The organism is Desulfoplanes sp. PS50 (assembly GCF_053851535.1).
This window is the reverse complement of record NZ_JBSPZA010000024.1, coordinates 1-57671: the sequence shown is the minus strand read 5'-3', so window position 1 is coordinate 57671 and position 57671 is coordinate 1. Positions and strand designations below refer to the sequence as shown.

Below are 57671 nucleotides of genomic sequence, written 5' to 3'. Positions count from 1 at the left end.
GGGCTATGATCCGAATAGCTGGCAGATATCCAAGACAATTTTGAAAACCTTCTGGCCCAGAAATTCTGTCCGGTGGGGTTCATGCCTTTTATTGTACAGGGTTGCGGTAGTATTTTTGTCAGAAGTACCAGCATGACGTATCAAGCCGGGAAGGTTTGCGGCCTGATATAGAAAACGTGCCAGATAAAACCGATCGATCAAATTGAAACGGCAAGCAAGCGATCCATGCCAGCCGTGTCATGAATACAGGTGCCAATCGCCCGGGGAATAACGGTTTGCCCGTATGAAAAGGCGAAGATGCAAATTACATCCTGATAATCCCATATCTTATGGAGATGCAAGTACCTTTTATGATCAATCTGTATGACAAAAAGGATGCATTTTTATTTCAGCATGAGGCGACAGCGTTCCTGACATCGGGAGAACATATGGTATGTTCGTAATAATCCCGTTGCCATAATTCCCTGAAAATGGTGGCCAACCATGTTGTCCATCGTCGATTGTTCATTCATGTCTGGTAATGGATTTTACGCCTGAACAATATATCCGACCGTACCCGGTACCAATCCGTGTAGGGGCGAACCTTGTGTTCGCCCAATGTTCAAAAACCATGTAAATTCCTCGTGTTTTGAAAAATCATGGCGAACACCATGTAAATTCCTCGTATTCCGAAAAATCATGGCGATCACCATGTAAATTCCTCGTGATTTGAAAAAAGGGCGAACACAAGGTTCGCCCCTACGTGGGAATGGGATGTGCGTGATTTGGGGTGATCGGGAATGTGTCCTGGTCGATATGGGTACATGGAATTGGCAAATCATCCCAAACGGATGTTATTGTTTGACCCGTGTTGTTCCATACCATTTTGTCGGGTGCGATTTTCCCGGTCACATGCCCATTTCATTGGATTGTTGGCGATGTATTCCCGGATGTGGTTCAATTCATTTTCATTGCGGATGATATGTTCGTAATAATTTTTCTGCCACAATTTCCCCGGGAATGGCGGCCAGCCATGTTGTTTGACGCCGATTGTGTATTCATGTGTTGTAATGGATTTGAATGCCTGAACAATGCGTCCGACCGTACCCGGTAATGATCCTTTTGGACGAAGGTCCGATTCGTCCCCACGGTGTGTCTGGTTTGTCTGGCGATCGGACATTGGATGGATACGTTGTAACGTGAAAATGGCATGTATGTGATTTGGCATGACCACAAATGCATCCAAATCAACATGGTCGAAACGAACAGGTAATTGGCCCCAAACGAATGCCACCATGTGACCCGCATCATTCAATGCCATTTCCTCGTTTGCAATTTCACCGAACAGGCATTTTCGGTTCTGCGCGCAGATCGTTACGAAATACGCTCCGGCCTGTGAATAGTCGAATGTTTGCAGGCGAATAGATCGGCGATGATGGATATCGGGATTGTATTTCATGCCAATGTCTTATCAACGAATTGTTTGGTTCCGGGGACGCCTGTTTCGTTGGAAATGCGTCTGGGAAAAAGGGTATCGCGGGGCAACAGAGAAATGGCAAGGATGCAAATTGCATTTTGATAATCCCATATCTTACAGCGATGCAAGCATGTTTTGGGATCAATCTGTATGACAAAATGCATGTATTTTATTTCGGCATCAGGGGGCAATGGTCCTGACCCAGGGCGGTAATGGATTTAACCCCCTGAACAATGTGCCCGACCAAACCCGTATCACCCCGCCGACGTAGGGGCGAACCTTGTGTTCGCCCTTTTTTTCGGAACACGGGGGGTATCCGGTATCTGGCAATTGAACATCAGGGCGAACACAAGGTTCGCCCCTACAGGGTGTTTGGTCGTTTGTGATTGAATGTTGGGCAAATATACGATCCGGTCCCGCGATGCGTCTGGATCGTTTGTGATCGAACATTGGGCGAACACAAGGTTCGCCATCACGATGCGTTTGGATTGTCTGTGGTTGAACATTGGGCGAATTTACGATCCGTCCCCACGATCCGCCCCCACGTTTTTATTCATTGCAGGGCGCAGGTTCTGCACGATTTTCCCGTGACAATGCCGGGCGGTTTGGCAGTTCCTTTTCAGGCAGAAAGAAGGTAGAATAATTGTACCCGGCTGAACCGCTGTGCGCGGCAACGGTTCACCGAGGGTTTGGATGGTTCGACAACCATGTTTCAGGAGGAGGAAGGGATGGTGCTGGTCAAGGCCTTGAATCTGGATAAGAGCTATCAAACCGGGGAGATTGTGGTCCGGGCGGTGCGCGGGGTCAGTTTCGAGATCGAGCCGGGGTCGTTTGCGGCCTTTGTGGGGCCTTCGGGGAGCGGCAAGAGCACCGTGCTCAACATGATCGGGTGTCTGGACCCGCCTTCCGGGGGGAGCCTCGAGGTGGCCGGGCAGGATGTGAGCGGGCTTTCGCGCCGGGAATCCGCCGTGTTCCGGGGAGAACATATCGGCTTCATCTTTCAGGACTTCAATCTCCTGCCCGTGCTGACCGTGTTCGAGAACGTGGAATACCCGCTGGTCATGGTTCAGAAGCGTCCCAAAAAGGAACGCGCGGTCCGGGTTATGGAACTGCTTGAGGCCGTGGGTATGGCCGATCAGGCCGGGAAATACCCTTCCCAGATTTCAGGGGGGCAGAAACAGCGCGTGGCCGTGGCCAGGGCATTGGTCACCAATGCCAAGCTGATTCTGGCGGATGAGCCCACCGCCAATCTGGACAGCGCCTCTGCAGGGACTGTCCTGGACGTGATGAAGCGGATGCGGGACGAGTACGGGACGACCTTTATTTTTTCCACCCATGATCCCAAGGTCATGGAGCGGGCAGAAACCGTTTTCGCCCTGGAAGATGGATATTTGAAAGATTCGGGAGGGCATCATGGGTGATATCTTCAAGCTGGCCCTGCGCAATCTCTGGCGGTACAAACGAAGGACCCTGCTCACCTCGGCCCTGATCTGTCTGGGGGTCGTGGCGGTGCTCATGTTCGTGTCTCTTTCCGGCTCTTTCAAGTCCATGATGATCGGGCAGATCACCGATTCCATGCTCGGACAGATCCAGATTCATGGCCAGGGATATCTTTCTTCCATTGAAAGTCTGCCCCTGGATCGGAACATGCGCCCCAAACAGGTTCAGGAGGTTCTTGAAACCCTCGAAGCCATCCCCGAGGTCACGGCCCATTCCCAACGCATCCGTCTGGGCGCCATGTTCAGCAATTTTTCAGAAACGACCAATATCCGGCTCACCGGGGTGGACCCCGAGCAGGAGCTTGCAACCGTGCCCATGCTCGTTGATCGTGTCCTTCAGGGCACGGCCGAGGGGCTGCTTGAAAAGGGCGAGATCGTGGTCCCGGAACTGATCGCCAGGGGACTCAAGGTCTCGGTCGGGGATACCATTGTCCTGGTGGCCACCAACAAGGACGGTTCCGTCAACGGACAGCCCTTTGTGATCCGAAGCGTGCTCGAGGGGATCTCCGGTCCGGGCGGCAGGGACGGGCTGATTCACATTGACGATGCACGCTCATTGTTACGTCTTACTGGTGACGAGGTGAGCGAGATCGCCATCCGCCTTTCAGGAATGGAGCAGATGGCTGATGTCATGGCAGCCCTTGAGTCCCGGCTGGGATCTCTTGCAAATGACAAGGGCCGGCCGATATTCGAGATCCATTCCTGGGAGAGCCTTTCGCCCTTTTTCAATATCGCCCGGATGATCGATCTGATGACCCTGTTCATCAAGATCATGCTCGTGGCCATCGTACTTGTCAGCATCATGAACGTCATGATCATGGCGGTGTACGAACGGATCAACGAGATCGGGACCATCGCGGCCATCGGCACGGTTCCGGGCAGGATTCTCTCTCTGTTCGTTGCCGAGGGTTTTCTGCTCGGGGTGCTCGGGAGCGTGATCGGGGTGATTATCAGCGTGGCCGGTGTCGTGGCCATGAACGTCACCCGTGTTTCCTTTGATTTCGGTCGGCAGAAGGGGCTGGAACTCGCCCCGACCATCCAGGTTCAGGATGTCCTTCTGGTCATGGGGATCGTCATCATCATCGCCGTGCTGGCCAGCCTTCAGCCTGCGTGGAAGGCCTCCCGCATGGACCCGATAACCGCATTGCGTCATGTCTGATCCATCCTTTTGGATGGCAGGCATTCTTCAAGGAGAATCCGATGAAATACGTCATAATGGGGTGCTGTCTGCTGCTCTGCTGTTTCTCGACGGGGTACGCCCAGGAACTCGATGGCAACGCGATCTTGAAACAGGTCGATGCCAATATGCAGCCCGAGTCCTACGAGATGTACCGGAAGCTGATCAATATCGAACCGGATGGTTCCAAAAAGGAATTCGTCCTGTACACCGTGAAAAAGGGACAGGACAAGATGGTCGCCCTGTTTCTCTCTCCGGCCAGTGAAAAGGGCCGTTCCACCCTGCGCCTGGGGGACAATATGTGGCTCTACATCCCTGCCGTGGGCAAGCCCCTGCGGATCACCAGCCTGCAATCCGTTGTCGGGGGGATCTTTAATAATTCCGACATCCTGCGGCTGGATTACAGTGTGGAGTACGATGCCGTGTCCATCACTGACAACGGGGATGCCTATCTTCTGGAACTGCAGGCAAAACACGGGTCCGTGGCCTATGACCACCTCACGATGACGGTGGACAAGGAGGTTCTTCTGCCCACCCGGATCGAGTGTTATGCAGCCAGCAACATGCTCATCAAGACCCTTCACTACAGCGCGATCAAGGACTTTGGTGACGGATTGGTCCGCCCCTCCCAATTGGAGACCGACAGCCCGCTGAACAAAGGCTACAAGTCTGTAATGCTCTTTGCCAAGGTGGCCCGGAAGGATTTCAGGGACGAGGTCTTCACCCTCAACTATCTGTCCAAGGTCGATGAACTGCGCTGAAACAAGACCCTGGAACCCGTGTGGACCCTTGTGTGTCCTGACGCTCATTCTTCTGGTCTGTGCACCGGTCCCGGCTGGTGCAAGCGGAGATACGGCCGAAGCATGGGATGAGGACTTCAGTTTTGATGTGCAGGAGTTCGAGAAAAAGGAACTGGAGTGGGGAGGATTTGTCGAGCTGAAAGGAACCCACGCGGATGTGGATGCCGGCTCGGCCCTGTACGTTTTGAATAAGGGAACGAGCAAGGCTGCCCGGGATCAGGGGGTTGGATCGCTCCAGCTCGACGGGCGATACAGCCGGGATCTGTTCAGTCTGCACTGGACCCTCAAGGGGTTTTTGCAGGATGACGACCAGGAGGATTTCGATCATTCAGCCGATGTGTACGAGGCCTACGCCTCCTACAAGCCGACCCATGCGTTTACCGCCGGTCTCGGCAAGAAGAGCTATAAATGGGGCAAGGGGTATGCCTGGAATCCGGTCGGTTTCATCAATCGGCCCAAAGATCCCAATGACCCGGAAGAGGCCATGGAGGGATTCATCACGGCGGAAGCGGATCTGATCAAGAGCTTTTCCGGCCCGCTTAAGACCATGGCCCTGACAACGGTGGTGCTTCCCGTGCGCACGGATGTAAACGATGATTTCGGGCGTTCCGACCATGTGAATCTGGCGGCCAAGCTCTACCTGCTTTACCTGGACACGGACCTGGATTTCATCGTCTATACCGGAAACAGCCGGTCCACGCGCTTCGGTATGGACTTTTCCCGCAACCTGGCCCCCAATTTCGAATGCCACGGCGAGCTGGCCTATATTCCGAGCCTCAAACAGGCCCGGCTCATGGATGACGGCAGGGTGGAGCCCGGTGACGTGGAGGCCTGGTCCTGGCTGCTTGGGATCAGGTATCTTTCCGAGGGCAATCTCACCTCGATCATCGAGTATTACGGCAACGATGCGGGTCTTTCACCCCACGAAAGTGAACGGTTCTATGAACTCGTCAGACAGGGAGACGGGAATGACGCTGCCCTGCGCACGGCCCGCAACCTGGCGGAGTCGGGATACGGCAAGCCCCAGCCGGGACGGGAGTATCTCTATTTCAGGTTCAGCCAGAAGGAACCCTTTGGTATCCTCTACTATACCCCGGCCGTGACCTCGATCATCAATCTGGAAGACGGCAGTTTTTCCCTGACCCCGGAGCTCATCTACGACGGCCTGGAAAACTGGGAGTTTCGGGGACGGTTTTCCTGGCTTCAGGGAGGGCGGGAAACCGAGTACGGGGAAAAGGTGAACACCAGCAAACTGGAACTGCGGATCAGGTATTATTTTTGATAAGGTTCATTGCTTCAGACCCAAAGGTCCCCGGCATCACGTGGTTGTTGCACGATGAGATCATCATCTCGACCACAAACAGACGGCCCGGAAGACACATGTCTTCCGGGCCGTCTGCTTGTGAGGAGGTGAGGCTGATGCAATGTTTGTGGCTGTTTTATCTGGTGCGGTTGCAACCGGGGCCTGAACCGTCCATCATCCGCTGGCCGCCACCCATGCGTCCCTGCTGACCGCGCTGGCCCTTGTTGCTTCGGGGATGATGAAAGCCTCGCTGTCCGACTTCAAGACCGATCTCCTTTTCAAGGCGCTCTCTGAGTCCCTGGTGCTCACCTCGCATCTGGGTGTGCAGGGCCCCGATCTCCCTGACCAGTCCCTTGATTTCGTCAGGCTGGGTGTTGGGGTTGGGGGAGAGGGCCTCGAGTTCCATGCGCTTCTGCCACATGGTCTCGCGAAGCGGGGTCATCTTGTCCTGAAAGTCCTGCATGATCGCCTGGTAGGCTTCCTGCTTTTCCGGGGTCAGCTGGGCGATCTGATCGCTGCGATAATATCCCGGTCCCCATCCACAGCTGCCGGGACCTGCGCAGTCACCCCGATCGGGTCCGAACCCGCCACTTCGTCCGGGGCCGGCTGCGGCGAGAGATGCCAGGGAGACAACGGCTACCAATGCCAGGGTGATGATGAGAGATCTGTTCTTTGTCATGTCAGTCCTCCTTTGCGGATTGATTTTTGCTTGTTGTGCCCTAGATAAAGCAACGGGGATGCCAAGTGAGAAGGTGTTTTCTAATATTTTGGAATATAAAGTAAAAATAGTCTTGTGCAGATATCGATTTCCAGGGTGTTGGCCTGGAAATACTTTTGGTGTATAAAAATCGAACAGATCGGCGGATCAGGGTGTATAGAATTTAAACGGGTGTTCGTTTTTTTGCCGGCCGGAAGATCTGCCGCACACGAAGGAGCCAGATATATGTTGACCAGGCCCAAACACGGGGATGCGCCCCGGATTTTTTCACCCTGGGTGGTGATCGGGGGGGCGTTTATCCTGTTTGTCATTGTGACCGTATTGACGGCCATGAATATCAATCGGCAGCGTGAGGCCACCACCAGGGTGCTTCTGGAAAAGGGTCAGGCCCTGATCAAGGCATTGGAGGCGGGCTCGCGTATCGGCATGCGCGGTCGGTTCGCCCAGGGAATCCGGTTGAGCCATCTCCTGGAGGAGACGGCCAGGCTCCCTGGTGTGGAATACATCGTGATCACGGACAGTCAGGGGGGAATCATTGCCAGCGATGATTTCAGCCGGATTGGGGGCATGTTTTCTCCGCGATTAAACGACAGGCCTCTTGTGCCCTCGGATGAGCCCCAATGGTTTATGGACAGGGGGGCTGACAAAACCTCCCTGTTCGTGGTGTACAATGGTTTCAAACCCATCATGCCGACGCGTTTCAATGAGCATGGTCAGAATCTCAGGGAGCGTTTCCTGGCCTTTTGTCCGGGCCGGCCGACTCCCCATCACCTGAATCCCCCTCCCGGTCCTCCGGAAGAGATGTTCATCTATCTCGGGCTGGTGGCAACCGCCCTGGAAGATGCCCAAAAAGAGGATCTGATCCATTCCATTGTCATGTCCTGCATCATTCTCTTTATGGGCCTGGCCGGGCTCATCTCCCTGTTCTGGGCCCAGAGTCTCAGGGTTTCCCAGCGGCTGTTGAGCGATTCCCGCGCCTTTGCCTCGGAGGTGGTCAGCAATCTCCCCGAGGGACTGGTGGTTGTAGGCCCCCGGGGAGAGGTCTCCTTTCAGAACGAATCAGCGGCATTGCTCTGGGGAAGCGGAGCAGAGGCGGGTCGTGGTCGCCAGCAAGGGCAGGATATCCCCAAGGAGATCCGTCCGGTTATCCGGCAGCTGGACACGGACAGGGTGGTCACCGAGCAGGAGATTGTCTGCCGAACTGAAGGGGAGCGGGAGATTCCCCTGGGCGTGAGCGGTGCCAGAATCATCACCGAAGACGGCCGTTTCCTGGGCAAGATCGTCATTCTGCGTGATCTGCGCGAGGTCCGCCGGCTGCAGCAGGAGATCAAACGCAAGGAAAAGCTTGCAGCCATCGGGAGCCTTGCAGCGGGTGTGGCCCACGAGATCCGTAACCCCTTGAGTTCCATCAAGGGATTTGCCACCCTGTTTCGGGCCCGGTTCGATCCGAAGAGCGACGACCACGAGGCCGCCGAGGTCATGATCCATGAGGTGGACCGGTTGAACCGCGTGGTCACCGAACTGATCGAATATGCCCGGCCTTCGCACATCGCTGCCCGGAAGACGGATCTTGGAGAGCTTGTGGGGCACTCCCTCTCCCTGATCCGCCATGACCTGGATGCGGCACAGGTACGGGTGGAGGTCGATATCCCGGAGACGATGGCCGAGGTCTTCCTCGATCCGTACAGGATGCAGCAATGTCTGCTGAATATCTATCTGAATGCGGTGCAGGCCATGCCCGAGGGCGGGACCCTGGGCATTCAGGGCTTTCGGGCCGAGGATGGGCGGACAGGACTTCGTATCAGCGATTCGGGAAAGGGCATCCCCAAAGAGGATCTCTCCAAGATTTTCGATCCCTATTACACGACCAAAAATCAGGGGACGGGATTGGGACTGGCCATGGTCCTGAAGATCGTGGAGGCCCATGAAGGGGAGATCGAGGTCGCCTCACACGAGGGGCAGGGAACGGTTTTTACCATCCTCCTGCCCGGGGAAAGAAAATGATCATGAAGAATGGTGCCTCCACACACAATTCGCAGGAATCAGCCATGAAACCGAATATATTGATTGTTGATGACGACTCTGCCCATCTGACCATGCTCAGGACCATGCTCAAGGGATGGGGGTATGATGTGGATGAGGCCGGGGACGGGAGCACTGCCATCGAGAAGGTGGCCGGTCGTCCCTATGACGGGGTGCTCATGGACGTGCGCATGGCCCATGTGGGTGGGATCGAGGCCCTGCAGGAGATCATGAGATATAATCCGGCCATTCCGGTCCTGATCATGACCGCGTATTCCTCGGTGGAAACCGCGGTCCAGGCCCTCAAGTCCGGGGCCTACGATTATCTGACCAAGCCCCTGGATTTCGACGAGCTCAAACTCACCCTGGAACGGGCCATGGACCACACCCGCCTGGCGTCTGAAAACAGGGAACTGCGCAGGCTGCTTCCGGACAAGGGCACCGGCATCGTGGGTACGAGCACGCCCATGAAGGAACTTTTGGAGACCATTGCCACGGTCGCCCCAAGCGATGCGACCATTCTCGTGCAGGGGGAGAGCGGAACCGGCAAGGAGCTCGTGGCCCGGGCCATCCATGCAAACAGCCGCCGTCATGCCAGACCGCTGGTCACGGTGAACTGCGCGGCCCTGACCGAGTCGCTTCTGGAATCGGAGCTTTTCGGCCATGAAAAGGGAGCCTTTACCGGGGCGGACAAACGGCGGGAGGGACGATTCGTGCAGGCCCATCAGGGCACCCTGTTTCTGGACGAGATCGGCGAGGTGGCCCCCGGGGTCCAGGCCAAGCTGCTCCGGGCCCTGCAGGAGGGAGAGATCCAGCGGGTAGGCAGCGACAAGCCGATCATGGTCGATGTGCGGGTCATCGCGGCAACGAACAGGGACCTTCTGGAAGAGGTCAGGGCGAAACGATTCCGGGAGGATCTTTATTATCGGCTCAATGTCATCTCCCTGTCTGTTCCCCCGCTGCGCGACCGTCCCGAAGACATCCCGCTCCTCGCCCAGTTTTTCCTGGAAAAGTTCATGGAAAAAAATCACAAACATATCCGTGGGTTCTCCCCCAGGGTCATGGACCAGATGATACGCCATGCATGGCCCGGCAATGTGCGCGAACTGGAGAACGCCGTGGAACGGGCCGTGATCCTGAGTGCCGGGGAATTCATTGCCGAAAGGGATATGCCGCTTCTGACCCGGACATCGCAGACAAATTCAAAGGATGCTCCGGATACGGGGGTGGACCTGGCCGGCCAATCCCTGGAAGAGGTCGAGCGTCAGGCCGTCATGGCCACCCTCGAGGCCTCGGAAGGCAATAAGAGCGAGGCGGCCCGGCGGTTGGGAATTACAAGAGCGACCCTGCATAATAAAATGAAGAAGTATGGGGTGGGGTAGGGAAGAAAGTGCGCAGTACGCAGTGCGCAGGGCGCAGGAAAAGAAAGGAGACGGGAGACACGGAGACGGGAGGCGGGAGAAAAGGAGGCGGGAAAAGAAAGGAGGCGGGAGAAAAGGAGGCGGGAAAAGAAAGGAGACGGGAGAAAAGGAGACGGGAGGCGGGAGAAAAGGAGGCGGGAAAGGCGAATGAAAGGTGAATGTCTGTAGGGGCGAACCTTGTGTTCGCCCAAACCGGAACGAGCAGGTGGAAAAGAAGGGAGGCGGGAGAAAAGGAGACGGGAGACGGGATCGGTTCGGGGCGAAACACATTTTTTCAGGAATCAATCGTAGAGACGTGTGGAGCGTTGGTGCGATCTGCCCGTAATCAAGGAGTGGTGTATGAATGCACCGGTAATGGTTTTTATTTTTGTTTGTCTGGTTATTGTCATACTGATCGTGTTCGTCCGGCCCAGGATGAAGCCTCGGGGCAAACTGGCTTTGCCCAAAACCGTGGGGCTTCAGGTGGACATGGCGGATCTCGAGGCGGATCACAGCGGGTATGATCTCTATTATTGCGGGCGTATAGCTACGCCTTCGGCCCTTGTGTTCGTTCCCCGGCAGGGGACGATCGCGTGGATCCTTCCGGAAAAACAGCCCCACGGTTGGAAGCGGATTACCGACGAGACCCTGTTTGCCGAACAGCTTCGGCGTGTGAATCTCACGGATACCGGTGTCCGCAATCAATTGAAGGTGGTCCTGCCTCCCGGTGACATCAAGGGCAGGACAGCGGATCTCTGTCTCATCTACACCTCCGGTTCGACGACCCCCTATGCCCATGAGGGCGGCAACGGCTATGTGCTCCCGCCCGTACCCGAACGGACCAGCCGGGATTATGACCGGAACAAGTAGGGTACAAAAGGATCGATTTTCTGTCAGGGGTGCAGGGCAGGCTGTTTGGATGCTGCTGCAACGCGTTGCGCCACTCATAAATGGATAAACGAGGCTGTATGAAAATTGCCGTTCCAAGTACGACGTCCGATCTTGACGGAGTTGTCTCCTCCAGGCTGGGGATGGCCGACCATCTCCTGGTGGTCGAGACCGAGGACATGTCCTTTGAGGCCGTCCCGGGGCCGCCGCGTTCATCCGGGCCTGGAGCCGGAATCATGGCGGTGTCGCTGGCGGTGAACATGGGTGCGCGGGTCATCCTGGTGGGTCATGTGGCCCCGCACATTGCCGACGCACTGAAAAAACAGGGAATCGACGTGGTCACCCAGGTGACCGGGACCGTGTCCGAGGCTGTGAGCAGGTATCTGGAGGCGGGTACGAAACAGGATGAAGCGGATGCAGATGCCGTCCCTGCAAACGCAGCACCCGTGGATGTCTCCACCCCTGCAGAAACCCCTTGGGCGCGAGCCCTGAAACAGGGATTGCGCCAGTTTTACGCGCTGCTGCCGCGGCTTGTGGGGGTGGTGCTGCTGCTCGGGCTGGTGCGTGGTTTGGTGTCCCAAAAGGCCCTGTTTGCCCTGTTCCCAGGACGCGTTTTTCTGGATTCCTTATGGGGCGCCACAATAGGAAGCGTTTTGGCTGGAAACCCCGTCAACAGTTACGTGATTGCCAGAGGACTGCTCGATGCGGGTGTGGGGCTTGCTGCAGTCACTGCATTGATGCTTTCATGGGTCAGTGTGGGCGTGATACAGATGCCTGCTGAATCGGCCGCTCTGGGAATTCGTTTTACGCTGGTTCGCAATGTGGCCGGATTTGTCATGGCCGCGGGTATGTCTCTGGGTGTCATTTTCTGGCCGGGAGGGGGAATATGACAGCTCAACCAGAAATTCCTTCCGTTTTTCACCGTTGTCTGGCCCTTGCGCGTCCCTGGCTGTTCCCCCTGGGCGTTGGCTGCATGTATGGAATCGGACTGGTGACCGCCCCGGAGAAGATTGCCCTGGCAGTTGCCATGAGTGCGTCCATCTTTAAGCAGCTGGTTGTGCCCATTTGTCTGGCAGTGGTCACCATGGTTGTTTTCAACCGCTTTCTGTCCCCGGCATTGGTGAGCCGGTTTCTGGGGCGTAGTTCCGGAGTCAAGGGGATTGTTTTTTCCTCCCTGGCCGGCATCCTGTCCATGGGCCCGATCTATGCCTGGTACCCCCTGTTTCAAAATCTCCGCGACAAGGGGGCCTCGGTGTTCCATGTGGCCAATTTTATGGGCTGCCGGGCCATCAAACCCGTGTTGCTTCCGGTCATGGTGGCCTATTTCGGGTGGGGGTTCACTTTGTTGTTCACGGGGATGTGTCTTGCCGGATCCCTGATTGTGGCCGGTGGTGTCAGCGTGATGTGTTCGAAGGCGCTGGATGACATATCAGAGGGCAAGAAACGCTGAAACAGGCAGATGGGTGAGAATCTGGCCGCGTGCTGGGTGTCAATGGGTGCCTTTTTTGAAACGCGCAATGCCTTCGGCCGAATAGATGCCCACAGCGGTCCAGATGAGAATGAAGGTGATCAGATAGTTGAGGGAAAAGGGCTCGTGGTACACAAAGGCGCCGAGCATGAAGGCCAGGCTCGGAGAGATGTATTGGAGCATCCCGATCTGGATCAGGCTGAGCCGTCTGGCCCCAAAGGCAAACCCGAGCAGCGGCAGGGAGGTCACCACCCCGGCCCCCATGAGCAGACAATTGGTCTGCATGTTCATGCGGCCAAAGGCGCCGCTGCCCGTGACTGCCAGGAATATCAGATACCCTCCGGCAAACAGGCTGAGCACGGCTGTTTCACAGAAGAGACCGGGAAGGGATTCGGCTTTGACCAGTTTGCGAAGCAGTCCGTACAGGGCAAAGCTCACGGCCAGGGTCAGGGCGATGACCGGGAATTGTCCAAAATGCCAGATCCGGTTCGCCACCCCGGCAATGGCAAAGCCCACGGCCAGGGTCTGCAAAGGACGTAATCGGTCCCTGAAGATCACAAAGGCCAGCAGTACATTGACCAGGGGATTGATGAAATATCCCAGGCTGGTTTCCAGGACATGGCCGCTGTTTACCGCCCAGATGTAGACGAACCAATTCGTTGCGATGAGCAGGCTGGAAAAGAACAGAAACCAGATGGCCCTGAGGGAGGAGAAGACCGCCCAGACCTCTTGCCACCGGCCCTGAATCCCGATGATCATTCCTGAAAAAAACAACGACCAGACTATCCGGTGGCAGAGCACCTCGAACGCGGGGACGTGTTCCAGGGTTTTCCAGTACATGGGCAAAAGTCCCCAGGCCACAAAGGCTGCCATGGCGGCCAACAAGCCGGTTGAGGCTGGTCCTTCTGCTTGTGATCGTGGCGTCATCTTTTTCTCCAGTAAAGGGGATGCCTTTGTTTGATTATATCAGCCCGTGAATGTGCAATCCCTCAGGGCCGTCTGATGTTCGGTCACATCCCGGGTCCGGCTGTGAATCGGGAAAGGTGCATGTTTTTCATCTTTGGATCTGGAGTTCGCAGGACAGTATTGTGCGAACCGTAAAGCACAACCACATGCGTACCTGTTCAGGTCCGGTTCGTAAAAATTTCGACAAGGAGTGGGTGTGATCTGTTTCGAGCCTGACAGCTTTCCCTCGACCCCGGGTGTCTATCTGATGAAGGATAAAGCCGGGAAGATCATTTATGTGGGCAAGGCCAAAAATCTCAGAAAACGAGTGGCTTCGTATTTCCGGCCCACGGAACAGCTGCCTCTGAAGACGCAGGCTCAGATGAGCCGGGTCGAGAAAATCGACACCCTTCAGACCCGGACCGAAAAAGAGGCCCTGCTTCTCGAGGCCAGTCTGATCAAAAAGCACAGGCCCAGGTACAATATTGTCCTTAGGGATGACAAACAATATCTTCTCTTCAGATTGGACAAACGGTCCGAGTATCCGCGCCTGACCATTACCCGAAAAATGGTTCGGGACGGTTCCGTGTATTTCGGTCCGTTCACCTCGGCCTTTGCCGCCAGACAGACCTTGAAGATGATCAACCGGGTTTTTGCCCTTAGAAAGTGCAATGACCATGTTTTTAGAAATCGGATCCGTCCCTGCCTGCAATACGACATCGGCCGCTGTCTGGGGCCGTGCGTGCATCCTGTGCCCAGGGATGAATATGCTGCGATCGTCAGGCAGGTGGAGCTTTTTCTGAGCGGGAAGTCCAAGGATCTGCTCTCTGATCTGCATGCAAAGATGCAACACGCCTCGGAGAACCTCGCCTTTGAGCGGGCCGCACAATACCGTGATCTGATCCGGGCCATTGAAAAAACCGTTGAACCCCAGGCTGCAGTCCTTGCAACAGGCAAGGACCTCGATGTTGTCGCGCTTGTTGGAAATGATTATGGGTTGGTCATTTCCGTGCTTTTTGTCCGGGGGGGCAAGATCGTGGACGGCAAGCAGTTTTTCTGGCTCGGCATACAGGTGGACGAGACTGACCGGGAAACCCTGGTTGTTTCCTTTTTGGGGCAGTTTTACGGCCCGGATACATCCGTGCCCGAGCGGATCGTTCTCCCTTTTGCACTGGAAGACAACGCCCTGGAAGAGGCGCTTTCGGATTTCAGGAAAGGTGCGGTCAGGGTCTGTCGGGCCTGGGGGCAGGCGGAGCGCAGTCTGGTGGCCATGGCCCTGGCCAATGGAAGGGAATTTCTGCGCAAAAAACACAAGGACAAAAAAAACCTCAATCTGGCCAAGGCATTGCGTCTTTCTCAGGAGCCCCGTCGTATCGAATGTATCGATGCATCCCATCTTTCGGGTCAGGGGATGCGTGTGGGCATGGTTGTTTTTGAAGATGGCAGTCCCCGGAAAAACGATTACCGGATCTATGCCTTTCCCGAACTCGAGGGAGATGGCGATGACTACAGGGCCCTGGCAGGATTTTTGGCGCGTCGGCTCGAAGCCGGACCTCCCTGGCCGGACCTTTTGCTGGTAGACGGGGGCAAGGGGCAGCTTGCGGCCCTGGAGCGTGTTTTCAAGGATCAGGGCACAACCGGATTGTTCCCCATGGCCTCTATCGCCAAGGGCGAAACGCGCCGGGCAGGAGAGCTTGGCGACCGTATTTTCCTGCCAGGGCGAAAGAACCCCCTCCCCCTCAAGCCGGGAAGTCCGGAACTTCTTTATCTCCAGAAAATTCGGGACAATGCCCACAGGTTCGTCATCACCAGGCAGCGGCAGTCCCGGAAGCGAATCAGCCTTGATTCCTCGCTGGAATCGCTGCCCGGGATCGGTCCCAGGATGGCCCGGCATCTCTGGACGCATTTCGGGTCCATTGCGGCCATGAAGCAGGCCGGTGTGGAAGCGATTCAGGCGGTTCCTGGAATCGGTGCGAAAAAGGCGGCGGCCATCGTACAGGGGCTGGCTGGATTGAGCGGGGAGGAAGGGACGGATTGATCGGAAATGCCAAGAGATATCAGTGCAATCTTAAGGGCCCTATTTTTTCGGTCTTGAAGAGAACAGATTTGCCCTGGCGCAATCTACAGGACCGATTTGTTCGCGGGACTGGCTCACCCCGTTTCGGTTGGTTTGAAACTCTCCCGCCGATACTTCAGGCGGTTGGGTGAGAAGAAATTTGCTGCGCGCAAGCCGCAAGGCTTTTTGTTTTTTGCAAGAGGCTGCGGTTTGAAAGCCTGTCGCAGATGAAGGGCGAATTTTGCGTCCTTTTCATGTGCGGCCTGGTTGACTTATGGTTTATCAGTTCAGGATAGAAGGGTTTTTGTTGTTTTGGAGCAGTTATTGCTTATTCTATTGACAGGTTGTTTTTGACGACTTATTCTGATTCTATTCAACATAAACATGGCCCCTGATTGTTTGAGATAATGCATAACCGGGCCAGGAGGTTAGAGGTATGAAGATAGCCATCAGCGCACAGCAGAACAGTTTGACAAGCCCCATTGATCCCCGGTTTGGCCGGGCTCAGGGATTTATCATCTATGACACGGAAACCCGGACCCATCAGTGGCTGGACAATCAGAATATGGATCTCGCTCAGAGCGCAGGCATTCAGACCGCTCAAATGGTCGTGCAGGCAGGCGCCCAGACCGTGATTACCGGTCAGGTGGGTCCCAAGGCTCAGGCGGCGCTGGAGCAGGGAAATATCAGGATTGTGAGTACCGGGGCAGCCACGGTTGAGCAGGCCGTTGAGGAATTTGAGAGCGGCAAGGCTCCCACCCCTGCACACGGACAGGGTAGGCAGCAGCCCGGACAGGCTGGAGGTGCCGGTATGGGCGCCGGGATGGGTCGAGGCATGGGCCAAGGCGGCGGCATGGGATCCGGAGTAGGCCGGGGTATGGGTCGAGGCATGGGACGTGGCATGGGCCGGGGTGCCGGCGGCATGGGTCCCGGCGGCGGTCAGGGCCGAGGCCGGAACAGGTAGCGAGCACGCTTCAGAAAATAAAGCGCATAAAAAAAGCCGGGAAATCCCGGCTTTTTTTATTGGATCGACAGGTAGTCGATTAATGATCACAGATGTTCTGACCGGTCTTCAGCGTGCCATTCAGATATGCTGTGGCCAGTTCTTCGGGAGACCCGCCCTGGGCACCAACAAGGACCTTCACTCCTGCATCGGTGAACAGACTCTGGGCCCGGGCACCCATGCCGCCTGTGATGACCAGATGGGCACCCTGATCGGCAACCCATTTGGGCAGGACGCCGGGTTCATGGGGCGGAGGATTGAGGAATTCGGTTCCAAGAACCGTCTTGGTTGTTTCGTCAACGCTGACCATGGCGAATTGTTCGCAATGACCGAAATGCATACACAAAAGACCGTTAGCGACAGGGACGGCGATTTTCATGGTTGCTTTTTCTCCTTCGGATGTGACAGGGGATTGAGGTTGTGCGGCCGTGGGGGCCTTGGTGCCATCCTGCAGGCTTCCGGACATGGCCAGAATGGGTTTGACGATCCGCCCCATGGCCTTGGCAGCCTCGCTTTCATGATGGACTTTGACATAGACATACCCCTCGTCACCGGCACGGACCACTTCGGGATCAATGGGAATGCGGCCAAGGAAGTTGACCTCCATTTCCTGGGCAAGGGCTTCTCCACCCCCCGGAGGAAAGATGTCCACGGTTTCGCCGCATTTGGGACAGACAAACCCGCCCATGTTTTCGATGATACCAAGGATGGGATTGCCTATCTGATGGCAGAAGGTCACGGAACGGCGAACATCGTCAACGGCCACACCCTGGGGAGTGGTCACGACGACCGCCTGGGCGTCCTTGCCCAAAAGCTGCAGGGCGGACATGGGTTCGTCACCGGTACCCGGAGGGCAGTCCACGACCAGGAAATCCAGATCGCCCCAGGCGACGTCCTCGATGAACTGTTTGATGAGACCCATTTTGATCGGGCCGCGCCAGATGACGGCGTCCTTTTCATCGGGGATCATGAAGCCCAGGGACATGACCCAGAGATTGGGGCTCCACTGGACCGGTTCGATGTAATTTTTTTCAATATGCGGTTTTTCACCCTTGAGGCTCAGCAGCCGGGGGACACTTGGACCGTGGACATCCACGTCCAGAAGGCCGACGCGCTTGCCGGCCATGGACAGGGCCACGGCAATGTTCGCCGCCACGGTGCTCTTTCCCACGCCCCCCTTGCCGGAGAGAACCACAATTTTATGTTTGATTCGACCGAGGGCTTTTTGCAGTTTTTCATCTTTGTTCCCGCAATCCTCACAGCTTCCGCCGGCGCAGGATGAACATTGTTCAGACATTGGTGCCTCCCGTAAAGACAACTAGGGTTGATTGCAACATAGTGTACAGGGCCGTTTCTTCCGGCACGGCCGGATACCTTAATTACTGGTTGGTTTGGTGTGTTTGAGAATGGTTTCCCACATGGGGGGAAAGAGTTTGCCGATCCCGTCGGGATCATATTCCACGATACTCAGCCGCCTGACCTGGGCCTCGGTGAACTTGGGATCATAAGGCAACGTGCCTAGTAGTGGAATCTTTTGAGTCTGGCAATACACTTTCATTTTGTCCACGAGCTCGGGATTGATGTCCGCCTTGTTGATCAGGACCATGGTCGGAATCTTGAAATGGGTGGTCAACGCGTGAACCCGTTCCATGTCATGGACGGCAGAGACCGTGGGTTCGGCGACAATGATCGCCAGCCCGGCGTTGCTCAACGAGGCGATCACCGGACAGCCGATGCCTGGTGACCCATCCACGAGCACCGTATCGATGTCAAGAGAGACCGCCTTGTCATGGGCCTCGGTCCGGACCAGAGAGACGAGCTTGCCTGAATTTTCCTCCCCGATGCCGAGTTCGGCATGGATCATACTTCCATGCCGGGTTACGGATTTATACCATTCGCCGCACAGCCGGGGATACATGCGGGCTGCGCCTTCAGGGCAGACATATTCGCAGACCCCGCATCCCTCACAATGCTCCTGGATGACTGTAAAATCATCTGAAATAGCGTGAAATCGGCAATGCTCCTGACAGATGCCGCAGCCGATGCATGTATCCGGATCTATTTGAGCCAGCTCGCCGCTCCAGAACTCGTGGGTCTCCTCGATTTCGGGATCCAGAATGAGATGGAGGTCGGCTGCGTCTACATCGCAATCGGCGAGTACTTTTTTCGGTCCGCTTCCGGCAAGGGCTGCAACCGCGCTGGTTTTACCCGTTCCTCCCTTGCCGCTTATGACGACGATCTCTTTCATGATTGTTCCCCCTTGTTCATGAGGCTTGTCACCCGATCCCACAAGGCCTGATAACTTTTCTTAAAGCTCGGGAAGGCATCGATGAGCAGTTCACCTTTGGAGTAGGCGGTTGCGGCTTCCTGGGTATGGGGAATGGAGGCGATAAGCGGGATGGATTCTTTTTCGAGATATTTTTCCACACAATCATCGCCCATACCGGCACGGTTGACGACTACGCCAAAAGGATAACCGAGTTTGCGCATCAGTCCCACGGCGAGGCGGAGATCATTGAGCCCGAAGGGCGTGGGTTCCGTGACCAGAATGACGAAATCCGCACCCTGCAGCGATTCGATGACCGGGCAGGAGGTGCCGGGAGGGCAGTCGAGAAGCTGGATATCGTTGTACGAGGCGTCTTCCTTGACCCTGCTGATAAGAGGCGGGGCCATGGCCTCGCCGATTCGGAGCAGTCCGCCGTAAAAGTCGACCCCGCGTCCCTGCCCGTGCCGCAGGGTGCCCACCTCGCGGACCGTGTCGGAGATGGCGTCGGCCGGACAGACCAGATTGCACAGCCCGCAGCTGTGGCAGAGCTCCGGGAAGACCATGATGGAATTGACCATCCAGATCATGGCCTTGAACTTACAGGCCTGTGAACATTTCTGGCAGGATTCTCCGAGACACTTTGCATCGTCGATTTTGGGAACGGGAACGTATTCGGTTTTTTCGTCCTGCCATGTGGTGGACAGGAAAAAATGGGAATTGGGCTCCTCGACGTCGCAATCGACCAGAGTCACCTGACGACCCATGTCTTTTAACAAGGCGGCAAGATTGACGGAAATGGTTGTTTTACCTGTTCCGCCCTTGCCGCTGGCAATGGCGATTTTCATGCTGGCTCCTAAAATTTTCGGGTCATGGGGGCCCCGCAGCGGGGGCAGGTGATAGATTCGCACGGCTTTCCCTTGCGATGGGGAGAGGATGTTCCGCATTGTCTGCAGAAACACAGGGAACCGGGCACGTACGTCTCGGGGTTGTGTTCAGGAGGTCGTTTCGAGACTCTTGAGTTCAATGTGGAAAGGCAAGAATTGGTACATTGATCCATGACAATCATTCCTTAACAACGGATCACAAAACAAAACAGGCCGTGCGGCCTGCACACGGCCTGTTGCATGATTTGTGATGCATTGTATCCCTGAGTCTGTTTCAAGTAAGGCAAAAAAAGAATCAGTCAAGGGTTTCGCGTTGTTTCCTGAGTTGTTCGAGTTCCTGGCTGAGGGCCGTGATGCGGTCATCGAGCAGGGCCTTGTCACTCGTTTCATCCATGGGCTGCATCGGCGCATTGGGGGTATAGCCCCCCCAGGCGAATCGTCCCTGTCCCGTGCCCCAACCTCGGCCCCATCCGCCGCCTCGGCCGAAACGGGGTCGCATTCCGTATCCGGTTCCTGAACATCGGCCAAAGCCACCGCCCGTCATGGGGCCTTGTCCTCTGGGTCCTGTTCCGTCGAATCCTGGCATGATCCATTCCTCCTTGTTGCGTTGTGATTGTTCCCCTGGTGGCCTCACAAGTGGAGCATCGGGCGCGATGACACCGTAAGGGGCCAGGAAAAAGATCGTTGCCAAAAAATGGTTGCCCGTATGAATGAACATTGCATTTCATACCGGGGTAAAAAATATTTTTGCTTACCAGTGCCCGGGCTTGTTAGCATCGGCCGTAGGGGTGAGCTCGCCTTTTTTGTACGCCTCGACAGCCTCGCCGACCGTGCCGTTGGAAAACAGGTACATGGCGATATTACCCTGATTGAGAGCGGCAAAGGCTTTGGGTCCGATATTGCCGCTAATGACCGCCTGGGCCCCGGTTTTGGCCACATTTTGGGCCGTCTGGATGCCGGCGCCCTGGGGAATGTTCAGGTTCTGGTCATTGGATGCGAACTCTATGGTTTCGGTTTCCAGATCATAAACCAAGAAACCTTTGGCGCGACCGAATCTCGGGTCAACCATGCTCTCCAGGGTATCACCCTGTGAACTGATAGCGATTTTCATGCGGTATCCTTATTTGAGGTTGTTGGGGTTGCTGTTCAAATGGGGCACATTGTGCTGCCGTGCGTGACCGAATCTGCGGCCTCGACCCTGCCCCCGTCCACCGCCGCGACATTGTCCCTTGCATCCCGGCATGGCCAGATCTTCAAGGGTATTGTTCTGCCAGGCTGTGAGCACCGCATCGATTTCTCCGCAAATCCAGGGGATGACATCGATATCACTGCTGCTGATCAGGCGAAGGGTGCATCCGGAGATACCTCCGCAAACGAGGGTGTTCACCCCGCAGGACACAATGGAAGAGACCTTGGAAGGGAGGTCGCCGAACGGGAGGGAAATGTGTCCTGCGGGGCAAATATGTTCATCTTCAACATCGTAGATACGGAATTCTGAGGCATTGTCGAAAAGCACTGCCAAACGGGTTCCATAACAAGCGAGACACAGACGCATACCAGATTCCGGATTCGATGGTTGAAGAGATGTGTTGCTACAATATGCCACAATGTGATTCGATAAAGCATGAAAGATGCCATGTTTTTAGTTGTTTTTATTTCAGTATGTTATAGTTTTGAGTAAATGATAAGGAAGAAAAATGAGCCTAATTTGTTGTGAAGAGGGCGTTTTTTGAGCCCATTTTGCAAGACACAAACGGGGTGGATAACCCCGGGGAAATGAGATAAAGAGCCCATCGTTCACCTGTCCGTGATGCGACATATCGTCCATGAGATCATAGCGACCATCCTGGTCGAGGAGGAAGGCTCATGCCTTTGCGACATCATGCCGAAAGAATCAGAATCTATGTCGGCGAAAACGACATCTACGAGGGCGTGCCGGTTTATGAGCGGCTTTTAAGAACCGCGCAAGCCATGGGAATTCCCGGTGGAACAGTGACCAGGGGTATCGCCGGATTCGGCGTCCGCGGTGTCAGGACGAACAAGATTCTCCGGATCTCCGAGAACATGCCCCTGGTCGTGGAGATGGTCGCCAACAGTGAGCCTATCGGTCCTTTTCTGGAGGCCATCAAACCCATGATCGCCGAAGGCCTGGTAACCCGTGAACCCGTGGAGGTCGTTTTCTACCATCACGAGTCCCTGAAAGACCAAACTGCAACCACAAGCACAACGAGCACATCATGACTACCATTGGAACCCCTTTGTCACCTACGGCCACCAAGGTTCTTCTGCTCGGCTCGGGAGAATTGGGCAAGGAAGTCGTCATCGAACTGCAGCGACTCGGCGTGGAGGTCATTGCCGTGGACCGCTATGAAAACGGCCCGGCCATGCAGGTGGCCCATCGTTCCTACACCCTGTCCATGCTGGATGGAAAACGGCTCCGGGAGATCGTGGAACAGGAAAAGCCGGACTATATCGTCCCTGAAATCGAGGCCATTGCCACGGATACCCTGGTGGAACTCGAGGAGGAAGGGTTCACGGTCATCCCAACGGCCCGGGCTGCACGGCTGACCATGAACCGGGAGGGAATCAGGCGACTTGCTGCCGAGGAGCTTGGCATCATGACCTCCCCGTACCGTTTCGCGGCCACAAGGAAAGAATTTCTCGAGGCGGTTGAAGCCGTGGGCATACCCTGCGTGGTCAAGCCGATCATGAGTTCTTCCGGGCATGGTCAATCAGCTGTCAGGAGCAAGGACCAGATCATGCCTGCCTGGGAATTGTCCCAGAGCGAGGGCAGGACCGGCGCCGGAAAGGTCATTGTCGAAGGATTTGTTGATTTCGACTACGAGATCACTTTGCTCACGGTTCGGCATGCGGGAGGAACCTCTTTTTGTCTGCCCATCGGCCATCGACAGGAAAACGGGGATTATCAGGAATCCTGGCAGCCTCAGCCCATGTCGGAAGCGGCTCTCGAAAAAGCCCAGCAGGTGGCCGAGGCCGTGACCTCCGCCCTGGGCGGATACGGTATTTTCGGTGTGGAACTATTCATCAGGGGGGATGAGGTTCTTTTTAGTGAGGTATCCCCGCGTCCTCACGATACAGGTATGGTCACGATGATCTCTCAGGATCTTTCTGAATTCGCCCTCCATGCCCGGGCCATTCTGGGACTGCCCATTCCTTCCATCGCCTTTCACGGTCCGTCGGCATCGAGTGTGATACTGGCCCATGGGACCTCGATCTCCACTGTCTATGGCAACCTGGATACCGCCCTGAAGGAACCCGATACCCAGATTCGTCTTTTCGGCAAACCAGAGGTCAAAGGCCACCGACGCATGGGAGTGGCTCTTGCCCGGGATACCTCTGTGGAAACCGCCAGGGACAAGGCCCATCGGGGCTCTGCCGCTGTAACTATTACCTTGTAGGATGAGAGAAAATGAGTACCAAACAACCGACCACGCGTGTCAATCATATCCTGGGTCCCAACCTGCACAAGGGATCTCATAGCCGTGCCCACGCTCGATTTTTTTGTCTGCGCTGCTACAGCCCGCTGGAAACCGTCAGGACCTGACGCAACGTTCTTTTGCATTGCACGGCGTGCGGTGCGCAATATCAGCTGAATCAATACGGTCGGATGATCGAGGATGACATGGAAGATTGTCTTGGCGATATTCCGTGTGACAGATTGTAGCCGGTACCGATATGGTTTTCGAACTCCTTTAGCTGAATACCGGATCAATATGACCTGGGCAAAAAGGGAACCCCCTTTTTGCCCATTGTTTTTTGTTGCCTGGGACCGTAATGATGTTGATACACCCGAATCATCGGTTCAAGGAACCTAAAAACCACCAATCAAGGAGAATGCGTGGACGAACAGCTTGAAAAACTTCAGGCAGAGATGGCCTTTCAGGAAAGGACCATTGAAAAACTCAATCAGGCCCTCATTTCCCAGCAATGTCAGATTGACGAAATGGGACGGCAGATACGCTTCCTGGCCGAGAAGTTACGTGAGGAGCGCCTTGTGGAACATACCAACGAACCTGACCCCCCGCCGCCGCACTACTGATCTGGGTCACCCACTTCACAATCTCAAGGTAGAGGTGTACGCGTGCAACCTATCACCACATCCATTTTCGAGCTCTTCAAGATTGGTCCTGGCCCTTCGAGTTCGCATACAATCGGGCCCATGAAGGCTGGATTTGATTTCATCACTACTATCCGTCAACTTCCCGAAGAGTTGCTTTCCAGGGCAGCCTCCATCAAGGTGCATCTGTATGGGAGCCTGAGTGCAACGGGATTGGGCCACGGCACGGATCGAGCGGTTTTGGCAGGTCTTTTGGGAGAAGATCCCAAAATCTGTTCTTCTGAATTCATGGATGGCCTGAACAGGAAGGATACTGCAGGATACCGGGTTGCCCTGGGATCACAAGAGCTCACCATCACCTGGACAGACATCGTGTTCGATGATTTTGACAGGGATTCGTTGTTCAGCAACACCCTGGTTATTCGTCTGCTCGATCATGGTGGGGCATCGCTTTTCGAGCGGGAATACTATTCCGTTGGTGGCGGATTTATCCAGTGGGAGGGGCAGGTCGAGGAAGATCGGGGTAGCCCTGTATATCCCTATTCGACCATGGGTGATCTCAAGAAAATCCTCCGTTCCGAAAATCTTCGTCTTCATGAGGTCATTCTGGCCAATGAAAAGGCCATTACCGGCGCTTCAGAAGAAGAGATCACCGCTGGGCTCGATCATATCATCACGACCATGGAAGAGGCCGTGGATACGGGCATCCATACCGAGGGCATTCTGCCCGGACCCATTGGACTGCATCGCAAGGCTCCGGTTTTATACAGGCGGGCCTGCAGGATGTCCCATTCAGTGGATTATCTCATGGTCGCTTTGACGGCTTACGCCTTTGGGGCCTCCGAAGAGAACGCGGCCGGACACAGGATCGTTACCGCGCCCACCGCAGGTGCCAGCGGGGTGGTACCTGCGGCCGTCTATATCCTTAAAAATTACAGGAACATCGCTTTACATGCACTGTATGAAGGGTTGATGGCCGCGGCATCCGTGGGTTTTCTGGCCAAGCATAACGCCTCCATTGCCGGGGCCGATGTCGGCTGTCAGGGAGAGATCGGCGTGGCCTCGGCCATGGCCGCCTCGCTTCTGGCCTATGCCAAGGGATACCGTTTTCAGGTGGCGGAAAACGCAGCTGAAATCGCCTTGGAACATCATCTCGGTCTGACCTGTGATCCGGTGCTGGGGTATGTGCAGATTCCCTGTATCGAACGGAATGCCATGGGTGCCCTCAAGGCCTATACCGCCTTTTTGATTGCCTCGGCCGAGATCCCGGGTAATCACAAGGTCGATCTCGATCAGGTCATCCGGGCCATGGCCGAAACAGGACGAGACATGTGCAAGAAATACAAGGAAACCTCTCTGGGCGGCTTGGCCCTGAGTGTGGTGCAGTGTTGATGGGAGTGTGCAGGGGGAGTGCGCAGGAAAAGAAGGGAGACGGGAGAAAAGGAGACCGGAGACGGGAATGGCGAATGGAAGGTGAATGTATGTAGGGGCGAACCTTGTGTTCGCCCGACGCCCGAACCTTGTGTTCGCCCGACGCCCGAACCCGGAACGAGCAAAAGGAAAAGAAGGGAGACGAGAAATGGCAAAACAAACATGCCGTGCCTCCGGAGACGTCGGTAACAGGGAAATTTCAGTTCGAAGAGTGGCAGGTTTTCAGGATTCCACAGAAATCCGGGGGAAAAGTTTGCGGCCTGAAGCCTGCGCGACGAATGGTTTACACCCAACAATGACAATTTTTTGATGGAATTCGGCAGGTAATTATCAACTCACAACAATGGATACTATTTTGGAAGCATCATATTCCAGGGGAAAGGGGCGTATCCTCTTTCCCCTGTTCGCGTTGACCGGTATTTTCTGGATCAATTTCTTTTCCAGGATCATTCTGAGTCCGCTCATCGTTCCGGTTCAGCAGACCTTTGCGTTGTCTATTTCCCAGACGGGCTGGCTGTTTCTCGCCACCTCGGCCGGATACAGTGTGGCCCTTTTCTGTTCTGGATTCGTGTCATCCCGGTTGACGCATCATAAAACCATTGTCCTTTCGCTGCTTACCCTGGGCATGGCCCTTGGGATGACCGGTATGGCTTCCTGTTTTGCCTGGATGCTGGCCGGGCTCTTTCTGGTCGGGATCGGTGGGGGACTTTATCTGGGATCAGGGGCGGCGAGTATCACCGAGGTGGTACCGATCGCCCATTGGGGCAAGGCCTTTGCCCTGCACGAAACCGCTCCAAGCGTGGCCTTCTTGGCCGCCCCCCTGGTGGTGGAGGCGGTGTTTCTCTTTGGGACCTGGAGAACGGTCCTGTTCCTTCTCGCCGGGGCATGTTTTTGCGTGGGGGTCTTGTATTTGAGCTTTGGCCGTGCCGGCAGGTTTGCGGGACAACCCCCGAGCCTTGGTAATATCAGGATCATTGTCACAAATCCTGCCTTCTGGATCCTGACCGTTGGATTCGGATTGTCCATCGCCATGGAGATCGGGGTATACAATCTGCTCCCCCTGTATCTGGTTCATGATTTTTCGTTTGTTCGGGAGGATGCCAATTTCCTTTTGTCTGTCAGCCGGATTCTTGGACTGGTCACCCTTGTGGGCGCCGGATGGCTTACGGACCGGTTGGGTGTGCGTACCGCCCTGATCATCTTTGTCGGCTGTGCAGGCGCTTCAACCATCGCCCTTGGTTGGGGATCGCTTTCCTGGATTATTTTCATGCTTTTTATTCAGCCGGTTTTTGTGGTCTGTTTCTTCCCGGCCGGATTTGCGGCCCTTTCGACTATAGCGCCCCCCAAGATGAACGATCTGGCCGTGGCCCTGTGCGTGACCATCGGCGGGATCGCAGGCAGCGGCATTATACCGTTATGCATGGCAACTGTGGCCGATCATCTCGGATTCGCCTATGCATTCACCCTGCTGGGAGGAATCATGATTCTTTTTCTTCCCTTTTTCTTCCGACTTCGGGTGAACACGCCCTGAATCTTAGAACTGTTCCATTTTTCAGGAAAAATCTCTCTATCTCAGGAGAAGGAGGCTCAGGGCCATGACCGCCATGCCGGCAAGCAGGCCGAGCAGGCTGTCGTGGCCTTTTCCGTAGGCCCTGCTGGTGGGTAAGAGTTCATCCAGGCTTATGTAGACCATGATCCCGGCCACGCCCCCGAAGAGACAGCCCAGGATCTGGGGGGGGAGTATATCTCCCCCAAGGAAAAGGCGCAGACCGATATAGGCGATTCCGGCGCCCACGGGTTCTGCCAGGCCACTGAGCAGGGAATAGACAAAGGCCTTTTTCCTGTCCCCGGTTGCATAGAAGATGGGTACGGAAACACTGATTCCTTCCGGGATGTTATGCAGGGCAATGGCGATTGCAATGGCTACCCCCAGAGTCGGGTCCTGCAGGGCTGCCAGGAAGGTGGCCAACCCTTCGGGAAAATTGTGGATGCCGATGGCCAGGGCCGTGAACAACCCCATGCGCAGGAGCTTGGTGTCGTTTGCGGGCAGCGGCTTTGCACCATGTGGGGACGCGGTATGATCCGCAGTGATGATGTTCGGCAGGGGCGCCCTCGGATCATGAAGCGGGGCGGTTTCAAATTCGCTGTGAACCACATGGGGGTTCTCTTCCTCGGGAACCAGGGCGTCGATCAGGCCGATGAGAAGTATCCCGGCAAAGAAAGAAGCGACACTGATCCAATGTCCTCGAGGATCCCCGTAGGTGATGATCAGAGCGTCAAGACCCTTGGGGAGAATTTCCACAAATGAGACGTAGAGCATCACCCCCGCAGAAAATCCCGTGGCCACAGAAAGGAAACGATAGTTGGTCCGCTTGGCCGTGAAGGCGATGATGCTGCCGATGCCGGTGGCAAGTCCGGCGAAAAGGGTGAGTCCGAACGCTGTCCATACGGCTGTCATAACGAACGTCTCCTTGAGAGGACAGGGGGGCTGAGAACGAAGTGCGCAGTGCATACAGTATGCAGTACGCAGGGCGCAGTGCGCAGGAAAAAAACCAAAAAAGCGACAATTTTTTTCCCGAATCGACTGGAGACGAGCAGATAGCAAAAAAGACCGCATCCTGGAAGATGCGGTCTTTTAATTGAACTGCTGAGATAGTCAACGAAGGAATTAGATGCCTTCTTCTTCCATCTTCTGTTTGATCAGGTCACCGAGGTTGCTTCCTCCGGCTGCAGCGGCCTGCTTCTTGGCCACTTCCTTCTGCTGCTGCTTGATGGACAGTCCGAGTTTGTGGTCTTCGGAGCTGACGTGGATGACCTGGGCCTCAATGGTATCACCTTCATTGAAGGCTTCCTTGGGCTCTTTGATTTTCTTGCCCATCTCGGAGATGTGCACGAGTCCTTCGATACCCTCTTCGACTTCGACAAAGAGACCGAAATCAGTGATGTTGGTGATCACGCCGTTGACATTGCTGCCCACGGGATACCGGTTGGGAACGTCCAGCCAGGGGTCTTCGGAGAGCTGTTTGATACCCAGGGTGAACTTTTCGTTCTCCTTGTCCACCAGGAGAACCTTGGCCTGAACCACATCGTCGACCTTGTAGATTTCGTTGGGATGGTGGATCTTTTTGGTCCAGGACAGGTCGGAGACATGAATGAGACCGTCGATACCTTCCTCGATGCCGATGAACAGACCAAAATCAGTGATGCTCTTGATCGGGGCCTCGATGATCGTTCCGGAAGGATATTTTTCAGCGACCAGGTCCCAGGGATTGGGGCTGACCTGCTTCATGCCGAGGGAAATCCGCTTTTTGTCAGGTTCGACACCAAGGATGACCACCTCGACTTCGTCACCGAGATTGACCATCTGAGAAGGATGCCTGAGTTTGCGGGTCCAGGACATCTCAGAGATATGCACCAAACCTTCAACGCCGGGTTCGAGCTCCACAAAGGCACCGTAGTCGACCAGATTGGTGACCTTGCCGGTACACTTGGTTTCTGCAGGATATTTTTCAGAGATGTTCTCCCAGGGGTCCGGAACAAGCTGCTTCAGGCCCAGGGAGACCTTCTGTTTTTCACGATCGAACTTGAGAACCTTGAGTTCGAGCTCATCGCCGAGCTGGACAAGTTCCTTGGGATGCTTGATGCGCTTCCAGGACATGTCCGTGATGTGCAGCAGCCCGTCGAGCCCGCCCAAATCAATGAACGCACCGTAATCGGTGATGTTCTTGACCACACCTTTGACGATCTGGTCTTCTTCGAGAACGCTCAGCAGGGCAGTTCGTTTCTTCTCCCTGGCCTCTTCGAGGAGGACGCGGCGGGAAACGATGATGTTGCTACGCTGGCGATTGATTTTCAGAACCCTGAATTCGAAGTTCTGATCAACCAATGCGTCCATATCAGGAACCGGCCGCAGATCGACATGCGATCCGGGCAGGAAGGCTTCCATATCATTGATGTCGACGATATAGCCGCCTTTGATCCGCCGAACGATCCGACCGGTGATGGTCTTCTTGTTTTCAAGAATGTCTTCGAGTTCGTTGAGAAACTGCATCCTTTTGGCCTTCTGGTGGGAAAGGATGATCGTTCCGGTGGAGTCCTTCTTGGAAACCACGAACACATCGACGGTGTCGCCGATATTGACATTCACATTTCCTTCGCTGTCCTTGAATTCGGAAACAGGCAGCTGGCCTTCGGATTTGAAATTGACATCGACCAGAACGTAGTTGTCGTCGACCTTGACGACCTCGCCTGTGACGATGTTCCCGACCTGTACATTGCCGAAATCGGAATCGAGATAATCTTCGAGAGCGGTCTCGAAATCCATCTCCATGTCCATTTCATTGTCAATGTCTACGTCGGCGTTTGAGTTGGTTGGTGTTGCAAGGTTTTCCATGTTAGATACATACCCCCTAAACAGATAAATTTTCGGCTCTCTAGCAGAATGTTTTTGGCTTGACAATGATAAATTCGTTCGCTGGAAAAATATGAAGCCGTTTGTATCGTTCAATCGAATCTGAACCACGAATCGAATGTTGGAGAATTCTATCGCCTTCATTCAGCAATAAGTGTAATGAATACAGAATCCAGTTATGTTTTTTTATCGGTTAAGAGCATGTTTTTATTGTTTCGAACTTTTGTTGAGTTCCGGCCATGATATCATCGAGCCCGGAACCCCATTCCGTAAATCGGTGGAATCCATTTTTCGATCGTCGCAGATAGCGCTGCCTGTAAAATAGTGCTTGCATCTCCTGGAACCCGTATATAAAAGCTCCTGCGTTTTTATGGAAATCGGATGACGGCAGCTGGAGAGCGTTCCCTCTCTCTTTTTTATCGGGGAACCACCGAAGAAGTGAATCTTTCAGGTCCAAGAACAGCTGTCTGACGAGCCTCTGGAGAGACTCCCACGCGGGAGCACCGAAGGAGCAAATCGGCCCGTGGCCGGTGAAACTCTCAGGTACCAAGGACAGAGTGTGTGCGGCCGGGTTGCTGGTCAACCTTTCGCGTTTGTCTTGCCATATCCTCCCTGTGTGTCATCCGTTTCTGCTCACCTCCAATTGTAAGGATTTGAAAGAAATGGATGTTCTTGCCTTGTTGGGCACCATTGATTCCTTTGTCTGGGGTGCCCCCCTTCTCGGCCTTCTCGTTGGAACCGGAATCTATCTTTCTTTGCGTCTCGGATTTCTGCAGATTGTGCGTCTTCCACTGGCACTCAAATATGTTTTTTCCGGCAATGAGGGCAAAGACGTTCAGGGCGATGTTTCCCCCTTTGCCTCCCTGTGCACGGCCTTGTCCGCGACCATTGGTACCGGAAACATCGTTGGTGTGGCCACGGCCATCAAGGCCGGTGGGCCCGGCGCCCTGTTCTGGATGTGGATGGCCGCTTTTTTCGGTATGGCCACCAAGTATGCCGAGGCCCTTTTGGCCGTAAAGTACCGGGTCGTGGACGCGAACGGTCAGATGTCGGGCGGACCCATGTATTATCTGGAGCGGGGACTTGGAAGCAGGCTGCTGGCCAGGATGTTCGCTTTTTTCGGGATCGGGGTGGCCTTCTTCGGCATTGGAACCTTTGCCCAGGTCAATGCCATCAAGGACGCTACGTTCATGACCTTTGGCCTTCCCGCATGGGTTGTGGCGGTGGTACTGACCGTGCTCGTGACTCTGGTCACTCTGGGCGGGATACGCTCCATCTCGAGTGTGGCCAAGAAGATTGTTCCCTTCATGGCCGTGGCGTATGTTCTGGCCTGCCTGGTCATCCTGATGAAGGGTGCCGGTCAGATACCTGCGACCATAGGATTGATCATTGAATCGGCCATCAATCCCCAGGCGGCCTTTGGCGGTGCGGCCGGGGTGACCGTGATGATGGTGATGCGTAGCGGAGTGGCCAGGGGGGTCTTTTCCAATGAATCCGGGCTGGGAAGCGCACCCATTGCAGCGGCAGCGGCACGGACCGACTCCTGCGTCCGTCAGGGGCTCATCGCCATGACCGGGACGTTTTTCGACACCATCATCATCTGTACCATGACCGGGATCGTTCTGGTGATGACCGGAGTATGGAATGCACCGGATCTGGCCGGGGCCGCCATGACCACCACGGCCTTTGCCCATGGTCTGGCCGGCAGCATTGGCAACTATATCGTCACCATCGGCCTGATCTTCTTCGCCTTTACCACCATCCTCGGGTGGAACTACTATGGCGAGCGGTGTACGGAATACCTCTTCGGTGTCCGGGGAATACGTCCCTATAAAATGGTCTACATCGTGCTGGTCGCTTCGGGAGCCTTTCTCAAACTGGAAATGATCTGGGTTCTGGCCGACATCGTCAACGGACTCATGGCCATCCCCAATCTGATCGGGCTGCTCGGTCTTTCGGGCGTGGTCATTGCCGAGACCAGGGCGTATTTTGCATCCAAGTGTCCATGTTCCCCTGTTTGCGTGAACACGTAGGGTCAGGCTCCAAACAAAAAACCGCCGGTACGGGAAACCCGTGCCGGCGGTTTTTTGTTTGGAGGTTCGGATGGGCCGTTCCGGACCCCCCCTGTCCGTACCTTCATGCGGTACATTGCCCGGAAAACGCACCGGGGTGATCACGCCTCCTGAACCCGAAAACGCGTGAGCCTACAGCCAGTTTTTTTTCTTGAAATAGGCAAGCAGGGATATCGCCACGCAGGCCATGATTCCCAGAATGACATAATAGCCGTATTTGAAGTGCAGTTCCGGCATGATCTCGAAATTCATCCCGTACACCCCCGCAAGAAAGGAGAGGGGGATGAAAATGGTCGCGAACATGGTCAAAAATTTCATGGTCTCGGCGAGCCGGTTGTTCATGACCATGTTGTAATAGTTCAGGTGATCGTTGAGCATCTCCCGATAGATATCCACCGCATCCACGGTCTGCTCGGCCATGTCCACGAGATCCATCAAAAAGGGATCAAGGGGTGTTGAGACGAGCTCGTTTTCGGTTCGGACCATCCTGAAAACGATTTCCCGGGCCGGACGCACGGCCTTGCTGATATAGGCCACCTCCCTGCGAAAGAACATGATCTCCTCCAGCAATGCGGGGGTGGGATCGCCAAGGACCTCCTGGTCAATCCCTTCGATCTGTTCGCCCAGTACTTCCATCGTCTTCAGGTAGTTTTCGAAAATGCAGTCGAGAAGCGCATAGAGCAGATAGTCAGGCCCCCTGTTCCGCAATCTTCCACCTGGTTTCTGAAGTCGGGTCCGAACCGGGTCAAAGAGATCCCCGGGTTTTTCCTGAAAGGTGAGCAGACAATTCTCCTTGAGGACCGCACTGAATTGTTCCGCCTGGATCGTGGTGTGGTCCTGATTAAGAGAGAGCATCTTCAGGGTGACAAAGACGGCATCGGAAAATTCCTCGAATTTCGGTCGCTGCCCGGTGTTGGTCACGTCTTCGAGAACCAGACCGGGCAGATGAAACGAGGACCCGATGGAGGCTATGAGTTCCGGGTCATGGAGTCCATCGATATTCAACCAGCAGCAGGGCGCTCCAGGAGCCGGGGGGGCGAGGCCCTCCACGTCCCGGATAGAAACGTCATCCAAGGAGGTTGCCGAATACTCGATTTTCCGCAGACGGGGTTTTTCGATTTTTTGGGCCCCGATGAAGACCGGGGCTCCGGGAGAACGCCCCACCTGCTGGTCTCTTTTTTTGAGAAATCTGGCCACGTATCACCTCCGAAGGAAGCAGGGTGCGGGATTGTCCCCGCACGGATGATGGACTGAAGATCCTTTTTGTGGATACCGTGAATTTTGTACAAAGAAAAGCCGGTCGTTGTGATTTCCCCCTGTTCCGCATTCCTCGAATGCGGATTTTTTTTTGTCCGGAAGGCAAAAGTGACCCGAGAAGGCGTCATGCGCATCGTTTGAAGGCTGGATTGTGAATGAATACGAAATAAGAAAACGTATTATTTTATTGACTCAAAAAAATAAAAGTAATACCAAACGCAGCAATTTTGTGAAAAAAGGTGATTAGATGAATACTCTTTCTCGTTTTGTGTCGCATGTCCTTTTTTTTATCCTGATCGCGGTGTCGGCAGGTCCGGCCCTGGGCAAAGACATCGCAAGGGACACGGACAATGACGGCCGGGTGGACCGGGTGGCCCGCTTTGACGATCACGGTGCGCTTGTATCCCTGACGGTGGATGGTGACGGGGACGGACGGATGGAGCGGCGTCAATGGTATGCGGACCGGACCCTGGAAAGGGTGGAACAGGATCTGGATGGGGACGGATTCTGGGAACACAGGGATTATTATGCCAATGGTACGCGCCGGAGGCAGGAGGTCTTTGCGCCCGGCGGGAATCTTCTTCGCATCGTCCTGTTCACCGTCCAGGGGAGCGTGACAAAAACCCTTCGAGATACGGACGAAAACGGTCAGATGGACACCGTGTGCAACTATGTCCGCGGAAAGCTCGAGGTGTGTGAAAAAGACGCAGACGATAACGGCCGCTGGGAGGTGCGTCAGGAATTCGTGAGCGGCAGCCTTGCAAGGCGCTTGCAGGACACGGATCAGGACGGATTCGCCGAGACGGTGATCACCTTTGATGCGTCGTCCATGCCCGTGCGAAGTGAGCATGATCTGGATAAAGACCGCTTCCGGGAGACCGTCAGAACCTATGCCGGCGGGGAGGTCGTGAAGCAGGAAAAAATCACCGCTTCCGGTGGAGCGGTCTTTGAACGACTCGTTTTTTCAAAGGGGCAACCCGAGAGGATGGAACGGTTTGCCGGGAATGCCACCCTGCCCTTCGAGATCCTGGAATTCACGAACGGGCATCCGGTCATCCGCAAGCGGGATACGAACGAGAACGGTCTCATGGACGAGCATGCCGAACTGGACGACACGGGGCGGCCCAGGCGGATAACGCAGGATACAAACGACAACGGCCATGCGGACAGGATTTCGCTCTTCACCAGGGGGCACCTGTCCAGCCAGCGGGTGGATCAGGATCATGATGGGTTTTTCGAGACAACCACCCGATTCGAGAAGGAACAGCCGGTGTGCATGGAACGCGACAGGGACAAGAACGGAAAACCGGATGTGGTGATCCGTTACGACGATCAGGGGCGCAAGGTATCCCTGACCATGGATCAGAGCGGGAACGGTCGCATGGACACCTGGCAGGATTACCAGGACGATGTTCTGCAGCGCATCCGCCGGGACACGACGGGAAACGGTCGCATCGATACCGAGGCATGGTTTGTCGGCGGGACCAAAAGTCGGCTGCGTCACGATGCGGACGGGGACGGATATTTCGAAACCGTCCAGTATTATGACCGCGACGGCTGGGACATGGTTCTGGAGCGCGATGCGGGCAAAGGGACCTCGCTGGTGGCCCGATTGTACTACAAAACCGGGGGACTGCGGAAAAAGGAGCACCTTTCAGCCCGGGGTGAAGCGCAGTACGTGGAATGGTTCGGTCCTGACGGCATGTTGACCAGGAGCCGTGAACAGGAACCGGGCGGCGGCCATCTGACCTGGGTGTACGGGAAGGGGGGCGAGCCGCTGCGGGCTGAACGCGACCAGGACGCAGACGGGAGGGCCGAAGAGGTTTTCGTGTACGAAAACGGGATGCTCGCACGGGTCGAAGAAGACAGTAACGGGGACGGACAGATCGATATCTGGGAATATTTCGACGGTTCCGAGGCCCTGGTGTGCAGAAAAGAGGATCTGGATCATGACGGAACGCCTGATCTGGTCAGGGAAACGAGTAATCAGACCGCATCGGTTCGGGATGTCACGCAAGAATAATCATACACAACGGGAGGAACGGGATGTTCGAGTTTTTGAGCAGGGGCGGTGTGCTGGTGTATCCGATTCTGGGGTGTCTGGTCGTTGTGGCCGCCATTTTTACGGAACGTATGATCCGATTCGCCCTGTTGCGCAGTCGGGGCGGCGGGTTGGCGGATACGGTGGCCGGACTTCTCAAGCGGGAAGAGACGGACAAGGCACGGGCCTTGGCGCATGAAAGCCGCTCGCCCATGGGCGCGGTGCTCTCCAGGGCCATCGATGCCAGGAATCTGGACCGGGAGATGCTGGAATCGGTTCTTGTCAGCGCCACCGATGAGGAGGTGCGTAAACTCTCCGCGTACAGTCAGCTCATGGCGACCATCGGCAATATCGCCCCCTTGCTCGGGCTGCTGGGCACGGTCATCGGGCTGATCAAGGCCTTCATGGTCATCCAGGAGATGGGGGGCAAGGTCAACGCCTCGGTCCTGGCCGGGGGAATATGGGAGGCCATGCTGACCACGGCCCTGGGACTCGGCGTGGCCCTGCCGACCATGCTGGCCCACAGCTATCTCCTGGCGCGCATCGACCGCTACGAGGCCCGGCTGCAACGAGGGGCGATCACCTTTCTGCAATCCCTGAGTTCGAGGTAAGATCCCATGATCGTTCATTTTCACAAGAAAGAACCCTATCGGATGCAGCCCCCGTTGACCTCGCTCATCGACATCGTGTTCATGCTGCTCATCTATTTCATGCTTACCACCAATTTCATGGTCGACGAGGGGATCAAGGTCCGGCTGCCCCAGGCGAGCGCCTCGGCACCCCAGGTGCACAGAGATCTTGTGGTCTTCATCGACCGGGATGCCCGGGTCTGGATAGGCGATCAGGAGGTTCCCGAGGCCGATCTGTTCAGGTCCGTCCGGGATCGCCTGGAAAATCAAAGGGACAAGCGGGTCATTGTGCGTGCCGACCGGAATCTCGTTTTGAACCGGGCCGTGCATGTCATGGACGTGCTCAAGGCGGCCGGGGCCGAGTCCCTCTGTCTGGCCACGGAAAAGAGCGGGGAATGAGTTGTGAGATCCGATCAAGGCAATGTACTGCTGGGTGTTCTTTTGCTGGTCTTTTCCGGGGTTCTCGCCCTGACGGTCATGCTCGCGCCTGATCCGGGCCCTGGGAACATCGAGGCCATCGAACTGGACATGGAATCCGCTCCCCTGCGGAACACGCGAAACATCCCCCGTCCCCGACCGCGACCAGAAAGGATCAGGCCTGCCAGCGTGCAGGCCATGGTGCCGGCTCCCTGTCCGCGTCAGATCGCCTCATGCGCCCCTGTCGAGCAGGTCGATCTTTCGGTTCCCCGCTTGGACAACCTGGGGAGGATGGGGGATGTCGCCCCTCTGGAATCCGCGGGCGACCTGGCGGTGAGCGCATCGGCAGCCGCAGCCGGCTTCATGACCAAAAGCGACTATCTGGAATTGCTTCGGATGCGGGTCGATTCCCTGAAGATCTATCCGGACACGGCCCGCTCCCGGGGCAGGCAGGGGCGCGTGGTGGTGCGCTTCACCCTCGAAGGGGACGGATCCATCCGGGAAAAGAGTCTGGTCAGGGGGAGCGGCACCGCCTCCCTGGATCAGGCTGCTCTGCGTGCCGTAAGCCGGGCGGCTCCCTTTCCCATGGCTCCGGCAGACCTCTTTGTCTATCCCCTGACCCTGCAGATAGAAATCTGTTTTGAGCTCACCTGATCCCCTGCCGGAGGAAACGTCGGGTCGTGGGAACGGATAGGAACGGCATTGCCTGCTGACGAGTCTGTCGGATCATGCCTGACCAGCTCGATGCCGGAAGGTTTGTTGCTGCACTGAAATGTACGGATCGCCAACCTGGTCCGTTTCAACCTCAATCAAGGAGATGGAATGGTGAGAACGTTGTGTGGCCTTTTTTCCATGTGTTGCGTGTTTTTTTCCCTGATGGTCGCTCCCGCCTCGGCAACGGCTCCGGAGTATGCGACAGCGGTTCTCCTGGGAGAACGTGCCGCTTCGGAGGCGGCCGGGATGCTCGGTCAGGATCTGCAAAACAGCCGGGTACTTGTCCTGACCAATGCGGGCTATGCGCGGCCGTCCGGACGATCCACCCTGGGATGCCTGGATGGTCTTTCCTCGTCCACCAGTGCCAGCGTGGGCGGTTCGACCCTGATCGCGCTCCAGGCGCGAGGGGACAGCTCCCTCTGGTTCGCGTTTTTCTCTCCGCAGACCGGAGAGTGCGTCTATCTGCAGTCAGAAAAGGATGCGCGGACGCTTGCGGACGCGGACCAAACTCCCGAATGGTCCGTTCGTCAGAAGGCCCGCATCGATGCCGCCCATATCTTCGGACATTCCGAGGAATTCATTGCCAGGGCCAAAAAGGGCCTTTTCGGCACGAACCTCTTCCGCATCGTCACGGTTGCCAACGCGGCCGCCCGAAACTGCCCGGATCATGCCCTGCAGGCCATGCGCGTACACGACCATTTTTGCCCGGGCATCACTTCGGGGGTCCTGCTGGCGGAGTATATCGCCACCCGGGTGCTCACGGGGGACGAGCAAAAACTGTTCATCCTCTCACTGGTTCCCTGGTGCAAGGAGGACGGGCTGACGACCCTGCTCAACGCCACGCCGGGAAAACACGCCTATGCCGTTGTCTACGGGGACAGAAAGGAGGCCGCGACCTGGCCCGCGCCCCTGAACAGAACCTGTACCGTGGCCTTTACCCTGGACGGTGAGGGGATCTGGACGGGACGGTTGCTGGGATTCGATTTTGACGCGGCCAGAAAGCGGTATGAGGACCGGGTGTTCGGATACCCTGTTCTGGACAAACTCTATGCGGATCTCTGGTTTCTGGACCATCTGGACGAACCCGAATCCTTTGTGGAGGAACTGGGACAGGTGGCGCTGCCCAAGGGGACCTCGCCCCAGGATCTCGTGCGTCCGGACGCCGCATTGCTCAAACGGCTCGTTCCTGCGGAAAAATAAAAAAAGACCGGTGGGATGACGGTCTGCAAACTTTCGATCCCACCGGTCAGCCCCCGATACGGGAGGCTTGTCCATGTACTAATGACGTGACGATACATGGTCAATGCCCCCCTCCTCAAGGCAACCCCGAAGGAGGTTTTTGCCATGCGTTGTTTTGTCCGACTGTTTGTCTGCTGGTGTCTCGCGGCCCTGTGGGCCGCTTCGACCGGTGCCCAGGAGAACGCCACCGATGCTGTGGTCGATCTGGGCACGGTACAGGTTCTGGAAAAGGGGGGTGCGCCCGACGTGTTCGTCGCTCCGGACATGGAAGTCATCCGGGTCGATGCGTATGAACAACCCGGAGTCCCCCAAAATATCACGGATCTGGTCAGGGACCTGCCCATCTTTGATTTCCGCGGGGCGAGCGACCTGGTTCCCAGCGACGACACCATTTATATGCGCGGCTTCAGCAGCAGGCGGTTCGTGACCTCGGTCGACGGATTGACCCTGCGCCAGAGCGGAGGCCGCAAGTCCTCCCATATCGTGGATTACGCCCTGCTGCCTCCCTGGATGATCGAAGAGGTCGAGGTCATGCCCGGGCCCCATTCGGCCCTTTATCCCTCCAAGAGCATCGGCGGGGTCCTCAATCTGAAAACCCGGACCCCCAAGCGGTTCGAAACCCCCAAACCCGATGTGCATCTTTCCACCTCCTACCGTTCCTACAACACCCAGAATCACAACCTGGACATGCACGGAGGCGTCAGGGGACTCATCTATGATGCGGGTGTCCAGAAGTACAGCACGGACGGGTATCTGCGGAACAGCAAGGCGGACATCGAGACCGTGTACGGACGGGGCGGATACGTTCAGGAGAACGGCGGCTACCTCGCCCTGAGCGGTTCTTATACCGACGCTGCCAGGCAACTCCCCGTGAACAATGATCCGGATGATCCCAAGACCGACTATGACTCGGACTATCCCACGGTCCAGGACGCTTCCGAATTCTGTGATTCCCAGGATCCCACGACGGACAAGATCGCCCAGGCCGTCAACCTCAATCTGCACCAGCCGAGCCCCTGGGGGACCTGGCATCTCGCAGCCATGTACAGCGAGGAGAATACCGACCGGCAGTATGATAACCTGGACGGATCGGACGGGTCCTGGGAAACCAAGTGGCGGCAGTGGACCGCCAAGCTCATGAACGAGATGGAACTCGCTCCCGGGCACGATCTGACCCTGGGCACGGAAATGGCCGAACTCTTCGACGGATACGGACGGTGCGCCACCTGGAAATACGCCTACAACGATCACAAAAGAATCCAGACCTGGGCCGCCTTCGGAGAGTACGGCTGGGACATCACCGAGAGTCTCAACCTCCGGCTCGGTCTGCGCTATGAGAGCCTGAAGGCCTGGGTGAATAATTATTCAAGCGCGGGCACCTATTACATCTCGGGTAGCGACCAGTGGATCGAACGGAATTGGGATCAGCTGATTCCCAAATCCTATCTGACCTGGAACATGGACCACCTGGCCCCGTGCATGCGGGACACCAGTCTCGCCCTTGGCGTGAGCCGGATATGGCGGGCCCCTGACTATCACGGTGAGCTCAATCCCCAGGGAAGACCGTCCGGCGCCTGGATCGATCCGGAACACGGCATGGGCTATGATCTGGTCTTTCAACGCCGGCTCTGGAGGGACGTCCAGTTCAAGGTGGACGGCTCCTTCTACGAGATCCGTGATTTTCTCGCCTATAACAATAAATACGCCAAATTTACTCCCAGCAACACAAACCCGGTGTCACCTGGGCAGGAATACAGGGACTGGATGGTCAATCTGGACAAGGTCTGGCGCAAGGGGGTTGAGGTGAGTCTCCGGGGGCATCTCTGCGATCCCCTGTCCTTTTATCTGTCCTATGCCTATGTGGATTTCGAGAACAAGGGAGACGAACCCGCCGGGGAGACCGAACTGGACGGCAGGGCCAGGAACCGGTTCAATGCCGGGCTGACCTACGAGGTCGTCGAGGGGACCAAACTCCTGGTGGATTACGCCTATCAGGATCGGGAAGTTGTGCAAAACGGCAAGGAGACACCGTCAGGCAGCGACAACTGGACCTTCACGGAAACGACCGTGGATGCGCACCATCTGGTGGACTGCGCCGTGGAGCAGACCCTTTTCACGGAATATCACGGGTTGAAGGACGGCAAGCTCAAGGTCTTTGCCACCAATGTGTTCAACGAGAGCTATGTGGACATCGACGGGTATCCGGCAACGGATCGGACCATCGGTGTGGCCTTGTCCCTCGCTTTTTAGAGGTATTGGTCAAAAAGATGGATTCAGCCCGCAAGGATGCGTTCATCGATCCTTGCGGGCTGTTTTATTCCGGTGCATAGGGAGATTAAAGTCACGCTGAACGGCGTATCCCATAGATCCACTATCTTTCAGGCTGGTGGATGAGGACAAAGGTGTTCTGGGATATTCAGTTCGCTGCAAGGAGCAGATGGGTCTGCAACCGCTGATAACTATTGAGCTCGGCCTCATGGAAGGAGGCCCCGATGATAGTGCCTTCATCCCGTTTTTCGAACCGTTGGGATGTGCATTTGATGATGATGGGTTCGTCGGCCTGGTTTAATTTGAACAGCACCTCGAAGACATTGTTTTTATCTTCGGAGCGTATTCGGCATTTGCAGTTCTTGGGGATGCGGATGCGGATGCCCCCCAGGGAGATGTCGTGAATTTCCCCGGAGTGGTAGTAATAATTGCTCTTGCTCGTTCCGTGGATGACAATGGGGATTTTTTCTTCCATCCTGGGATATTTTCTTCGGTCCATCTTTTTTTCCTGTTCACGGGCCAGGCTGCGGGCTAGAATGGTGTCTATAAGGGACGATAAACTCTTTTTTCTGTTTTCGGCCATTTCCATAAGTGCCTTTTTTATCGCATCGCTCGTTCTAAAGCATATCTTGGATGTTTTTTTCATGATATTCATAGAGAAAAGATCCGTGAACCTCGAGCTGAATGCCTGCCGGGTAGCGTGTGCCTGGGCCGATTTGGTTCATTGTAGGAAAAAACATGCCATCTGCTAACATGTTGAATTTTTTTGGTTTTAGAGATTTCGAGATAAGGCGTTCCGGGAATTGAAGACGAAAAAGCGAGTTTTCTCTTCATCTTGTCCGGTAAACAAGGAAGATGCTGGGAATTGTCCAACGGGCGACCCACAAAGAGATACTTTGCGTTGCACGCTCTGTATGCAACCATGCAGCCGGGATTGGGATAAACGAGGAACCCGTCTCGTTTTTTCAAGGATACGCTAACGCGAAACGAATGATCAGGCAGTTTATGGACCGATCAGGTCCTTTGGCGGAAAAATACGGGGCCTTGGAGGGGGTTTTGGGGCATGAGTGGGCGAACATTTAATGAGATATGATCACCAGGCAGGGACCATGCGCATTCTTAGCCCCCGAACTCCCTTGAAGGATATTGCCACTCCCCATGCCGGCCCAGGTCTTCAACGGCTTCGTTCCCGCATGGATACCGGAGAGGGCGAGGCCATCCATGTTTTTGGCACATGCTCATCCACTCTCGATGTGGCCTGGGAATTGGTCAGATCCGGGGAGCTTGCAGTCTGGGATTCCGTGCTGGCCACATCCCAATGGTCCGGTCGCGGACAGATGCGCAGGGATTGGATTTCTCCTCCGGGCAATCTCTACGCCGCCTGGAGATGGCCGGTACCCCCAAAAGGATGGAACTCCCTTGTCCCCCTTATGGCTGGTGCCCTGGTACATGATTTTTTTCTTGGCCGCGGAATTGGCCTGCATATCAAATGGCCCAATGATTTGGTGCTCCACGGGTGCAAGGTGGGCGGCATCCTTGTTGAGGAGCGTCGGGGGGTTCTTGTCGTGGGTATGGGAATCAACCTGGCCGTTTCTCCCGAACCGGACGAGATGCGGGCAGAAACGTCCCTGCGTGCAGGAAACTTTTCCGGGTTCTTGCAGGAAACGGATGGTATGGACCTTTGGGCACAACTTGTGTCCCGGGGACGTTTCTGGTATGAAAAAACTCTTACCTCGTATACTCCTGCCGGATTCGTTTCGTTGCTCGAGCCTCTTCTGGCTTTCATGCATCAACATGTTCAGGTCGTAAGTGGTGATGGTCGTCATCTTGCCCGTGTGATCGGATTGCAGGAAGACGGCGGTCTTGTTCTTGATCGTCATGGACAAAGAACTATTCTCTATTCTGGAAGCATTTTTCCCGTTGACGATGGGGACATTTTTTAAAGAATCAACGATGGAATCCTTTGATACATCAACTAGGAACCGGAGTCGCCAGATCAATGACAAAGAAAACCTTTGAACACGTCGCAGCCCGTCTGAAAGGGAAAAAAATTCTCGTCGCCAACCGTGGGATTCCCGCGCGGCGGATCGTCCGTTCCATCAGGGAAGTTTTCGGGGCTGTGCCCATAATGACCGCCACGGATGTGGACAAGACCGCTCCCTTTACCACCTGTGCCCAGGAACTCCTGCTGCTCGGCGAGAACCCCAGGGCCTATCTGGATGTGGATCTGATCATCGCCAAGGCCAAGGCCAGAAAGATCGTGGCCATCCATCCGGGATGGGGTTTCGCCTCGGAAGATGATACCTTTCCGCAGAAATGCAAACAGGCCGGGATCATCTTCATCGGTCCTTCCAGTAAGGCCATGCGACTTTTGGGGAACAAGGTCGAGGTGCGTCGACTGGCCAAAAAGCTCGATATCCCGGTCGTTCCCGGTTCCGAGGGTGCCGTGAGCATCGTGGAGGCGCGGGAGATGGCCCGGGAAATGGGTTTTCCCATCATGCTCAAGGCCGAGGGCGGCGGTGGTGGTCGGGGCATCTACGAGGTGTTCAGGGAAGAACAGCTCGAGGACGCCTTTTCCAAGGCCTCGGCCCTGGCCCAGGCATCGTTTGGTAACCCCAGACTGTACATGGAACGGCTTCTGACTTCCATCCGGCACATTGAAATTCAGGTTATTGCCGACAGTTACGGCAATGTGTTTGCCTTTGACGAACGTGATTGCACGGTGCAGCGCAATCATCAGAAACTCGTTGAAATCACCCCCTCGCCCTGGCCCGCCATGACCGGTGAGCTTCGGTCCCGGCTCAAGGAATATGCCATCAGGCTGGTCAAGGAGGTGGGGTATCAATCTCTGGCCACGGTGGAATTTCTGGTTGATCAGGATTTGAATCCTTATCTGATCGAGGCCAATACCCGGTTGCAGGTGGAGCACGGGATTACGGAATGTCGTTACGGCATCGATCTGGTGGAGGAACAGATAGCCGTGGCCTTTGGGGCTGAACTGCGTCTCAACGATCAGAATACCCTTCCTGCCAATGTGGCCATGCAGGTCAGAATCAATTGCGAGGATCCTCAGAAGAATTTTTCTCCCAACGTGGGGGTGATCACCCGGTATCTCTCGCCCGGTGGTCAGGGGGTGCGTGTTGATTCGTGCGTTTCCGGCGGGTATGAATTTCCATCCCAGTATGATTCCGCTGCATCCCTTTTGATCGCCTATGGGAAATCATGGTCGAAGGTCCTCGGCGTCATGGATCGGGCCCTGGGCGAGTATATTATCGGCGGGATCAAGACGACCATTCCCTTTCATTCAAAGATCATCCAGCACCCTGATTTCATCCGGGGGGAATTTGATACCAATTTTGTGGCCAAGACCCCGGAGCTCATGTGCTATTTATGCGAAGAACCCGAGGCCTTGCGACTCTCCCGGCTGGTCGCCGAAATTTCCGCCAAGGGGTATAATCCCTATGTGAAACTCGGTGACTACCGGTACAAGGGCGATAAATGTCTTGGGGAGTTCAAACCGGTGCTCCCCCGTATTGAGACCGAGTATCACAGTTCCCCCTATCCCCGGGGAGACCGGGACGCCATCTTGGATTTTGTTCGAGATTCCGGATACATCCATTTTACGGATACCACGACCAGAGACATTACCCAATCCAACAGCGGGAATCGTTTTCGTCTGGCTGAAGACAGGATGGTAGGCCCCTATCTTGATAATTGCGGATTTTTCTCGCTGGAGAACGGTGGGGGAGCCCATTTTCACGTGGCCATGCTGGCCAATATGACCTATCCGTTTTCCGAGGCCGAAGAGTGGAATGCATTCGCTCCCAAGACGCTCAAACAGATTCTCATCCGCTCAACCAATGTGCTTGGGTATAAACCGCAGCCCAAGAATCTCATGCGGCTGACCGGCGAGATGATCTGTGAGCACTACGATGTGATTCGCTGTTTTGATTTCTTGAATCATATCGAAAATATGCGTCCTTTTGCCGAAGTGGTCCTCAACTCGACCAGGAACATTTTCGAGCCGGCTATTTCTCTGTCCTGGGCCAAGGGATTTGATGTCCCCCATTATCTTGGGGTGGTCGAGGAAATCCTTGCCATGACAGCGGCAGTGAGCGGGCTTTCACCGGAAAAGGTTCAAAAGAAGATTATTCTCGGTCTCAAGGATATGGCCGGGGTCTGTCCTCCCCGATTTATCAGTGAGCTTGTAGCGTCCATTCGCAAGGCCTGGCCTGAACTCGTGGTCCATTATCACCGCCATTACACCGATGGTCTCTTTGTCCCGGCAGTGGGTGCGGCAGCTCAGGCCGGAGCCCATATCGTGGATACGGCCATCGGGGCTTCGGTTCGCTGGTACGGCCAGGGCGAGGTACTTTCTACGGCTGCATATATTGAGGACGAACTGGGGCTGAAGACGAATCTGAACAAGGAGATGATCAGGACCTGTGGATTTGTGCTCAAGCAGGTCATGCCCTACTATGACAAGTATGCAGCCCCGTATTTTCAGGGGATCGACTATGATGTGGTCAAGCACGGCATGCCCGGCGGCGCTACCTCGTCTTCCCAGGAAGGTGCCATGCAGCAGGGCTACATCCATCTTTTACCCTATATGCTCAAGTTTCTGGAGGGAACCAGGCAGATCGTCAGATATCATGATGTGACCCCAGGCTCTCAGATCACCTGGAACACCGCCTTTCTGGCCGTGACCGGTGCCTTTAAAAACGGGGGCAAGAAAGCCGTTCGCAGGCTTTTGAATGTTCTCGATACCGTAGTAACCACCCCGGAAAGATCCCTTTCCGAAAAGATTAAACGCGAACGTCTTGCTCTGTACAAAAATTGTAACGATGCCTTCAGGAATCTTTTGCTTGGCAAATTCGGTCGTCTTCCCCTCGGGTTTCCCGACAGATGGGTCTATGAGAGTGCCTTTGGCGATGAATATGAACATGCCCTGATGGAGCGCACAGAAAATTCCCCTCTGGCAACGCTTCCGGACATGGATGTCGAGGCCGAGCGCAAGGCCCTGGTTGATCATCTCGAGCGTGATCCTTCAGACGAGGAGCTGGTGCTCTATCTGAATCATCCTGGTGATGCCCTGAACACCTTTGATTTTGTTCGGGATTTTGGGGACGCCAACCAGCTTCCTCTGGATGTCTGGTTCGAGGGGTTGGAAACCGGGAGAGATCTCTACTTCCGCGACTCCCAGGGCAAGCATCATCTGCTGACTCTGCTGTCGATCACTGATCCCGATGCCAGGGGGAATAGTGTGGTCAGATACTCCCTTGATTCCGAGTTCTTTTCCCACCAGGTCAAGGTGGCTGAGGCCACGGGGCTGGAGGAAAATGCCTTTGAGATTGCGGATAAAGACAACCCCCTTCATGTGGGCTCTCCAAGTAACGGTGATCTCTGGGTCATGCAGGTGCAGCCCGGTGACATTGTCAAGCCTGGCGAGGAATTGTTCAATATCTCGATCATGAAACAGGAAAAGGCCGTCGTTTCCACGGTTCACGGGATGGTCAAACGGGTCCTCAAGGTTGCCGACTACCAGGAAGATAAAAAAATGGTTCCTGTTCACGAGGGTGAATTGCTGGTTGAATTGATGCCCATTCCCAGACGGTGTCCCACCTGTAAACATCCGGCCGTGCGCGAGGAAGATAAATTCTGTGCCTTTTGCGGTCAAAAACTGTAAACACTCTTCATACGAACAAGGCCGGGAGCATGAATGCTTCCGGCCTTTTGTACTTTTTGTGGACAGTGTCTTGTTTTGCATGACAGCAATGTTTGCTTGTATGGAGAATTGTGCATGTAAATGTCCTGAAAAGCCGTTTTGAGAGTAAACGGTTGTCTGAAAAAGTTCTACACTAATTGCTTGGAGTTGTATTTGCAGTGTCTCATCGTTACCGCTTGACCGGCCAGGAAGCGCACGTCTGACCAGGACACATTTGTTAGATGGTTGGATGAGAACAAATCTGCCTTGTGCGTCTGACAGGAATCTGTTGACGGAGGCTGTGAAAAATGGCTAAATTACCGTACATTGTTGTTGCCTAAAAATCTAATTACTTTTCATATGATTTCAGGGTGTTAGGCTTGTTTCGGCTGAAGACTGTTACGATTCGTCAGGAGGAAAGAAGATGGCAAAGACTCAGGAAAAGGTTTCCGAGAATCCAACGACTCGGAAAGAGAATTCCGAGGTTCAAGTAAAATCAACCACGAAAGGGACACCCAAGAAACATATCGAGAAGATCAGGGAACAATTTGTTCTCAATGGTCATGATATCGTGACCATAGGGCCGGATGCCGAGCTTCTTGTCGGCGGGAAAAACTACAATACCGCCATTATCAGCACTATCGAAAATATCCGTGCTCCGCAATTCAGAGCCATCTCTTCCAATGCATTTCATGTTGTTCTTGATTCCACCAAGGTCAATGCAGCTGCCGTCAGGGCCATTGTTGACAAGGAATATGACAATATCGACTGGACCGATCAGGAAATCAACAAGGATCCGGATTTCCTACAGAATTTTGTCCGCAAGGTGGCCAAACAGCTCAAGGCCAAATCAGGTGACGAGGTCGGAACCACTCGGCTTCGGACCTTTGTCAACAATGTGGTCGAAGGGTTCGCCACCTCCCCTGAAGGTATTGATCAGCTCCGCAAGCGCTCGGTTCTGGTTCAGGTGGCCATCCTTTCCGTGGATTTGCCCCAGGAGGTCGATGCAGCCGTCCGGGAGGCTTACAAGGCCATTTGCAAGGAAGCGGGGCTCGAGAGCGTGCCTGTTGCCGTACGTTCGTCCGCAGCTGGTGAAGACAGTCGCAACAAGGCCTTTGCCGGTCTGCAGGACACCTATTTGAATATTGTCGGAGATGTCCATGTGGCCGAGGCCTACCATTGGGATTGTGCTTCGGCCTATAACCTTCGCAGCATGACCTACCGTCGCGAGTCCATTCTGGATGCCGTTGCCAAGGCCGAGGAAACAGGGGACGAGTCCATCGCCATCCAGGCCAAAAAAGAATGGTCCATCGAGAACACCTCTCTGTCCGTTTGTATCATGCGCATGATCAATCCGGTCATTTCCGGAACCGCATTCAGTGCGGACACCTCAACCGGATGCAGGGGGACCGACCGCAAGGATCTGGTTTCCATTGATGCCAGTTACGGTCTGGGTGAGGCCGTTGTCAGCGGCATGGTCACGCCGGACAAGTTCTATGTCTTTCAGCGCGACGACGGTCAGGAAGTGGTCATCCGGTACATGGGCTGCAAGGACAAGAAGATCGTTTATGACGATTCGGGGAGTGGAACCAAGGTCGTCAAGGTTTCAGAAGAAACCGCCTGCCGGTGGTCGCTCTCTCTTGCCCAGGCCGAGATGGTCGCCAAAGGAGTGCGCAGCATCAGTCAGGCCTATGACGGCATGATCATGGATTCCGAGTTCTGCATCGACAAATGGGATCGTCTCTGGTTTGTCCAGGCACGTCCGGAAACCCGGTGGAATGCTGATCTGGACAAACATCCCTCCAAGATTTTCATGCGCCGCATGGAGGTCAGACCCGATGCCCTCAAGACCGCCGAAGTCGTGCTTCAGGGTAACGGAGCTTCCCGAGGCGCAGGCCAGGGGACGGTTCGTTTTCTGCGCTCGGCCCTGGAACTGAACAAGGTCAACAAGGGAGATATCCTGGCTGCCGAACGGACCGATCCTGACATGGTTCCCGGTATGCGCATCGCTGCGGGAATCATGGCCGACGCAGGGGGGGATACCAGCCATGCGGCCATTACCTCGCGTGAACTGGGAATCCCGGCCGTCATCGGCATCAAGCGTCTCGAGATTCTGCGAACCCTGGACGGCCAGGAGGTCACGGTGGATGGTTCCCGAGGATGCATCTACCGGGGACTCATTCCCATGGAAGAGGTCGGTGGGATCATCGATGTGGCCGAGCTGCCGGCAACCAAGACCAAGATCGGTCTCATTCTGGCAGATGTGGGTCAATCCCTGTTTCTGTCCCGTTTACGCGATGTTCCGGATTTTGAGGTGGGGCTGCTCAGGGCCGAGTTCATGCTCGGCAATATCGGGGTTCATCCCATGGCCCTGGAGGCCTATGACAAAGGAACTCTGGAATCGACCGTCAGGCACAAACTTGCTGAAATCGATGAGGATCTGACCAAGGTACTTAAGGAACAGCTGGATGCCGGGGTTGTTTCCATTGATTTCAAACTCAGAAAGTATGTGGGCATTGTCACGGGTCTGGCCCAGGAAATGGAAGATCTTTCCAATGCTTCCGGGCTCAAGGGCACGGATGAGGTTCTGGCCATCCATCGTCAGATCCGCGAGCTGGACAAGAAGATGGATGATCATCTGGAGATGGCTACCCAGCGTCTGGATATCCTCAAGACATCCAAAAACCTGCACGACCATGTCAAGGCGATCATGGGCTTTCTTGATTCCAAGGATCTCGGTTTTTCCGATCCCGACGAGGAACGACGTTCCCAGGAGGTCAACGAGCTGATCGCGGCCATTGTCAAGAGGATCGAGAATGATCCCTATGTGGTTGACCTCATGGCTCGTATCAAGGCCCTGCGCGAGGATGTGGCCCGCAAGGTCGGCCTGCAGCGTGAGATGAACATGCTCGAAACCCTGCCCGAGCGGATCAAGCAGATTCTTGTCTCCAGAGGATACAGAACGGGTAAGGAACTCTATGTTCAGACCCTTGCCCAGGGGTTGGGTCTTTTTGCCATGGCCTTTTACGGCAAAAGTATCATCTACAGAACAACCGATTACAAGACCAACGAGTACCGCAATCTTCTGGGGGGTGTTCTTTTTGAATTCCAAGAAGACAACCCCATGCTCGGTTACCGCGGCGTCTCCAGAAATATTCATGACTGGGAACTCGAGGCCTTCAAGCTGGCTCGGGGTGCCTTTGGCGGGCGCAACCTGCACATCATGCTCCCCTTTGTCCGAACCCTTGAGGAAGCCAGGAGTCTCAGAGATTATCTCTCCCAGGTACACAACCTGCGTTCGGGTGAGGACGATCTCAAGGTTATCCAGATGTCCGAGATTCCGAGCAATGCCATTCTGGCCAAGGAATTCATCAAGGAATTCGATGGATTTTCCATCGGTTCCAATGACATGACCCAGCTCGTTCTCGGCACGGACCGCGACAACTCCAGACTTCAGCACATCTACGATGAGGAGGATCCCTCAGTTGTCTGGGCGATCCTGACGACCATCTTTACCGGTCAGAAGTACGGCAAGAAAGTCGGTTTTTGCGGTCAGGGGGTCTCCAACAGCAAAATCATTCGTGGCCTGGTATGTGTGGCCGGAATCGTTTCAGCCTCTGTTGTTCCGGACACCTACGCCCAAACCAAGTACGATGTTGCGGCCATTGAAAAGGAAAACATCACGGTTGCAAGCCTTGGCGACTGGATCAAAAAGCAGCACCTCGAACGGGTTCGCACCTTGCTCCAAAAAGAAGGATATGGCCATATCCTAAAGAAATACGTCACCCCCGAGGACCTGACGGAATGGTTCGACGGCGAGAACGCTCGCCTCATGCATCAGCTCAGGGACAATCTTGGATCGGCTCAGGAAGAATTCTACCGTCAGGAACTCGAAGGTTTCAGGGCCATGTTCCACAAGCCGGTTATCTATGCTGCCTGGGACTGGACCCAGACCGTTGAGGATGCCCTGCATCAGGGCGGGTTTGCCACCTTCGAAGAACAGCAGAAGGCCATGGAAGAACAGCGAAAACACCTCTGGTAGCTACCTTAGACTTTCGGTCACATACACTACGTGTCCGGAAGATAGCCCATAAAAAAGGACGACCTGTGCACAGCACAGGTCGTCCTTTTTTATGGGCAAAAATCAGGGTGAATGGCAGATGTGTCAGGAACGAGGCGGGACCGAAGCGTTTTTCGCGCCATCGGTACGCAGTGTATCCTCAAAAACCAGGACCATGTGTCTGGAACAGTATGCGAGATCGTTGCGGCGGTTGTTCAGAAGGACGAGAAACGAGTTGTAGGCGAGGGTTGCCGGAATGGCGACCATCAGCCCCAAGGCGGTCGTGGACAGGGCATCGGCGATGCCGGGGCCGACTGTGGCCAGGGTGGTCGTCTTGAGTTCCGCATAGGCATGAAACGATCGCATGATCCCCCAGACAGTCCCGAAAAGGCCGAGTAGCGGTGCGGTGCTGGCGCAAATGGCCAAAAGAGGCAGCCCTGATTGCAGGGAACGGATTTTTTCATCCATGAGTTCCGTGGTCCGTGTGTGGAACCAGGTTGCCATCTCATGACCGGAGGGTGATGTATTTTGAAATTTTTTCCTGTGCGTGACCGCGAGGAGCGCCTCCCGGGTCATGCTCCGCACGATGGACCGGGGAGATCGATCGAGCAGATCCGCAAGGCTGAGGGGATCGGCTGGTTTCCGGAACAGACGCATGTCTCTTTTCAGGAGGTTATGCAGACGTATCAGCTGGATGGTCTTGAGAAATACAATGGACCAGGAGATGACGGACATGATGATGAGAATGGCGAAAACCGCGAGGATCACCGGCGAGGTCGAGGAGAGGAGATCGAGAAGCTGGATCATGTCCGAAACCGTGTTGCAGAGGAAGGAATGTATTTCTTGTAGGTGAGCTCCATTTCCGGGTCAAGATCTTCTGTCCACAAGGGCATTGTGTGCTGACAAGGGAGGGGATGTCTGATAGTGTGTATGTAATCAGGTTGAATCTGAACGATGTGCCTTGCGCCTTGGCCACGGAAAAATTATCCCGACCATCCAGGGACTGTCGGCAAGGCGCTGCTCGCACCACTCAATGGCTGCAGGAGGATTCATGTCCCGTCTGGTCAAAGATCTTGTAACACGCATGTACCCCACAGGGTCGATAGGAAGATACGGGAATCTCTACGAGGACACCACCGAGTTCATGAATATCGATCATGGGGATGTCATGCTTCTCGGGGGCAGACACTACCTGGTGCTGCGTGATGAAAAGGAGTGCAGTTTCGGGGTGGAGGATCCCAAGTACTGGGTCAAACGGTGCAGGGAATTGGAAACCGGGGAGCGGCGGATCATCAAGCTCGTTTTTTACGAGAATTTTCCCATCCGGCTCGGTCCTGTGGAGATAACCGCCTATCGAAGTCCCCGCAAGGAGGCGCGCATGCTCAAGCTGGTCCGTGGCGATAACCGCTTCATGCAGGGCGTTGCCGTAGACGATGCCGTGGGAAACAATGTGCGTATCCTGACCGTGGTTCGGGGTAAGCGGCTTGCCGAGGCGGTCGATGAACTGGACATGGATCATGCCACCTATTTCCATGAAGCCCTTCCGGACATCCTGACCAAGTTCATGACCGCGTGCGAGGCCATTCGATTTCTCCATCGCCACGGGGAGAACCACGGGGATATCCGGCGGGATCACCTTTTTGTGGAATATGGAACAGGGAATTACGTGTGGATCGATTTCGACTACACCTATGAATTTCATGAGAATCCCTACGGTCTGGATCTGTTCGGGCTGGGTAATCTGCTTCTCTTTCTGGTCGGCAAGCGGTTCTATACCCCCCACAACCTGCGACCCTATCTCGAGGCCATTGGAAAGAATTCTCCGGATTCCGGCGATTTTTCCATGCTTTTTGCGAGCCGGCTGGCCAATCTGCGAATGCTTTTTCCCTATATCCCGGAATCCCTGAACAGGGTACTCATGCATTTCGCCCAGAGTGCCCGGGTCTTTTATACCCATACGGATGAATTTTTGAGTGACCTCGAACAGACCCTCGGGGATATGACCGGCTAAAAAAGGCAGATACCATTCAACGCAAGGGGAGGAACCATGGAACGCAAAAAGGTGCTCATAGCGGTGGATTCGTCCGAAAACTCCAAACGGGCGGTTTCCTATGTCGGGGAGATGCTCGGGGGATCTCCGGGTGTACGTATCTGTCTGCTTTATGTGGAAAAACCGCCCAACCGGGACAGGTTCGCCACAGACGAGGCGTGGAAGCAGGCCGCCCAGGACAAGGAGCAGCGGCTGCGATCCTTTCTTGGAGAGGCCAAGACGATGCTTCGGGAGCTGGGTATCCCGGATGACGGGATCACGGAGGAATACGTGGTCAGCTGTACCTCGCCCCTGCACGAGTCCACCGACTACTGTACCCCGGGAACGAGCATCGCCCAGGAGATCCTGCGGGTTCAGGAGAAGGGCGGGTACGGGACCATTGTCATCGGCCGACGAGGGGTTTCCCGAACCGAGGAGTTTCTCTTTGGCAGCGTTTCCACCTCGGTCATGCAGAACGCCACAAACGGCACGATCTGGGTGGTGGAGTAGATTGTCTTCAAACACCCCCAGGCCGATAGATCAGCCCTGGGGTTGCCCCGTAGAAATCTCGACAGGTCGGGCATGATGAGATAAACGATCCCTCCCGGGCAGTTACGGGTCAGGTTCAGGATGAAGGAACGGGAACCCCTGGATCCGAGTCCGTGGCGGATTGCAGGGATCAGTCGATCGATACGGGGCAGGTGAACTTGCTATGGACAGGAAGGAACTCATCCGGGACCGGGTCTCGGTCTATTATTGGCGGGACGATATCAATTGTGCCACAGCCTCTCTGAAAATTCTGGGAGAGGTTTTCGGCATTCCCATGAATGATCAGGTACTGGACGCGGCTCTGGGCATGCACGGTGCCGGCGAGTATGGTGCCCAATGCGGATTGGTCGAAGGTCCGCTCATGTTTCTGGGGATATGGGGAAGGGCAAACGGCCTGCCCGACGGGGAGACCATCGGCTGGTGCCGGGAGTTTGCCCGCCGGTTCGAGGAACGGTTCGGGACCCTTTTGTGCCGCCAATTGCGTCCCGAAGGATTCGGCCCGCACAATCCAGGACATCCCTGCGAGCCTTTGACTGTACAAAGCATCGGGTTCGCCGTGGCATTTATCGAGTCCATCGATGCAGCCCGTGTTCATCCGTGATGCCGAATCGCACCTGGTATGTGTACATGCTCCGCTGTGGGGATGACTCCCTGTACACCGGTGTAACCATTGATATTTCCAAACGGTACGATGAACATCGTCTGGGCAAGGGGGCCAGATACACCCGGGCCAGAAAAGTGGTCGAGCTGGTCTATTGGGTGGCACTGGACTCCAAATCGCGGGCCTACCAGACGGAATACCGGATCAAACAACTTGCCAGGGCCGGTAAGGAATTGATCGTTGCAAGGCAATGGGAGCGGCAGGACCTGCTTGCGTATCTTAAAATGGAAGACCCATGAACCTGTCGGTTCATGGGGACGGATGTACACCCTGGATAACGGGCTGTCTCCTGTGTCGATCCTCGTGTGGTGGAAATCTTTTTTACAGGCCGCTTGAACCGATGTTTTTGTCTGACAAAAAAAGGACCGGAGTCAATGACTCCGGTCCTTTGTGCGTTGGTGTGCCCGGGACCTTCAGCCACAGGTGGTGAATCCACATGCCTTGCAGATCTTGCACCCGCCCTCAGGGACATAGGCGTGTTTGCCGCATTCCGGGCAGGGATCGCCCAGCCCCTTGGCGACAATGGTCTGATCGTCCATGTCCAGGGAAACGTAATGGCGCAGAATTCTGGCAATGATGGCCGCTGCGTCGATGATGTTGTAGCTGGAGCGGTCCAATTGAGTGATGATCCGGTTGATGGGCATGCCCACCCGCAGCAGAAGGCTTGCCAGCCGGGTGATGGTTTCCCAGAGAGAATATTTTTCCTGGAAGACCTGTTCGTTGTAGATGCCATCCCCGGTCACCCCGGCCTCTTTGGGGAGTTTGACGAAGATCTCAATAGGGTTGCCTGATTCGTCCAGGGAGACGATGATATACATCTTGGACCCCTTCCACATGACCCGGTGCCGCTCGGCCCGTTCGATATCCTCGAGTTCCCGTTCGAACAGGCTGGGGTTCTGGCCACGCATGGTCGGTTCGGGGTCTTTCTTGTCCTCTTTCTTGCCCAGTACGCCTTTTTTGCAGCCATTTCTAAAGATAGTCACCCCTTTGAGGCCATGTTTCCATGCCTGGAGATAGATCTGGAAGATGATCTCCTTGGGGGTGTCTTCGGGAAGATTGATGGTCGAAGAGATGGAGCTGTCCGTGAATTCCTGGATCGCGGCCTGCATGCGGATGCGGTCCATGTAGTCAAGCTCGTCGGCCTGGACATAATTGAGTTTTTTCTTGAGATCCAGGGCGGTGTATTTCCCAAAGAGATCTTCCTGATTGGTCTCCACCATCCATTTGAGGGGGGGCATATGGGTAAATTCGAAGACCCTGCCCGCCTCGAGTCGGGTTTCCCGTGTATAGCTGAACAAAAAAACAGGTTCGATCCCTGAGGTGCAATTGTCTGACATGATGGAAATAGACCCGGATGGCCCGACAGTATTAAAGGCGGTGTGGCGCAGCCCTGTCGCGAGAATCTGTTTCTGTAATTGTTTGGGCAGATCGAGATTCGTGATATAGGGACATTCCAGAAACCGTTTTCGGGCGATCCTGTCCTCCAGGGCCGGGACACATCCCAGCTTTTGGGCGATCCGGACACTGACCTCGATTTCCGCAAGCGCCTTTTCCCTGAGAACTTCTTTGAGAAAGGAGATGGATTCTTCGCTGCCGTAGCGCATGTTGAGCATGGCCAGCATGTCGCCCAGGCCCGTGAATTCAATGCCGATTCGTTTGCCGTATCGGTCCGCCTCCTGGTGTTCGGCCAGGGGATGTTTGTCCTGGTTCAGGTCGGACATGGTGTCCATGAAACTCACGGTCAAGGCGATGTCACTTTTGAAAAGATCCCTGTCAAAACGGGCTTCCTTGGTATAGGGGTTGGCTACGTACCTGTGCAGAACCAGGGCCCCCAAAAGACAGTTGTTCCAATATCCCAGACTCTGCTCCCCACACGGGTTGGTGGACATGGGCTTGAGCCGGAGGGGATCGACAAAGGTGCCCGGGGTGAGGTTCTGGGTGGTATCGAGATACAAAATGCCCGGATCGCCTGATTGCCATGCCGAGGCACTGATCTCCTCGAGCAGATCACGGGCCTTGATTGTAGCATAGGCTTTGAGTGGAAGGCCGAAGTCTTCCCATCTGCTGTAATCCCCGTCCCACAGAACATTGTACACCGAACGGACAGGATCGAAGATGCCCGAGGATTTTTTGCGCCGCCTAGATACTGAAAAGGTCAGCTGGCCCTTGGGCAGGGCGGCCAGTTCCTCGCCGGCGGGAAGGTCCGGTTGGACCTCGATGCAATGGTTTTCATGGTCCACAGAGATGATTTTGTAGACGATTTCCGCCTCGATCCGGTCATCGTTTTGTGGATCAAGGGCTCTGAATACCTCGGGATAAAATTGCAGAGTCGATGGATTCACCACCCTTGCCGTGATGCGGTTTCGATCCGGAAAGACAAAGGTCCAGTCCAGATCATTTTCCACGGCCTGCATGAAGGTGTCTGTGACCTTGAGACTGATGTTCGCCCCGAACACGTCCTGGGTTTTGCCGGTCAGGGAATCCACCCCGAAGATTTCCTCGGGTTTGCTTTTGCTCCAGATAAACCGCCGGGTGTCGGGATGGCGGATGTCCATGGAGATCATCAGCGCACCCCGCCGGCCGTTTTGACCGATGGTGTTGGTCAGTTCGCTGAAAAGGGGCATGAAACTGACCGCGCCCGATGAACTGACCGCGGCATTGTTCACTGGGTCGCCTGCCGGTCTGAGAATGGTGATGTCAATGCCGCTTCCGCCTCGATAGGAGTAAGTCCTGGCCAGTTTTTTCTGGGCCTCGAAGATGCCCTCGAGCGAATCGGATTCGATCTTGGCCAGGTAGCAATTACTTAATGAACATTTGCTGTACTCGTTTCCGAGGCCACTCAGGATGGAACCCGCAGGGATGAATCGTCCTGTCTGCAGCATTTCACAGACCTGTTCGTTTTCATCTTTTTCGAACCGCGAATGTTTCAAAAATTCCCGGCATAATCGGTTCCTGACATCGGTGAAGGAGTGTTCCTGCAATCGGCCCTTGCGGTCACGGATCTGATATTTTTTGGAGCTCACGGATTCCTGAAATCTGATATGCTCCTCAAGAGCCATCTTTGCGGATTCTCGGGTGATAAGTGGTGTTTCGGGCATACTTAGTTTCCTTAACGGATGAACCGTGGTGGCTACATCCCTACCATATTGAGTTGAAAATAAGACATGCAACAGGAACAGGGTGCTGACTGTGATATAAAGAGCAGCGGCTGTACCGTCCCGGAATTACACCGGATTGCCTTGATTCCTGCCGGGTGAATCAGAAAGTTGGAACTCGGGAACGTACACATAAAAGAATGACGAAACAAGGGGCGTTCCAAGCGGATCAAGCGAGTATGAGAAGAAAAACGAGGCCTGACGTGAATTTTGTGACTGTGGAATAAAACAGAAGCAAATTTTTTTGAGGCCTGGCCGATGGTTATAGATTTTTAAAATTTATACAGGGTGTTATGATGCTAAAAAAAGAATTTTAAAAAAAGTGTTTGACAAAAGGATCTGGTGTCCATAGAAAGCGCATCTCTTGAGCGGGACAGGCCGTGAAGGCGAAGAGGTCCGGTTCAAGTTGTTGGAATACAATATGAAGTATCTGTTTTTTGAGAACGAAGACGGGTCGATGGGATGCGGGTGGTTGTGAGGTGATTTTGATCTCAGACCGATCTGCAAGAAAGATAAAAAATCGATTGACAGGAGAGGGTGGTTTGGCTAGTAAACTTCTCCTTGTCGCGTCCTGATTTTTTGGCGGGAGCGACCTGATCTTTGATTGAGAAACTTGTTGACACGGTAGCGCGCAGGAGATTAGAAGCTGCGTTTTGCTGATGTAAGCAGGCAAGGTCTTTGACAATTAAATAGCGAGTTAGAACATATTAAGGTTTTAAGCATAAAGGTCGGTTCGCAAGAGCTGGCCTGGGTTCATTTCATAACTGGAGAGTTTGATTCTGGCTCAGAATGAACGCTGGCGGCGTGCCTAACACATGCAAGTCGAACGAGAAAGCCCTTTCGGGGGTAAGTAGAGTGGCGCACGGGTGAGTAACGCGTGGATAATCTACCTACGAGTTCGGGATAACTTCGCGAAAGTGGAGCTAATACCGGATGGTCTGGCAATTATATATTGATTGTCGGTAAAGATAGCCTCTTCCTGAAAGCTATTGCTTGTAGATGAGTCCGCGTCTCATTAGCTTGTTGGCAGGGTAACGGCCTACCAAGGCGACGATGAGTAGCTGGTCTGAG

47 protein-coding genes, 1 rRNA gene and 1 riboswitch are annotated in these 57671 nt (G+C 55.1%); of the genes, 33 read left to right on the top strand and 15 right to left on the bottom strand.

The features are described from left to right. Positions 1 to 817 precede the first annotated feature (817 nt). Complete coding sequence (locus ACTVJH_RS11335; protein ID WP_455990625.1) at positions 818 to 1438, bottom strand: transposase; 621 nt, start codon at positions 1436 to 1438, stop codon at positions 818 to 820. A 746-nt stretch (positions 1439 to 2184) separates the two neighbouring features. Between ACTVJH_RS11335 and ACTVJH_RS11330 the strand changes: the two genes are divergently transcribed. The 4 genes from ACTVJH_RS11330 to ACTVJH_RS11315 are packed head-to-tail and all read left to right on the top strand — an operon-like array spanning position 2185 to position 6214. Next, complete coding sequence (locus tag ACTVJH_RS11330; RefSeq protein WP_455990622.1) at positions 2185 to 2877, top strand: ABC transporter ATP-binding protein; 693 nt, start codon at positions 2185 to 2187, stop codon at positions 2875 to 2877. After that, on the top strand, positions 2870 to 4114 hold the full coding sequence (locus ACTVJH_RS11325) for an ABC transporter permease (RefSeq protein WP_455990619.1): 1245 nt from the start codon (positions 2870 to 2872) through the stop codon (positions 4112 to 4114). The genes ACTVJH_RS11330 and ACTVJH_RS11325 overlap by 8 nt, the downstream gene beginning before the upstream one ends. A 41-nt stretch (positions 4115 to 4155) precedes the next feature. Beyond that, on the top strand, positions 4156 to 4893 hold the full coding sequence (locus ACTVJH_RS11320) for an outer membrane lipoprotein-sorting protein (protein ID WP_455990616.1): 738 nt from the start codon (positions 4156 to 4158) through the stop codon (positions 4891 to 4893). 28 nt (positions 4894 to 4921) lie between these two features. Beyond that, the gene (locus ACTVJH_RS11315; protein WP_455990613.1) at positions 4922 to 6214 is read left to right on the top strand and encodes a hypothetical protein; all 1293 of its coding nucleotides are present in this window, start codon (positions 4922 to 4924) and stop codon (positions 6212 to 6214) included. A 157-nt stretch (positions 6215 to 6371) separates the two neighbouring features. On the opposite strand, the gene ACTVJH_RS11310 is transcribed toward ACTVJH_RS11315, so the two are convergent. After that, positions 6372 to 6914: a Spy/CpxP family protein refolding chaperone gene (locus ACTVJH_RS11310; protein WP_455990610.1), complete on the bottom strand. Its 543-nt coding sequence runs from the start codon at positions 6912 to 6914 to the stop codon at positions 6372 to 6374. A gap of 264 nt (positions 6915 to 7178) precedes the next feature. Here ACTVJH_RS11310 and ACTVJH_RS11305 point away from each other — a divergent pair, with 264 nt between their 5' ends. From ACTVJH_RS11305 to ACTVJH_RS11285, 5 genes are all read left to right on the top strand, one after another. Next, positions 7179 to 8957: an ATP-binding protein gene (locus ACTVJH_RS11305; RefSeq protein ID WP_455990607.1), complete on the top strand. Its 1779-nt coding sequence runs from the start codon at positions 7179 to 7181 to the stop codon at positions 8955 to 8957. 44 nt (positions 8958 to 9001) lie between these two features. Beyond that, positions 9002 to 10357, top strand: coding sequence for a sigma-54-dependent transcriptional regulator (locus ACTVJH_RS11300; protein ID WP_455990604.1), 1356 nt, complete (start codon positions 9002 to 9004; stop codon positions 10355 to 10357). A 378-nt stretch (positions 10358 to 10735) separates the two neighbouring features. Continuing rightward, positions 10736 to 11245, top strand: a complete 510-nt coding sequence (locus ACTVJH_RS11295) for a hypothetical protein (protein WP_455990601.1) — start codon at positions 10736 to 10738, stop codon at positions 11243 to 11245. 98 nt (positions 11246 to 11343) lie between these two features. After that, positions 11344 to 12153, top strand: coding sequence for a NifB/NifX family molybdenum-iron cluster-binding protein (locus tag ACTVJH_RS11290; protein ID WP_455990598.1), 810 nt, complete (start codon positions 11344 to 11346; stop codon positions 12151 to 12153). After that, positions 12150 to 12713: a hypothetical protein gene (locus ACTVJH_RS11285; protein ID WP_455990595.1), complete on the top strand. Its 564-nt coding sequence runs from the start codon at positions 12150 to 12152 to the stop codon at positions 12711 to 12713. The genes ACTVJH_RS11290 and ACTVJH_RS11285 overlap by 4 nt, the downstream gene beginning before the upstream one ends. Before the next feature lie 39 nt (positions 12714 to 12752). On the opposite strand, the gene rarD is transcribed toward ACTVJH_RS11285, so the two are convergent. Further along, positions 12753 to 13658: an EamA family transporter RarD gene (gene rarD, locus ACTVJH_RS11280; RefSeq protein WP_455990592.1), complete on the bottom strand. Its 906-nt coding sequence runs from the start codon at positions 13656 to 13658 to the stop codon at positions 12753 to 12755. 235 nt (positions 13659 to 13893) lie between these two features. On the opposite strand from rarD, the gene uvrC reads away from it, so the two are divergent. Further along, positions 13894 to 15714, top strand: coding sequence for an excinuclease ABC subunit UvrC (gene uvrC, locus ACTVJH_RS11275; RefSeq protein ID WP_455990589.1), 1821 nt, complete (start codon positions 13894 to 13896; stop codon positions 15712 to 15714). 454 nt (positions 15715 to 16168) lie between these two features. Beyond that, a complete protein-coding gene (locus ACTVJH_RS11270; RefSeq protein ID WP_455990586.1) occupies positions 16169 to 16696 on the top strand; it encodes a NifB/NifX family molybdenum-iron cluster-binding protein in 528 nt (175 codons plus the stop codon). Positions 16697 to 16775: 79 nt separating this feature from the next. Here ACTVJH_RS11270 and ACTVJH_RS11265 read toward each other — a convergent pair whose 3' ends face one another. The 6 genes from ACTVJH_RS11265 to ACTVJH_RS11240 form a co-directional block, all read right to left on the bottom strand. After that, on the bottom strand, positions 16776 to 18032 hold the full coding sequence (locus ACTVJH_RS11265; protein ID WP_455990583.1) for an iron-sulfur cluster carrier protein MrpORP: 1257 nt from the start codon (positions 18030 to 18032) through the stop codon (positions 16776 to 16778). Positions 18033 to 18110: 78 nt separating this feature from the next. Then, on the bottom strand, positions 18111 to 18983 hold the full coding sequence (locus ACTVJH_RS11260; RefSeq protein WP_455990580.1) for an ATP-binding protein: 873 nt from the start codon (positions 18981 to 18983) through the stop codon (positions 18111 to 18113). Then, positions 18980 to 19846, bottom strand: a complete 867-nt coding sequence (locus tag ACTVJH_RS11255) for a nucleotide-binding protein (RefSeq protein WP_455990577.1) — start codon at positions 19844 to 19846, stop codon at positions 18980 to 18982. The genes ACTVJH_RS11260 and ACTVJH_RS11255 overlap by 4 nt, the downstream gene beginning before the upstream one ends. A 334-nt stretch (positions 19847 to 20180) precedes the next feature. Beyond that, positions 20181 to 20471, bottom strand: coding sequence for a DUF5320 domain-containing protein (locus ACTVJH_RS11250; protein WP_455990574.1), 291 nt, complete (start codon positions 20469 to 20471; stop codon positions 20181 to 20183). 165 nt (positions 20472 to 20636) lie between these two features. Then, positions 20637 to 20996, bottom strand: a complete 360-nt coding sequence (locus tag ACTVJH_RS11245) for a NifB/NifX family molybdenum-iron cluster-binding protein (protein ID WP_455990571.1) — start codon at positions 20994 to 20996, stop codon at positions 20637 to 20639. A 9-nt stretch (positions 20997 to 21005) separates the two neighbouring features. Then, positions 21006 to 21440 (bottom strand): NifB/NifX family molybdenum-iron cluster-binding protein, encoded by a 435-nt coding sequence (locus ACTVJH_RS11240; protein ID WP_455990568.1) that lies wholly within the window; start codon positions 21438 to 21440, stop codon positions 21006 to 21008. A 311-nt stretch (positions 21441 to 21751) separates the two neighbouring features. On the opposite strand from ACTVJH_RS11240, the gene ACTVJH_RS11235 reads away from it, so the two are divergent. The 7 genes from ACTVJH_RS11235 to ACTVJH_RS11205 all read left to right on the top strand — a co-directional run bounded on the left by ACTVJH_RS11235 (position 21752) and on the right by ACTVJH_RS11205 (position 26925). Then, on the top strand, positions 21752 to 22126 hold the full coding sequence (locus ACTVJH_RS11235) for a DUF190 domain-containing protein (RefSeq protein WP_455990565.1): 375 nt from the start codon (positions 21752 to 21754) through the stop codon (positions 22124 to 22126). Then, positions 22123 to 23304, top strand: coding sequence for a formate-dependent phosphoribosylglycinamide formyltransferase (gene purT / locus ACTVJH_RS11230; protein WP_455990562.1), 1182 nt, complete (start codon positions 22123 to 22125; stop codon positions 23302 to 23304). The genes ACTVJH_RS11235 and purT overlap by 4 nt, the downstream gene beginning before the upstream one ends. An 11-nt stretch (positions 23305 to 23315) precedes the next feature. Next, a complete protein-coding gene (locus ACTVJH_RS11225; protein WP_455990559.1) occupies positions 23316 to 23450 on the top strand; it encodes a hypothetical protein in 135 nt (44 codons plus the stop codon). Between the two features lie 12 nt (positions 23451 to 23462). After that, positions 23463 to 23570: a dual CXXC motif small (seleno)protein gene (locus ACTVJH_RS11220; RefSeq protein ID WP_455990556.1), complete on the top strand. Its 108-nt coding sequence runs from the start codon at positions 23463 to 23465 to the stop codon at positions 23568 to 23570. 174 nt (positions 23571 to 23744) lie between these two features. Further along, on the top strand, positions 23745 to 23945 hold the full coding sequence (locus tag ACTVJH_RS11215; protein ID WP_455990553.1) for a SlyX family protein: 201 nt from the start codon (positions 23745 to 23747) through the stop codon (positions 23943 to 23945). 42 nt (positions 23946 to 23987) lie between these two features. Beyond that, entirely contained in the window at positions 23988 to 25355 is a 1368-nt protein-coding gene (locus tag ACTVJH_RS11210) for an L-serine ammonia-lyase (RefSeq protein WP_455990550.1), read from the top strand. Between the two features lie 394 nt (positions 25356 to 25749). Next, entirely contained in the window at positions 25750 to 26925 is a 1176-nt protein-coding gene (locus ACTVJH_RS11205; protein ID WP_455990547.1) for an MFS transporter, read from the top strand. 36 nt (positions 26926 to 26961) lie between these two features. On the opposite strand, the gene zupT is transcribed toward ACTVJH_RS11205, so the two are convergent. Further along, positions 26962 to 27852, bottom strand: coding sequence for a zinc transporter ZupT (zupT, locus tag ACTVJH_RS11200; protein ID WP_455990544.1), 891 nt, complete (start codon positions 27850 to 27852; stop codon positions 26962 to 26964). Between the two features lie 210 nt (positions 27853 to 28062). Beyond that, positions 28063 to 29787 (bottom strand): 30S ribosomal protein S1, encoded by a 1725-nt coding sequence (locus tag ACTVJH_RS11195; RefSeq protein ID WP_455990541.1) that lies wholly within the window; start codon positions 29785 to 29787, stop codon positions 28063 to 28065. Between the two features lie 486 nt (positions 29788 to 30273). Continuing rightward, positions 30274 to 30371: riboswitch (glycine riboswitch) on the top strand. Positions 30372 to 30467: 96 nt separating this feature from the next. On the opposite strand from ACTVJH_RS11195, the gene ACTVJH_RS11190 reads away from it, so the two are divergent. Next, positions 30468 to 31838, top strand: coding sequence for an alanine/glycine:cation symporter family protein (locus ACTVJH_RS11190; protein WP_455990538.1), 1371 nt, complete (start codon positions 30468 to 30470; stop codon positions 31836 to 31838). Between the two features lie 171 nt (positions 31839 to 32009). On the opposite strand, the gene corA is transcribed toward ACTVJH_RS11190, so the two are convergent. After that, positions 32010 to 33074 (bottom strand): magnesium/cobalt transporter CorA, encoded by a 1065-nt coding sequence (gene corA / locus ACTVJH_RS11185; RefSeq protein WP_455990535.1) that lies wholly within the window; start codon positions 33072 to 33074, stop codon positions 32010 to 32012. 307 nt (positions 33075 to 33381) lie between these two features. Between corA and ACTVJH_RS11180 the strand changes: the two genes are divergently transcribed. The 6 genes from ACTVJH_RS11180 (at position 33382) to ACTVJH_RS11155 (ending at position 40424) form a co-directional block, all read left to right on the top strand. Next, positions 33382 to 35157, top strand: coding sequence for a hypothetical protein (locus ACTVJH_RS11180; RefSeq protein WP_455990532.1), 1776 nt, complete (start codon positions 33382 to 33384; stop codon positions 35155 to 35157). 23 nt (positions 35158 to 35180) lie between these two features. After that, positions 35181 to 35786, top strand: coding sequence for a MotA/TolQ/ExbB proton channel family protein (locus ACTVJH_RS11175; protein ID WP_455990529.1), 606 nt, complete (start codon positions 35181 to 35183; stop codon positions 35784 to 35786). Positions 35787 to 35792: 6 nt separating this feature from the next. Further along, a complete protein-coding gene (locus ACTVJH_RS11170; RefSeq protein ID WP_455990526.1) occupies positions 35793 to 36203 on the top strand; it encodes an ExbD/TolR family protein in 411 nt (136 codons plus the stop codon). A 3-nt stretch (positions 36204 to 36206) separates the two neighbouring features. After that, complete coding sequence (locus ACTVJH_RS11165) at positions 36207 to 36875, top strand: energy transducer TonB (protein WP_455990523.1); 669 nt, start codon at positions 36207 to 36209, stop codon at positions 36873 to 36875. Positions 36876 to 37043: 168 nt separating this feature from the next. Next, on the top strand, positions 37044 to 38135 hold the full coding sequence (locus ACTVJH_RS11160; RefSeq protein WP_455990520.1) for an FmdE family protein: 1092 nt from the start codon (positions 37044 to 37046) through the stop codon (positions 38133 to 38135). Positions 38136 to 38279: 144 nt separating this feature from the next. Then, positions 38280 to 40424 carry a TonB-dependent receptor gene (locus tag ACTVJH_RS11155; protein ID WP_455990517.1) on the top strand — a complete coding sequence of 715 codons (2145 nt, stop codon included), beginning with the start codon at positions 38280 to 38282 and terminating at the stop codon, positions 40422 to 40424. Between the two features lie 166 nt (positions 40425 to 40590). Here ACTVJH_RS11155 and ACTVJH_RS11150 read toward each other — a convergent pair whose 3' ends face one another. After that, positions 40591 to 41088, bottom strand: coding sequence for a PilZ domain-containing protein (locus tag ACTVJH_RS11150; protein ID WP_455990514.1), 498 nt, complete (start codon positions 41086 to 41088; stop codon positions 40591 to 40593). A 463-nt stretch (positions 41089 to 41551) separates the two neighbouring features. Between ACTVJH_RS11150 and ACTVJH_RS11145 the strand changes: the two genes are divergently transcribed. From ACTVJH_RS11145 to ACTVJH_RS11135, 3 genes are all read left to right on the top strand, one after another. Further along, complete coding sequence (locus ACTVJH_RS11145) at positions 41552 to 42385, top strand: biotin--[acetyl-CoA-carboxylase] ligase (protein ID WP_455990511.1); 834 nt, start codon at positions 41552 to 41554, stop codon at positions 42383 to 42385. A gap of 56 nt (positions 42386 to 42441) precedes the next feature. Beyond that, positions 42442 to 46128, top strand: a complete 3687-nt coding sequence (locus ACTVJH_RS11140) for a pyruvate carboxylase (protein WP_455990508.1) — start codon at positions 42442 to 42444, stop codon at positions 46126 to 46128. A 442-nt stretch (positions 46129 to 46570) separates the two neighbouring features. Continuing rightward, on the top strand, positions 46571 to 50188 hold the full coding sequence (locus ACTVJH_RS11135; RefSeq protein WP_455990505.1) for a PEP/pyruvate-binding domain-containing protein: 3618 nt from the start codon (positions 46571 to 46573) through the stop codon (positions 50186 to 50188). Positions 50189 to 50311: 123 nt separating this feature from the next. On the opposite strand, the gene ACTVJH_RS11130 is transcribed toward ACTVJH_RS11135, so the two are convergent. Beyond that, on the bottom strand, positions 50312 to 51013 hold the full coding sequence (locus ACTVJH_RS11130; protein ID WP_455990502.1) for a MotA/TolQ/ExbB proton channel family protein: 702 nt from the start codon (positions 51011 to 51013) through the stop codon (positions 50312 to 50314). A gap of 244 nt (positions 51014 to 51257) precedes the next feature. Here ACTVJH_RS11130 and ACTVJH_RS11125 point away from each other — a divergent pair, with 244 nt between their 5' ends. The 4 genes from ACTVJH_RS11125 (at position 51258) to ACTVJH_RS11110 (ending at position 53684) form a co-directional block, all read left to right on the top strand. Then, positions 51258 to 52217 (top strand): serine/threonine protein kinase, encoded by a 960-nt coding sequence (locus tag ACTVJH_RS11125; RefSeq protein WP_455990499.1) that lies wholly within the window; start codon positions 51258 to 51260, stop codon positions 52215 to 52217. 36 nt (positions 52218 to 52253) lie between these two features. Continuing rightward, positions 52254 to 52745 carry a universal stress protein gene (locus ACTVJH_RS11120; protein WP_455990496.1) on the top strand — a complete coding sequence of 164 codons (492 nt, stop codon included), beginning with the start codon at positions 52254 to 52256 and terminating at the stop codon, positions 52743 to 52745. A gap of 202 nt (positions 52746 to 52947) precedes the next feature. Further along, positions 52948 to 53385, top strand: a complete 438-nt coding sequence (locus ACTVJH_RS11115; protein ID WP_455990493.1) for a C-GCAxxG-C-C family protein — start codon at positions 52948 to 52950, stop codon at positions 53383 to 53385. After that, a complete protein-coding gene (locus ACTVJH_RS11110; RefSeq protein WP_455990637.1) occupies positions 53385 to 53684 on the top strand; it encodes a GIY-YIG nuclease family protein in 300 nt (99 codons plus the stop codon). Before ACTVJH_RS11115 ends, ACTVJH_RS11110 begins: the two co-directional genes overlap by 1 nt. A 174-nt stretch (positions 53685 to 53858) precedes the next feature. On the opposite strand, the gene ACTVJH_RS11105 is transcribed toward ACTVJH_RS11110, so the two are convergent. Next, the gene (locus tag ACTVJH_RS11105; RefSeq protein ID WP_455990490.1) at positions 53859 to 56543 is read right to left on the bottom strand and encodes an adenosylcobalamin-dependent ribonucleoside-diphosphate reductase; all 2685 of its coding nucleotides are present in this window, start codon (positions 56541 to 56543) and stop codon (positions 53859 to 53861) included. 818 nt (positions 56544 to 57361) lie between these two features. On the opposite strand from ACTVJH_RS11105, the gene ACTVJH_RS11100 reads away from it, so the two are divergent. Beyond that, positions 57362 to 57671: ribosomal RNA gene (locus ACTVJH_RS11100) — 16S ribosomal RNA — on the top strand; the annotation flags it as partial.

What these genes read in the sequence shown, in the direction of transcription:
- ACTVJH_RS11335 (WP_455990625.1), bottom strand. Translation starts at nt 1,438, where the DNA reads ATGAAATACAATCCCGATATCCATCATCGCCGATCTATTCGCCTGCAA.
- ACTVJH_RS11330 (WP_455990622.1), top strand. Translation starts at nt 2,185, where the DNA reads ATGGTGCTGGTCAAGGCCTTGAATCTGGATAAGAGCTATCAAACCGGG.
- ACTVJH_RS11325 (WP_455990619.1), top strand. Translation starts at nt 2,870, where the DNA reads ATGGGTGATATCTTCAAGCTGGCCCTGCGCAATCTCTGGCGGTACAAA.
- ACTVJH_RS11320 (WP_455990616.1), top strand. Translation starts at nt 4,156, where the DNA reads ATGAAATACGTCATAATGGGGTGCTGTCTGCTGCTCTGCTGTTTCTCG.
- ACTVJH_RS11310 (WP_455990610.1), bottom strand. Translation starts at nt 6,914, where the DNA reads ATGACAAAGAACAGATCTCTCATCATCACCCTGGCATTGGTAGCCGTT.
- ACTVJH_RS11305 (WP_455990607.1), top strand. Translation starts at nt 7,179, where the DNA reads ATGTTGACCAGGCCCAAACACGGGGATGCGCCCCGGATTTTTTCACCC.
- ACTVJH_RS11300 (WP_455990604.1), top strand. Translation starts at nt 9,002, where the DNA reads ATGAAACCGAATATATTGATTGTTGATGACGACTCTGCCCATCTGACC.
- ACTVJH_RS11295 (WP_455990601.1), top strand. Translation starts at nt 10,736, where the DNA reads ATGAATGCACCGGTAATGGTTTTTATTTTTGTTTGTCTGGTTATTGTC.
- ACTVJH_RS11290 (WP_455990598.1), top strand. Translation starts at nt 11,344, where the DNA reads ATGAAAATTGCCGTTCCAAGTACGACGTCCGATCTTGACGGAGTTGTC.
- ACTVJH_RS11285 (WP_455990595.1), top strand. Translation starts at nt 12,150, where the DNA reads ATGACAGCTCAACCAGAAATTCCTTCCGTTTTTCACCGTTGTCTGGCC.
- rarD (WP_455990592.1), bottom strand. Translation starts at nt 13,658, where the DNA reads ATGACGCCACGATCACAAGCAGAAGGACCAGCCTCAACCGGCTTGTTG.
- ACTVJH_RS11270 (WP_455990586.1), top strand. Translation starts at nt 16,169, where the DNA reads ATGAAGATAGCCATCAGCGCACAGCAGAACAGTTTGACAAGCCCCATT.
- ACTVJH_RS11265 (WP_455990583.1), bottom strand. Translation starts at nt 18,032, where the DNA reads ATGTCTGAACAATGTTCATCCTGCGCCGGCGGAAGCTGTGAGGATTGC.
- ACTVJH_RS11260 (WP_455990580.1), bottom strand. Translation starts at nt 18,983, where the DNA reads ATGAAAGAGATCGTCGTCATAAGCGGCAAGGGAGGAACGGGTAAAACC.
- ACTVJH_RS11255 (WP_455990577.1), bottom strand. Translation starts at nt 19,846, where the DNA reads ATGAAAATCGCCATTGCCAGCGGCAAGGGCGGAACAGGTAAAACAACC.
- ACTVJH_RS11250 (WP_455990574.1), bottom strand. Translation starts at nt 20,471, where the DNA reads ATGCCAGGATTCGACGGAACAGGACCCAGAGGACAAGGCCCCATGACG.
- ACTVJH_RS11245 (WP_455990571.1), bottom strand. Translation starts at nt 20,996, where the DNA reads ATGAAAATCGCTATCAGTTCACAGGGTGATACCCTGGAGAGCATGGTT.
- ACTVJH_RS11240 (WP_455990568.1), bottom strand. Translation starts at nt 21,440, where the DNA reads ATGCGTCTGTGTCTCGCTTGTTATGGAACCCGTTTGGCAGTGCTTTTC.
- ACTVJH_RS11235 (WP_455990565.1), top strand. Translation starts at nt 21,752, where the DNA reads ATGCCTTTGCGACATCATGCCGAAAGAATCAGAATCTATGTCGGCGAA.
- purT (WP_455990562.1), top strand. Translation starts at nt 22,123, where the DNA reads ATGACTACCATTGGAACCCCTTTGTCACCTACGGCCACCAAGGTTCTT.
- ACTVJH_RS11225 (WP_455990559.1), top strand. Translation starts at nt 23,316, where the DNA reads ATGAGTACCAAACAACCGACCACGCGTGTCAATCATATCCTGGGTCCC.
- zupT (WP_455990544.1), bottom strand. Translation starts at nt 27,852, where the DNA reads ATGACAGCCGTATGGACAGCGTTCGGACTCACCCTTTTCGCCGGACTT.
- ACTVJH_RS11195 (WP_455990541.1), bottom strand. Translation starts at nt 29,787, where the DNA reads ATGGAAAACCTTGCAACACCAACCAACTCAAACGCCGACGTAGACATT.
- ACTVJH_RS11190 (WP_455990538.1), top strand. Translation starts at nt 30,468, where the DNA reads ATGGATGTTCTTGCCTTGTTGGGCACCATTGATTCCTTTGTCTGGGGT.
- ACTVJH_RS11180 (WP_455990532.1), top strand. Translation starts at nt 33,382, where the DNA reads ATGAATACTCTTTCTCGTTTTGTGTCGCATGTCCTTTTTTTTATCCTG.
- ACTVJH_RS11175 (WP_455990529.1), top strand. Translation starts at nt 35,181, where the DNA reads ATGTTCGAGTTTTTGAGCAGGGGCGGTGTGCTGGTGTATCCGATTCTG.
- ACTVJH_RS11170 (WP_455990526.1), top strand. Translation starts at nt 35,793, where the DNA reads ATGATCGTTCATTTTCACAAGAAAGAACCCTATCGGATGCAGCCCCCG.
- ACTVJH_RS11160 (WP_455990520.1), top strand. Translation starts at nt 37,044, where the DNA reads ATGGTGAGAACGTTGTGTGGCCTTTTTTCCATGTGTTGCGTGTTTTTT.
- ACTVJH_RS11155 (WP_455990517.1), top strand. Translation starts at nt 38,280, where the DNA reads ATGCGTTGTTTTGTCCGACTGTTTGTCTGCTGGTGTCTCGCGGCCCTG.
- ACTVJH_RS11150 (WP_455990514.1), bottom strand. Translation starts at nt 41,088, where the DNA reads ATGAAAAAAACATCCAAGATATGCTTTAGAACGAGCGATGCGATAAAA.
- ACTVJH_RS11145 (WP_455990511.1), top strand. Translation starts at nt 41,552, where the DNA reads ATGCGCATTCTTAGCCCCCGAACTCCCTTGAAGGATATTGCCACTCCC.
- ACTVJH_RS11140 (WP_455990508.1), top strand. Translation starts at nt 42,442, where the DNA reads ATGACAAAGAAAACCTTTGAACACGTCGCAGCCCGTCTGAAAGGGAAA.
- ACTVJH_RS11135 (WP_455990505.1), top strand. Translation starts at nt 46,571, where the DNA reads ATGGCAAAGACTCAGGAAAAGGTTTCCGAGAATCCAACGACTCGGAAA.
- ACTVJH_RS11130 (WP_455990502.1), bottom strand. Translation starts at nt 51,013, where the DNA reads ATGATCCAGCTTCTCGATCTCCTCTCCTCGACCTCGCCGGTGATCCTC.
- ACTVJH_RS11125 (WP_455990499.1), top strand. Translation starts at nt 51,258, where the DNA reads ATGTCCCGTCTGGTCAAAGATCTTGTAACACGCATGTACCCCACAGGG.
- ACTVJH_RS11120 (WP_455990496.1), top strand. Translation starts at nt 52,254, where the DNA reads ATGGAACGCAAAAAGGTGCTCATAGCGGTGGATTCGTCCGAAAACTCC.
- ACTVJH_RS11115 (WP_455990493.1), top strand. Translation starts at nt 52,948, where the DNA reads ATGGACAGGAAGGAACTCATCCGGGACCGGGTCTCGGTCTATTATTGG.
- ACTVJH_RS11110 (WP_455990637.1), top strand. Translation starts at nt 53,385, where the DNA reads ATGCCGAATCGCACCTGGTATGTGTACATGCTCCGCTGTGGGGATGAC.
- ACTVJH_RS11105 (WP_455990490.1), bottom strand. Translation starts at nt 56,543, where the DNA reads ATGCCCGAAACACCACTTATCACCCGAGAATCCGCAAAGATGGCTCTT.